Annotated in this window: 37 protein-coding genes; 21 read left to right on the top strand and 16 right to left on the bottom strand. The window is 72.8% G+C overall.

Annotation, left to right across the window (positions count from 1 at the left end; all coding sequences use genetic code 11):
* Nucleotides 1-60: 60 nt before the first annotated feature.
* Together AVW11_RS24885 and AVW11_RS24880 are read right to left on the bottom strand one after the other, a co-directional pair.
* Nucleotides 61-948, bottom strand: coding sequence for a hypothetical protein (locus AVW11_RS24885; RefSeq protein ID WP_076046017.1), 888 nt, complete (start codon nucleotides 946-948; stop codon nucleotides 61-63).
* A gap of 197 nt (nucleotides 949-1,145) precedes the next feature.
* Nucleotides 1,146-1,589 carry an NUDIX hydrolase gene (locus tag AVW11_RS24880; RefSeq protein WP_060179465.1) on the bottom strand — a complete coding sequence of 148 codons (444 nt, stop codon included), beginning with the start codon at nucleotides 1,587-1,589 and terminating at the stop codon, nucleotides 1,146-1,148.
* Between the two features lie 378 nt (nucleotides 1,590-1,967).
* On the opposite strand from AVW11_RS24880, the gene AVW11_RS24875 reads away from it, so the two are divergent.
* The 6 genes from AVW11_RS24875 (at nucleotide 1,968) to AVW11_RS24850 (ending at nucleotide 9,382) form a co-directional block, all read left to right on the top strand.
* The gene (locus AVW11_RS24875) at nucleotides 1,968-2,774 is read left to right on the top strand and encodes a L,D-transpeptidase family protein (protein ID WP_076046016.1); all 807 of its coding nucleotides are present in this window, start codon (nucleotides 1,968-1,970) and stop codon (nucleotides 2,772-2,774) included.
* Between the two features lie 227 nt (nucleotides 2,775-3,001).
* Entirely contained in the window at nucleotides 3,002-3,949 is a 948-nt protein-coding gene (locus tag AVW11_RS24870; protein WP_030845011.1) for a TIGR03619 family F420-dependent LLM class oxidoreductase, read from the top strand.
* Between the two features lie 10 nt (nucleotides 3,950-3,959).
* Nucleotides 3,960-4,745, top strand: a complete 786-nt coding sequence (locus AVW11_RS24865; protein ID WP_076046015.1) for an SDR family NAD(P)-dependent oxidoreductase — start codon at nucleotides 3,960-3,962, stop codon at nucleotides 4,743-4,745.
* Nucleotides 4,746-4,853: 108 nt separating this feature from the next.
* The gene (locus AVW11_RS24860; RefSeq protein WP_030845016.1) at nucleotides 4,854-5,975 is read left to right on the top strand and encodes an LLM class flavin-dependent oxidoreductase; all 1,122 of its coding nucleotides are present in this window, start codon (nucleotides 4,854-4,856) and stop codon (nucleotides 5,973-5,975) included.
* A gap of 207 nt (nucleotides 5,976-6,182) precedes the next feature.
* Entirely contained in the window at nucleotides 6,183-7,922 is a 1,740-nt protein-coding gene (locus AVW11_RS24855; protein WP_076046014.1) for an N-acyl-D-amino-acid deacylase family protein, read from the top strand.
* Complete coding sequence (locus tag AVW11_RS24850; protein WP_060179464.1) at nucleotides 7,919-9,382, top strand: aldehyde dehydrogenase family protein; 1,464 nt, start codon at nucleotides 7,919-7,921, stop codon at nucleotides 9,380-9,382. The genes AVW11_RS24855 and AVW11_RS24850 overlap by 4 nt, the downstream gene beginning before the upstream one ends.
* A gap of 54 nt (nucleotides 9,383-9,436) precedes the next feature.
* Here AVW11_RS24850 and AVW11_RS24845 read toward each other — a convergent pair whose 3' ends face one another.
* Nucleotides 9,437-11,302: a hypothetical protein gene (locus AVW11_RS24845; RefSeq protein WP_076046013.1), complete on the bottom strand. Its 1,866-nt coding sequence runs from the start codon at nucleotides 11,300-11,302 to the stop codon at nucleotides 9,437-9,439.
* A 54-nt stretch (nucleotides 11,303-11,356) separates the two neighbouring features.
* The gene (locus AVW11_RS24840) at nucleotides 11,357-12,445 is read right to left on the bottom strand and encodes a DNA alkylation repair protein (protein ID WP_030845025.1); all 1,089 of its coding nucleotides are present in this window, start codon (nucleotides 12,443-12,445) and stop codon (nucleotides 11,357-11,359) included.
* 294 nt (nucleotides 12,446-12,739) lie between these two features.
* On the opposite strand from AVW11_RS24840, the gene AVW11_RS24835 reads away from it, so the two are divergent.
* From AVW11_RS24835 to AVW11_RS24820, 3 genes are all read left to right on the top strand, one after another.
* A complete protein-coding gene (locus AVW11_RS24835) occupies nucleotides 12,740-14,290 on the top strand; it encodes an APC family permease (protein WP_030845026.1) in 1,551 nt (516 codons plus the stop codon).
* Between the two features lie 253 nt (nucleotides 14,291-14,543).
* Nucleotides 14,544-14,837, top strand: coding sequence for a hypothetical protein (locus AVW11_RS36745; protein ID WP_060179461.1), 294 nt, complete (start codon nucleotides 14,544-14,546; stop codon nucleotides 14,835-14,837).
* 55 nt (nucleotides 14,838-14,892) lie between these two features.
* Nucleotides 14,893-15,738 carry a bestrophin-like domain gene (locus tag AVW11_RS24820; RefSeq protein ID WP_076046011.1) on the top strand — a complete coding sequence of 282 codons (846 nt, stop codon included), beginning with the start codon at nucleotides 14,893-14,895 and terminating at the stop codon, nucleotides 15,736-15,738.
* Here AVW11_RS24820 and AVW11_RS24815 read toward each other — a convergent pair.
* Entirely contained in the window at nucleotides 15,702-16,103 is a 402-nt protein-coding gene (locus AVW11_RS24815; protein WP_060179459.1) for a VOC family protein, read from the bottom strand. The two genes, AVW11_RS24820 and AVW11_RS24815, sit on opposite strands and share 37 nt — an antisense overlap.
* A 54-nt stretch (nucleotides 16,104-16,157) precedes the next feature.
* Nucleotides 16,158-16,466, bottom strand: coding sequence for a hypothetical protein (locus AVW11_RS24810; RefSeq protein ID WP_079250771.1), 309 nt, complete (start codon nucleotides 16,464-16,466; stop codon nucleotides 16,158-16,160).
* A gap of 98 nt (nucleotides 16,467-16,564) precedes the next feature.
* Here AVW11_RS24810 and AVW11_RS24805 point away from each other — a divergent pair, with 98 nt between their 5' ends.
* Nucleotides 16,565-17,182 carry a flavodoxin family protein gene (locus AVW11_RS24805; RefSeq protein WP_030845039.1) on the top strand — a complete coding sequence of 206 codons (618 nt, stop codon included), beginning with the start codon at nucleotides 16,565-16,567 and terminating at the stop codon, nucleotides 17,180-17,182.
* Between the two features lie 12 nt (nucleotides 17,183-17,194).
* On the opposite strand, the gene AVW11_RS24800 is transcribed toward AVW11_RS24805, so the two are convergent.
* Together AVW11_RS24800 and AVW11_RS24795 are read right to left on the bottom strand one after the other, a co-directional pair.
* Complete coding sequence (locus AVW11_RS24800; RefSeq protein WP_076046009.1) at nucleotides 17,195-17,443, bottom strand: DUF397 domain-containing protein; 249 nt, start codon at nucleotides 17,441-17,443, stop codon at nucleotides 17,195-17,197.
* Nucleotides 17,440-18,276: a helix-turn-helix domain-containing protein gene (locus AVW11_RS24795; protein WP_076046007.1), complete on the bottom strand. Its 837-nt coding sequence runs from the start codon at nucleotides 18,274-18,276 to the stop codon at nucleotides 17,440-17,442. The genes AVW11_RS24800 and AVW11_RS24795 overlap by 4 nt, the downstream gene beginning before the upstream one ends.
* A 129-nt stretch (nucleotides 18,277-18,405) precedes the next feature.
* On the opposite strand from AVW11_RS24795, the gene AVW11_RS24790 reads away from it, so the two are divergent.
* Both AVW11_RS24790 and AVW11_RS38600 read left to right on the top strand, forming a co-directional pair.
* Nucleotides 18,406-18,885 carry an ATP-binding protein gene (locus AVW11_RS24790; RefSeq protein WP_076046005.1) on the top strand — a complete coding sequence of 160 codons (480 nt, stop codon included), beginning with the start codon at nucleotides 18,406-18,408 and terminating at the stop codon, nucleotides 18,883-18,885.
* 200 nt (nucleotides 18,886-19,085) lie between these two features.
* The gene (locus AVW11_RS38600; protein WP_143568894.1) at nucleotides 19,086-22,874 is read left to right on the top strand and encodes a hypothetical protein; all 3,789 of its coding nucleotides are present in this window, start codon (nucleotides 19,086-19,088) and stop codon (nucleotides 22,872-22,874) included.
* A gap of 89 nt (nucleotides 22,875-22,963) precedes the next feature.
* Here AVW11_RS38600 and AVW11_RS24780 read toward each other — a convergent pair whose 3' ends face one another.
* Nucleotides 22,964-23,824: a TIGR03619 family F420-dependent LLM class oxidoreductase gene (locus AVW11_RS24780; protein ID WP_060179453.1), complete on the bottom strand. Its 861-nt coding sequence runs from the start codon at nucleotides 23,822-23,824 to the stop codon at nucleotides 22,964-22,966.
* Between the two features lie 99 nt (nucleotides 23,825-23,923).
* Nucleotides 23,924-25,045 (bottom strand): ADP-ribosylglycohydrolase family protein, encoded by a 1,122-nt coding sequence (locus AVW11_RS24775; RefSeq protein WP_076046020.1) that lies wholly within the window; start codon nucleotides 25,043-25,045, stop codon nucleotides 23,924-23,926.
* A gap of 816 nt (nucleotides 25,046-25,861) precedes the next feature.
* Between AVW11_RS24775 and AVW11_RS24770 the strand changes: the two genes are divergently transcribed.
* Nucleotides 25,862-26,911: a tyrosine-protein phosphatase gene (locus AVW11_RS24770; protein WP_076046001.1), complete on the top strand. Its 1,050-nt coding sequence runs from the start codon at nucleotides 25,862-25,864 to the stop codon at nucleotides 26,909-26,911.
* A gap of 56 nt (nucleotides 26,912-26,967) precedes the next feature.
* Here AVW11_RS24770 and AVW11_RS24765 read toward each other — a convergent pair whose 3' ends face one another.
* Entirely contained in the window at nucleotides 26,968-29,556 is a 2,589-nt protein-coding gene (locus AVW11_RS24765) for a bifunctional FO biosynthesis protein CofGH (RefSeq protein WP_076045999.1), read from the bottom strand.
* Nucleotides 29,557-29,596: 40 nt separating this feature from the next.
* Complete coding sequence (locus AVW11_RS24760; RefSeq protein WP_076045997.1) at nucleotides 29,597-30,379, bottom strand: SDR family oxidoreductase; 783 nt, start codon at nucleotides 30,377-30,379, stop codon at nucleotides 29,597-29,599.
* Between the two features lie 288 nt (nucleotides 30,380-30,667).
* Between AVW11_RS24760 and AVW11_RS24755 the strand changes: the two genes are divergently transcribed.
* The 4 genes from AVW11_RS24755 to AVW11_RS24740 all read left to right on the top strand — a co-directional run bounded on the left by AVW11_RS24755 (nucleotide 30,668) and on the right by AVW11_RS24740 (nucleotide 35,104).
* Nucleotides 30,668-31,993: a diacylglycerol/lipid kinase family protein gene (locus tag AVW11_RS24755; protein WP_076046019.1), complete on the top strand. Its 1,326-nt coding sequence runs from the start codon at nucleotides 30,668-30,670 to the stop codon at nucleotides 31,991-31,993.
* 143 nt (nucleotides 31,994-32,136) lie between these two features.
* Nucleotides 32,137-32,382, top strand: coding sequence for an amphi-Trp domain-containing protein (locus AVW11_RS24750; RefSeq protein ID WP_078094457.1), 246 nt, complete (start codon nucleotides 32,137-32,139; stop codon nucleotides 32,380-32,382).
* A gap of 623 nt (nucleotides 32,383-33,005) precedes the next feature.
* Nucleotides 33,006-33,515, top strand: coding sequence for a hypothetical protein (locus AVW11_RS24745; protein WP_060179502.1), 510 nt, complete (start codon nucleotides 33,006-33,008; stop codon nucleotides 33,513-33,515).
* Between the two features lie 719 nt (nucleotides 33,516-34,234).
* The gene (locus AVW11_RS24740) at nucleotides 34,235-35,104 is read left to right on the top strand and encodes a hypothetical protein (protein WP_076045995.1); all 870 of its coding nucleotides are present in this window, start codon (nucleotides 34,235-34,237) and stop codon (nucleotides 35,102-35,104) included.
* A 94-nt stretch (nucleotides 35,105-35,198) separates the two neighbouring features.
* On the opposite strand, the gene AVW11_RS24735 is transcribed toward AVW11_RS24740, so the two are convergent.
* The 3 genes from AVW11_RS24735 to AVW11_RS24725 form a co-directional block, all read right to left on the bottom strand.
* Nucleotides 35,199-35,408 (bottom strand): DUF397 domain-containing protein, encoded by a 210-nt coding sequence (locus AVW11_RS24735; RefSeq protein ID WP_030845059.1) that lies wholly within the window; start codon nucleotides 35,406-35,408, stop codon nucleotides 35,199-35,201.
* 200 nt (nucleotides 35,409-35,608) lie between these two features.
* Entirely contained in the window at nucleotides 35,609-36,493 is an 885-nt protein-coding gene (locus AVW11_RS24730; RefSeq protein ID WP_076045993.1) for a helix-turn-helix domain-containing protein, read from the bottom strand.
* A 281-nt stretch (nucleotides 36,494-36,774) separates the two neighbouring features.
* The gene (locus AVW11_RS24725) at nucleotides 36,775-37,509 is read right to left on the bottom strand and encodes a GOLPH3/VPS74 family protein (RefSeq protein ID WP_030845063.1); all 735 of its coding nucleotides are present in this window, start codon (nucleotides 37,507-37,509) and stop codon (nucleotides 36,775-36,777) included.
* Between the two features lie 185 nt (nucleotides 37,510-37,694).
* On the opposite strand from AVW11_RS24725, the gene AVW11_RS38590 reads away from it, so the two are divergent.
* From AVW11_RS38590 to AVW11_RS24705, 4 genes are all read left to right on the top strand, one after another.
* Nucleotides 37,695-40,133: a D-alanyl-D-alanine carboxypeptidase family protein gene (locus tag AVW11_RS38590; RefSeq protein WP_076045991.1), complete on the top strand. Its 2,439-nt coding sequence runs from the start codon at nucleotides 37,695-37,697 to the stop codon at nucleotides 40,131-40,133.
* Between the two features lie 241 nt (nucleotides 40,134-40,374).
* On the top strand, nucleotides 40,375-42,264 hold the full coding sequence (locus AVW11_RS24715) for an MFS transporter (protein WP_420856397.1): 1,890 nt from the start codon (nucleotides 40,375-40,377) through the stop codon (nucleotides 42,262-42,264).
* Nucleotides 42,265-42,358: 94 nt separating this feature from the next.
* Nucleotides 42,359-42,562: a hypothetical protein gene (locus AVW11_RS24710; protein ID WP_225884808.1), complete on the top strand. Its 204-nt coding sequence runs from the start codon at nucleotides 42,359-42,361 to the stop codon at nucleotides 42,560-42,562.
* Between the two features lie 174 nt (nucleotides 42,563-42,736).
* Complete coding sequence (locus tag AVW11_RS24705; protein ID WP_076046018.1) at nucleotides 42,737-44,065, top strand: sensor histidine kinase; 1,329 nt, start codon at nucleotides 42,737-42,739, stop codon at nucleotides 44,063-44,065.
* On the opposite strand, the gene AVW11_RS24700 is transcribed toward AVW11_RS24705, so the two are convergent.
* Nucleotides 43,968-44,819 carry a nitroreductase/quinone reductase family protein gene (locus tag AVW11_RS24700; RefSeq protein ID WP_076045989.1) on the bottom strand — a complete coding sequence of 284 codons (852 nt, stop codon included), beginning with the start codon at nucleotides 44,817-44,819 and terminating at the stop codon, nucleotides 43,968-43,970. The two genes, AVW11_RS24705 and AVW11_RS24700, sit on opposite strands and share 98 nt — an antisense overlap.
* Nucleotides 44,820-45,073 lie beyond the last annotated feature (254 nt).

Raw genomic sequence — 45,073 nt, 5'->3', positions numbered from 1 at the left:
AAACGGCCGGTGCCCGGCAGCGAACTGCGCTGCCGGGCACCGGCCGTGCTCGGTCTGCGGTCAGTAGCAGGTGACGTACAGGTCCACGCCGTGCGGCGTGTCGTTGCCGGTCGCCTGGACCTGCCAGCCGTCGCGGGCGCCGCTCTCCGCAGCGGTCAGGGGCCTGCTGGTCACCAGTGTGTCGTCGTACCCGGTGACAGCCGCTCCGCCGCCGACGACCTTCTTGCCGGTGGCACACTGCAAGATGCCGCCGGCGACGTCATCGGAGGTCGTGTGGGTGTAGCGGGTTGTCGTCAGGCCGGCGATGGGGTCGGCGCAGATCGCGTAGCCGTCGACCCGCAACTGCTCCGCATGGACGTCGTAGCCGGAGACGACCCACTGGTTGGGATGGGCGCTCCCGGCCGGGCCGGGGTGCGACTGGTTCAGGTTCCGAGTCCCGCCGTAGACCGTTCCGCCGCCGAGAACAACCTTGCCGGTGGGGCAGGTGGTGACGAGCGGGGCGTTGCGGTCGATGGTGAAGTGGTACTGCTCGGCCACTTCGTAACCGGCGGGGGCGTAGATGCACACCGCGTGGACCGTCACGGTCAGCGGCTTCGGCCCGCTGCGGGCCGCCGCAGTCCAGCCGTACGCCCCCTGGGTGTTCTGGGCGGGCATGCTCTCGACGAGGGCCACCATGTCCGAGTACAGCGGCTGGCCGACCGTCGCAAAGGCGCCACCGGAGATGGGGACCTGCCCCGGGGGGCAGCTGACTGTCACCGCCTGGTCGTCGCCCACCGAGGCGGTCTTCTTCACCATCTCCATGCCGAGGAAGGGACCCGACGCCGGCGGTGTACCGTCCGTCACCATCACCGCGTGCGAGGCAGGGGCACCGGTGACCACCCCCGCCAGCGTGCCGGTCACGACCGCCATCGCCGTGACGGCCGACCTCAGCCTGTTCAAGATGCGCACGGAACGTCCTTCACGTGTACACAAAATACATGACGGAGAGTGATTGTTCCGTGGCGCACTGTGCTCGGCCGACCGTTCAAGGCAGCCCGGTGAGAGTGCATCTGGACGGCTTGTCATTGCAGTTGGACCGCTGGGCGGGCCGGGGCGCCGGCCCGCCCCCGGGAGGAGTCAGGCCGGGGTAACGGCCTGCCGGGGGGTCAGGCCAGCAGGCCCAGGTGGACCGGTTCGGGCGGGGTGTTCGTGAGGAGGTCCGACAGGCGGGGCGGCCAGACAGGTTCGCCCAGGGTGGCCAGGTGCTGCGCGGAGAGCCACTGCCAGTGGATGCCGGGCTCCTCCAGGACCGGTTCCCGGTGCGGGCCCCTGGTGACGTAGATGTGCTCGTGCTGGCGCACCGGTATGCCCTGGTGGGTGAAGTCGTGCTCCCAGGTGCACAGCAGGCGCTCCGGCTCCAGATCGGTCCACCCGGTCTCCTCGCGCAGCTCGCGCCGCACGCAGTCCTCGGGGCTCTCGCCGGGGTCGATGCCGCCGCCGGGCGGCAGCCAGTGGATGCCCACCTCCACGTTGTCCTCACGGAAGAGGAACACCGACCCGGTGGGGGACAGGATGACAACGCGTGCCGCGTGACGTGGAGTTCGCCTCATCGAGTCAGGGTACGTCGGTGATCGGCTTCGGGGGGCGGCCCCGCTCCCCGTGTGCCCCCGGAGCCGATCGCTCCGCCGGCGACAGGTGACAGGCGACAGGCGACCGGCGGCAGGCGGACAGGCGCGCACCGCCGTACAGAGGCCGGCCGGCGTGCCGGCCACCGGGGGGTGTCGGCGAAGCAGCCGCCCACCGTCCGCACGGGGGCCATTCGGGGCGTGTCGCCCGCGTGGGCGCACGACGCGGAGCCGAGGGCCGGCGCCGCTCCCGGACCGGAGGGCGGTCGGTCTGACGGTCCGTGTGCGCTTCCCGGTGTCCGGCGTGGCGCGCACAACGCGGACAAACCAGGTCTGAAGGTGCGCTGATGTACGGTCGGGTGGATGAGCAAGCACGCCCGAGCACGCTCCCGCCCCGCCCGCACGAACCGCCGTGCGGCCCGCCGCGCCGCCCTGGCCGCCACCGTCGGCCTGGTGGCCTTCACCGCCGGGTGGGTGTACGTCGCCCAGGACCCGGACCAGGCCGCGGGCGTGGCGCAGGCCCGTACGGACTCCCGCCCGCAGCCCGTGGACCGGGTGGCGCGCGACACCCTGCGCTCGCCCATGCAGGGCCTGACCGGGATCAGCGAGCAGACCCGGGCGAGGATCCCGGCCGAGTCCCGCCAGCTGATCCTGGTCACCGGCAGGGCGGTGGACTCCTCGGAGTCCACGGCCACCCTGTACACCCGCCCCGAGGCCGGGGCCGACTGGGTCAAGGTCGAGAGCTGGCCGGCGCGCAACGGGGCCAGGGGCTGGTCCGTGCAGCGCACGTACGGCGACCTGACGTCGCCCCAGGGCGTCTTCGCGCTCACCGACGCGGGCGGCCTGCTCTCCCCGCCGCCGGGCACGCGGCTCCCGTACGACGAGGACCGGGGCTTCGTGGCCACCGGACGCGGGGTGAACGGGGAGTCCCTGGTGGGTTCCTTCGACTATGTCGTCGCCATCGACTTCAACCGCCGCCCGGGCCACTCCCCGCTGGACCCGGTCAAGCCGGACGGCGAGGACAAGGGCGGCAACATCTGGCTGCACGTGGACCACGACGGCCCCTCCCAGGGCTGCGTCGGCATCCCGAAGGAGGCCATGCGCAAGGTCCTGGAGACCTTGGACCCGGCGGCGAAGCCGGTCATCGTGATGGGGCCGGAAGGCTTCTGACGCGGGCCCCGCCCGGTCCCCGAGATCAAGGACCCCCGCGGTTCGCGGGTGCGGGTACGCACCCGTACCCGTACCCGTACCCGCAAGGCGGGAGGCCTTGCGGGCCGGACTCCGTGGTGCCGGGTCCCGCGGGATCGTCTCTCCCTCTTGTCTGACGGACCATCAGGTATCACGATGGCCCGGCACCGATATGACGAATCGGCAGACGAAGGCGAGGCGGGCCCGCCATGGCGCGCGTGTTTGCGGAAGGTCGGCTGGTCTACGGGATGCAGCTCCCGGTCCAGTCGCAGAGCACCATCTACGCCGAACCCTGGGAGGCGTCGGCCGGAGCCGCCGATCTCGCCGAGATCGCGCGGGCCGCCGACCGGTCCGGCTTCGCATACCTGGCCACCTGCGACCACGTGGCGATCCCCCGGCGGCTCGCGGGAGCCATGAGCACCGTCTGGTACGACCCGGTGGCCACCTTGTCCTTCCTCGCGGGGGTCACCGAGCACGTGCGCCTGCTGAGCCACGTGGCGATCCTCGGCCTGCGCCACCCGCTGATCAGCGCCAAGCAGTACGCCACCCTCGACCACCTCTGCGGCGGCCGGCTGATCCTCGGCGTCGGCGCCGGCCACGTCCAGGAGGAGTTCGAGGTCCTCGGCGTGGACTTCGCGCGCCGCGGCGCCGTCCTCGACGAGACCCTGGACGCGCTGCGGGCGGCGCTGGGGCCCGAGGAGTACCCGGAGTTCGAGGGCGCGCGGTTCTCCTTCAAGGACCTCGGGCAGCTGCCCCGGCCCGCCCAGGAGCGGATCCCCGTCTGGGTGGGCGGCTCCTCGCCCGCGGCCGTCCGCCGGGCCGCCGTCCGCGGGGACGGCTGGCTCCCGCAGGGCGACCCGCGCGAGAAGCTCCCGGCGCAGATCGCCCGTATCGCGCAGCTGCGCGCCGAGGCCGGCGTCACCGGAGCCTTCGAGGTCGGCGCGATCACCGAGGCGCTGTACGTCGGCGAGCCCGGCTGGGACACCGGCCGGCGCACCCTCACCGGCAAGGCGGAGGCGCTCGCCGAGTCGCTGCGCGAGTACGGGGCGCTCGGCGTGGACCAGATCCAGGTCCGCTTCCGCAGCCGCGACCGCGCCGAACTCGTCGACCAGATCACCGCCTTCGGGGCCGAGGTCGCCCCGCACCTCAACGACTAGGAGCACGGGCATGGGCAAGCTGGACGGGCGCGTCGTCGTCATCACCGGTGCGGCGCGCGGCCAGGGCGAGCAGGAGGCGCGGCTCTTCGCCGCCGAGGGGGCCAAGGTGCTCCTCGGGGACGTGCTGGACGAGCAGGGCGCGGCGGTGGCCAAGGAGATCGGCGAGGACCGGGCCCGGTACGTGCGGATGGACGTGAGCCGCGAGGAGGACTGGGCGGCCGCGGTCGCCGCCGCGAAGGAGGCCTTCGGGCGGATCGACGGCCTGGTCAACAACGCCGGCATCCTGCGCTTCAACGAGCTGGCCGCGACCCCGCTGGAGGAGTTCCGGCAGGTGGTCGAGGTCAACCAGGTGGGCGCCTTCCTCGGGATCAAGGCGGTGGCGCCCGAGATCGAGGAGGCCGGCGGCGGCACCATCGTCAACACCTCCTCCTACACGGGCCTGACGGGCATGGCGTACGTCGGTGCCTACGCCGCGACCAAGGCGGCCATCCTGGGGCTGACCCGGGTGGCCGCGCTGGAGCTGGCGGCCAAGGGGATCCGGGTCAACGCGATGTGCCCCGGCGCGGTGGACACCCCGATGGCCAACCCCGGCCTGCTGGACCCGGCGAACATGACCGACGAGGCCCGTGACGCCATGGCGGAGCTCTACCGGCGGGTGGTCCCCATGGGCCGGGTGGGCCGGCCGGAGGAGATCGCCAGGCTGGCGCTCTTCCTGACCGGCGAGGACTCCTCGTACATCACCGGGCAGCCCTTCGTCATCGACGGCGGCTGGATGGCGGGCGTCAGCATCCTGTAGCCGCCGAGAGCTGATGGAGCGTCAGGTATTGACGCTCCGGGCCCCGCGGTGGAACAGTCGGGACATCGAATCTGACGCAACGTCAGAAAACAGAGGACGGTGAACCCCTTGGAATTCGGGCTCTTCGTGCAGGGATACGTGCCTGAGGCGCGGTCCGAGGTCGACCCCGAGGCAGAGCACAAGGCGCTGGTCGAGGAGACCGAGTACGTCATCCAGGCCGACAAGTCCGGCTTCAAGTACGCCTGGGCCTCCGAGCACCACTTCCTGGAGGAGTACTCGCACCTGTCGGCGAACGAGGTGTTCCTCGGCTACCTCGCGCACGCCACCGAACGCATCCACCTCGGCTCCGGCATCTTCAACCCGCTCGCCCCGGTGAACCACCCGGTCAAGGTGGCCGAGAAGGTCACGATGCTCGACCACCTCTCCAAGGGCCGCTTCGAGTTCGGCACCGGCCGCGGCGCGGGCAGCCACGAGATCCTCGGCTTCCTGCCCGGCATCGAGGACATGAACGCCACCAAGGAGATATGGGAGGAGACCATCGCGGAATTCCCCAAGATGTTCCTCCAGGAGGAGTACGAGGGGTTCCAGGGCAAGCACTGGTCGCTGCCGCCGCGGAAGGTCTTCCCCAAGCCGTACGGCAAGGCCCACCCGGCCATGTGGTACGCCGCCGGGTCGCCCTCCTCCTACGCGATGGCGGCCAGGAAGGGCCTCGGCGTGCTGGGCTTCAGCGTGCAGAAGGTCTCCGACATGGAGTGGGTCCTCGACCAGTACAAGACGGCCATCAGGGAGGCGAAGGCCATCGGCGCCTTCGTCAACGACAACGTGATGGTCACCTCCACCGCGATCTGCGCCGAGACCCACGACAAGGCGGTCGAGATCGCCGTCAACGCCCGCATGAACCGCTTCCAGTCGCTGGTCTTCCGCTACCACGACACCTTCCCGCGGCCCGAGGCGATCCCGCAGTGGCCCGAGACCCTCCCGGAGTACAACGCGGAGATCATCGAGCTGCTGATCGCCGAGGAACTCCTCATCTGCGGCGACCCCTCGGAGGTCCGGGCCCAGTGCAAGCGCTGGGAGCAGGCGGGCGCGGACCAGCTCTCCTTCGGCCTGCCGACCGGCGTCGGCTACGAGGACACGATGACCACGATCAAGCTGATCGGCGAGCACGTGATCCCGCACATCGACACGGACCCGGTCCACCGCACGACGCGCTTCCGGCAGTCGGCCTGACCCCTGCCGGACGCACCAGCGGGGACGGCGTCTTCCCGGACCGCCGTCCCGCACCGGCCCCGGCCGGAGGCCGTGCCGAGGCCGCGGCCGCCCGGCGGCCTCCGGCCGGGGCATGCGGGGGCTCCGCCCCCGCCCCCGCACCCCGCGGGGCCCGGGGCGGAGCCCCGGCGCACGGCGCGCAACGCGAACACCGGCAGAAGGGACGTCATGCTCGACCACCTGATCAAGGGCGCGACCGTCGTGGACGGCACCGGCGCCCCCGCCCGCGTCGCGGACCTCGGCATACGCGACGGCCGCATCGCCGTCATCGCCGCACCCGGCACCGTCACCGAAGAGGCCCGCACCAGCGAGGACGCCACCGGCCTCGTCCTCACCCCCGGCTTCGTCGACCCGCACACGCACTACGACGCCCAGCTCTTCTGGGACCCGTACGCCACACCCTCCATGAACCACGGCGTCACCACCGTCGCCGGCGGCAACTGCGGCTTCACCCTGGCCCCGCTCAACCCGGCCCGCCCCGAGGACGCCGACTACACCCGCCGCATGATGAGCAAGGTCGAGGGCATGGCCCTCAAGGCCCTGGAGGAGGGCGTCGACTGGACCTGGTCCACCTTCGGCGAATACCTCGACGCACTGGAGGGCCGGATCGCCGTCAACGCCGGCTTCATGGTCGGGCACTGCGCCCTGCGCCGCCACGTCATGGGCGAGGACGCCGTCGGCGGACAACCCACCCCCGAGCAGATGCAGCAGATGCTCGACCTCCTCCACGACGCCATGGACGCCGGCGCCTGGGGCCTGTCCACCACCCAGTCCTCCACCCACTCCGACGGCGCGGGCGCCCCCGTCGCCTCCCGGCACGCCGGGCCCGCCGAACTCCTCGCGCTCTCGCGCGCCGTCGCCGAACACGAGGGCACCCAGCTCGAAGCGATCGTCGCCGGCTGCCTCGACCAGTTCTCCGACGAGGAGATCGACCTCTTCGTCGACATGAGCGCCGCCGCCGGAAGGCCCCTGAACTGGAACGTCCTCACCATCGACGCCGCTGTCCCCGAACGGGTGCCGCGCCAGTTGATCCCCAGCGAACGCGCCCGCAAGGCCGGCGGCCGTATCGTCGCGCTCACGATGCCGATCCTGACCCCCATGAACATGTCGCTCGGCACCTTCTGCGCGCTGAACCTCATCCCCGGCTGGGGCGAGGTCCTCGGCCTGCCCGTCCCCGAGCGGATCGCCGAACTCCGCGACCCTCGCGTACGCGCCGAGATGCTGCGCCGCGCCGACAGCAAGGAGGCCGGCGTCTTCCGCCGCCTCGCCGACTTCGGCCGCTACGTCATCGGCGACACCTACAGCAAGGAGAACGAGGGCCTCTCCGGGCGGGTCGTGGGCGACATCGCGGCCGAACGCGGCCAGGACCCCTTCCAGTGCCTGGTGGAGATATGCGCCAACGACGACCTGCGCACCGTGCTCTGGCCGATGCCCACCGACAACGACCCGGCGAGCTGGGCGCTGCGCGCCGAGACCTGGCAGCACGAGGACGTCATGCTCGGCGGCTCCGACGCCGGCGCCCACCTGGACCGCATGTGCGGCGCCCCGTACACGACCCGCTTCCTCGGCGACTGCCTGCGCGGCCGCAAGCTGGTGCCGCTGGAGCAGGCCGTACGGATGCTCACGGACGACCCGGCCCGGCTGTTCGGGCTGCGCGAGCGCGGCCGCCTCGCCGAGGGCTACCACGCCGACCTGGTCCTCTTCGACCCCGAACGCATCGAGGCGGGCCCGGCCACCCTCGTCCACGACCTGCCCGGCGACAGCCCCCGCCTGGACGCGCGTGCCATCGGCATCGTCTCGGTGCGCGTCAACGGCGTGGAGACCATCCGCGACGACGAGGTGACCGGGGCCGTCCCCGGCATCGTGCTCAGGTCGGGCCGCGACACGAGGACGGTGAGCACCCGTTGAACGCACAGCCCCTCTACATCGGCGGCGAGTGGGTGGAGCCGGCCGGCGGCCACTACGACGTGGTCAACCCGGCCGACGAGTCGGTGGTCGGGCTCGCCCCCGAGGCCTCGCGCGCACAGGTCGCGGACGCGGCCCGCGCCGCGGCCGAGGCCTTCGAGACCTGGTCGCGCACGACGCCGCAGGCCCGGGCGGAGATCCTCGACCGGGCCGCGGACATCATGCAGCGTGAGTTCGAGCCGTGGACGGCGCTCGCCCGGGCGGAGACCGGCGCCCCGGCCGGCATCGCCCGCGGCATGCAGGTCGGCGTCGGCGTGGCCCGCTTCCGCAGGTACGCCAAGGGCGCCCTGGAACCCGTCGAGAAGGGGCTGCCGCCCCAGGTCACGGAAGCCGGCCCGATGGGGAGGGCGGGCATCCTGGGCGCGCTGGAGGTCCGCCAGCCCGTCGGCGTGGTCACCTGCATCACCTCCTACAACAACCCGTGGGCCAACCCGGCCGGCAAGGTGGCCCCCGCCCTCGCCATGGGCAACACGGTCGTCGTCAAACCGGCCCCGCAGGACCCGCTGTCCGTCTTCAAGATGGCGCAGGCGCTGCACGAGGCCGGGGTCCCGGCGGGCGTCGTCAACGTCGTCGGCGGACAGTCGGTGGAGGTCGGCGAGGCCGCCGTGGACTCCCCGTACGTGGACATGGTGTCCTTCACCGGATCCACCGGTGTCGGACAGCGCATCGCGGAGGTCTGCGGCCGCACGATGAAGCGGCAGCTGATGGAACTCGGCGGCAAGGGCGCGGCCGTCGTCATGGACGACGCCGACCTGGACGCCGCGGTGATGGGCATCGGCACCACCTTCTCCTTCTACTCCGGCCAGATCTGCACCGCCCCGACCCGCGTGATCGTCCACCGGTCGGTGTACGGGCAGCTGGTCGAGAAGCTCACCGGCTACCTGGCCTTCATGAAGGTCGGCGACCCGGCGGCGGCCGGGACGGTCGTCGGCCCGGTCATCTCGGCGGCGCACCGCGACCGCGTGGAGTCCTACATCGAGCTCGGGAAGAAGGAGGGCGCCCGGATCGCCTACGGCGGCGAGCGTCCCGTGGTCGGCGACGGGCGCGGCTTCTACGTCGCCCCGACCCTGCTCGTGGACTGCACCACCGACATGCGGGTGGTCCGCGAGGAGATCTTCGGCCCGGTCGTCGTGGTGGTCCCTTTCGACGGCGACGAGGACGAAGCGGTCCGGCTGGCCAACGACAGCGACTTCGGCCTGCTGAGCTACGTGTGGTCCGGGGACTCGGCGCGCGCCTTCCGCATGGCGCGCAGGCTGCGCGCGGGCGGGGTCGGCGTGAACACCGTCGGCCGCAACATGGAGGCCCCGTTCGGCGGCTTCAAACGCAGCGGGGTCGGCCGCGACGTCGGCTCGTACGCCCTGCACGCCTACAGCGAGATCCAGTCGATCGTCTGGACGACGTAGCCCGCGCGGCGGATCCGGCCGGGGGCGGGCCCCGCAAGGGGCCCGCCCGCGCCGCTACGCCTCTTCCTCCCCGGGCCAGGGGAAGCCGAGGGCCTCGGCGTCCTCCCGCCGGGCATGGCGCAGGTCCGCGAGGAAGCGGGGATCGCCGGCCGCGAGCCGCCGGATCGCCGAGTCCGCCTGCGCCTGCGGCGGGGAGCCGTCGTCCGGGACGAGCCACTCGAAGGAGAGCCGGGGTCCGTCCGGGACCTGCGTCCCGGAACCGAGGCCGGGTCCGTGGCGGAACGAGACCACGACCGTTCCGGGATCGTCCCAGGCGGGGTGCGCGCTGACGTCGCCGCAGTCCCATGCGGCCAGTACCTCGGGCCTGTCCCGCAGCCCCTGGGCGATGAGCAGGGCGGTGGTGTGGGCCTGCCACTCCCACTCCCGGTCCTGTGCGGCCCGGCTGATCTCGGCGTCGTACGCGACGGCGTCGAACCGCAAGGCACCGGGCTGCGGCCCCTGCACGCCCTGCCAGCCGTCCCAGACCACATGGTGTCCCTCCCGGCGGATGGTGACGTGGAGCGCGCCGCAGCACCCCTCGCCGCAGTGCGGCCAGGCCAGTTTCACCTCGCGGGGCTCCGCACCCGCCCGCAACAGGCCTCGGTCGAGGAGGGCCCGGGGGTGCTCGCCCACGCCGATGGGGAACAGTGACGCCACCAGAGGCAGGCCGTCGGCCAGGATGCGCGTCTCCACCAGGCCGCGGACGGCCGGGTCGGTCACGACGACCTCCAGGCGGAACGGGTCCGGCCCGCCGCGGCGGGCGAACGGCCGCCGCCCGGTGCGGCGGATCCAGCGGGCCCGGAGCACGTCGCCGACCTCGCCGCCCCCGCCCTCCGCAGCCCGGGCGGCCACGGCCGCCCAGGCGGGGCGGTCCAGCAGCCCGCCCAGGGCGTCGAGCAGTTCCTCGCGGCGGCCCGGCGGCCAGTCGAGGACCGCCCCGGCACCGCAGTACAGGTCGACGGCGAGGGACACCAGCGTGGCGTGGGCGTCCAGGTCCGGTACGAGCCGGTGCGCCCCGGCGACCACCGCCTCGTACAGGGGCATCGGACGTGAGTAGTCGGGGAACCGCGGTCCGTGGACGAAGGTGTCGGCCATCGTGGCGAGCAGGCGTGCGGCAAGCCCGACCAGCGCCGTGTCCTGCGGGTACGTGCGCAGCAGGCCGTCGAGCCGGACGACTTCGGCGAGCCGGGCGACGGGTACGGGCCACGGTGCGGGCGGCGGGTCCGCCGCCGCTCCCGAGCGGGGGAGCAGCAGGTCCCGTACGGCTGCGGAGTCCTCGCGGGTCACCGCGTCGATCAGCTGCCGGACGCGCGGTTCGTCGCTGCGGCGGGTCAGCCACACCAGGGCGGCCGCGTGGCGGTCGATCCGGTCGAGGGCCTCGACCGCCGGATCGGCGAAGTCCTCGAGCATCCCGAGCGTCCGCAGGAGGGGGACGTCCTCGGCCTCGCCGAGCCGGATCAGCAGGCCCATCCCGGCGTGGACCGCCGCCGGGTGGGTGCCCGTGCGGGCAAGGCGGCGGGCCAGGCACCGGGCGGTGCCGGTGACCGGGTCGTCCGGCGCGAGGCGGCGGCCGATCCAGTAGGTGATGCGGTGGACGGTGGCGGGCTCGATGGGCAGCGCGGCCAGTCGCAGGTGTGCGGTTTCCGCGGCCCGGCCGGTGTCCGGGTCGGCCAGCAGCGGGGCGAGGACTTCACCGACCGCCGCTTCGGCGGGACCCCATTCGAGCTCGTCGTCCTCGTCGATCTCGGGGAACTCCCCGGGGAGGGGGAAGCCGCGGGAGGGGATCCTGCCGTCCGGCTCGATGCCGTGGCGGAAGAGGGCGTAGTCGTACAGGGAGGTCGTCCGGGAGGTGAGCGCCGGGCGCTCTGCGCGGGCGCTCACCGGGCGGGGTGGGACTCGATTCCGTGGGTCATGTTCCGGAGCATGCCGTAGTGATCATCCGGCGTCCAGTGAGAATGCGGCCTCGCCGCGCACGCGGCCGTTGACCTGGAGCTGCACCAGGTGCTCGCCGGAGTGGTAGCGGCGGGTGGTGATCGGCTTGAAGGAGTGCCGCCTGGTGCCGGCCAGGGTCTCGCCGGGCGCCAGCGGGCGGGTGACGAGCTTGAACACCTTCGGGGTGCGGGTGCCGTTGGCCTTGGTGTGGTGCACGACGTAGTCGATCACCAGCTCGGCCGGGAGCTCCCCGGTGTTGGTGACCGCGTAGTCGAAGACGAGGTACTCCCCGACGGCGACGCGCGGCGTCGTCACGACCGGCCCGCGCACGCTGACCGGCGCGTCCGGCGCGTGCCCGAGGAGGGTCAGCGCCTCGGGCCGGCCGGCCTTGACCAGGGTGCGCAGTCCGTGCCGGACGACGCGGTCGGTGGTGCCGTCCGGCTCGGCCAGCCAGCGGGCCGCCGTCTCGACGGCGAGGGCGGGGTGGTCGCGGCAGATGTCGTTGAGGTGGTTGGAGACGGACCGGCGGACGTACTCGGAAGGGTCGCGGTGGAGGGCGTCCAGTACGGGCAGCGCCGGGCGGGGGTCGGCGACGAACGCGGGCAGCTGCGGGGCCCACGGCAGCCGGGGCCGGGTGCCCTCGCTGGCGAGGCGCCGTACGTGCGGGTCCGGGTCGTCGGTCCACTTCCGTACGACGGCCAGGGCGCGGTCGGGGTCGGCGCGCAGGAAGGGGCGTACCGCGGATTCGGCGGTCAGCCGGGGGGTGAGGTCGCGCAGGAGCTCCAGTGCGGGCTCGAAGACCTCCAGCCCGCGGACGGCGACGGCCTCGTTCACGGGGAAGGTCATCCATCCCGCGAAGGCGGGCTCCGCGAGGGCCGTGCGCACGACGGCCTCGAAGCCGGGCCAGTCCTCGGGGAGGTCGGCGAGGACGGCGTCGCGGATCGCGGCGACCCGGCCGCTGTACGACAGCCCGTCGAGGGCGGCGGCGCGGGCGGTCAGGGCGGGCGCGGACCGGCGCCCGCCGGCCTGGGCCAGCAGGCCGGCGAGGGTGGTGACGGTGTCCGCGCTGAGGAGCTCATCGGCGGTGGGCATGGGGACAGTGTCGCGGATCGCCCGGCAGGCCGGGTGTCCTTTATCCGGTTACCAGTGGTCACCGCAAAGTCACGACGGAAACTTTGAAAAGGTGCAAATCGGACATGCCTGCGGTTTCCGCATCCCGAAAGCCTCCAGGCTCGGCCTGCTGAATCGCGGCTGGATGGCTAAGTGAACCTTGTATTAAGTGCTCGTGAACTGTCTCGGCCTCAAGATTCCAAGGAGCCGTGGGCCCTTCCCTTCCGGACTTCGATCGTCCGGATGTGGAAAACGCACCCTCTAACGTCCTGACCCATGACTCAGCTGGATGTTCGGCCTCAGGCCGGAGACACGGTAAGCGGCGTCGCCGGGGGCGTACGCGGCAAGGGGCTCGGCGGCAATTCCGTCGGGCTCGTGGGCAACGCCGTCATCGGCGTATCGACGGTCGCCCCCGTCTACTGCCTGACGGCCACACTCGGTCCCACGGTCAGCGAGGTCGGCGTCCAGATGCCGGCCATCTTTCTGGCCGGATTCATCCCCATGCTGCTGGTGGCCTTCGCCTACCGCGCCCTGAACAAGGCGATCCCCGACTGCGGCACCTCCTTCACCTGGTCGGTCAAGGCCTTCGGCCCCCGCGTCGGCTGGATGTGCGGCTGGGGCCTGCTGGTCGCCACGGTCGTCGTGCTCTCCAACCTCGCCGGCGTGGCCACCAACTTCTTCTATCTCCTCGTGGGCGAACTGAGCGGCAGCGCCGACCTCGCCGCGCTGGACGACAACAAGTTCGTCCACATCCTCACCACCCTGGTCTTCATCGCGATCGCCACCGCGATCAGCTACCGCGGCATCACCGCCACCAAGTGGGTCCAGTACGTCCTGGTCGGCCTTCAGCTCACGGTGCTGGCGATGTTCGCCTACATGGCCATCACCAAGTCCGACGAGGTCGCGGGCTCACTCGCCTTCTCGTGGTCCTGGATGAACCCCTTCGCCGTCGAGTCGCTCGCCGCCTTCACGGCCGGCCTCTCCCTCTCGATCTTCATCTACTGGGGCTGGGACGCCTGTCTGTCCGTCAACGAGGAGAGCGTCGGCAGCGCCAAGACGCCCGGCCGCGCCGCGATGCTCGCCATGGTCGTCATCGTCGCCTCGTACCTGGTCGTCGCCATCGCCGCCCAGATGTACGCCGGTGTCGGCACCGAGGGCAACGGCCTCGGCAACGAGCAGACCGCGGACAACGTCTTCGCCTCCCTCGCCGAGCCGATCATGGGCTCCGGTCTCGGGGTGCTGCTCTTCGTCGCGGTCCTGGCCTCCGCCGCCGCGAGCCTGCAGACCACCTTCATCCCGGTGGCCCGCACGGTCCTGTCGATGAGCACCTACGAAGCCCTGCCGACCTCCTTCGCCAAGGTCCACCCCCGCTTCAAGACCCCGGGCCGCGCCACCGTCATGGCGGGCATCGCCACCGGCCTCTTCTACGCGGTGATGACGCTGGTCAGCGAGAACGTCCTGATCGACACGATCTACGCCCTCGGCCTCATGATCTGCTTCTACTACTCGATCACGGCCTTCGCCTGCGTCTGGTTCTTCCGCGCGGACCTGCGCTCCTCGGCCCGCGACCTCCTCGTCAAGGGCATCCTGCCGGGCGTCGGCGGCCTCATGCTCGCCGCGGTCTTCTTCCAGACGATGTACGACATGTGGGACCCGGCCTACGGCTCCGGCTCCTCGCTCTTCGGCGTGGGCAGCGTCTTCGTCATCGGAGTGGGCCTGCTCCTCCTGGGCGCGGTCATCATGCTGATCACCCAGCGCCGCAGCCCGGCCTTCTTCCGCGGCGAGGTCCTGACGAAGTCCACCCCGGCCCTGGTGGTCGAGGACTGACCCCTGCCCCGAACACACCCGCCGAGTCATCCCCGCGGCCCCGGATCGATTCCCCCGATCCGGGGCCGCCGGCGTTCCCGGCGGCCGTACTTCCTACCCGAGGACGTACTGCTCGTCCCCGAACTCGGCCACGATCTTGAGCTTGCCGCCGAGAGCGCGGACATAGGCGGCGAGGGCCCCGGTCGATGACCGGAGTCACTCCTAAGGGGTGGGCCGGCGGTGACCTCGGCCGCGGGAGGTCGTTGGGCCGGGCATGACTGCCATCAAGCGCACCCTTGCCGCCCTGGTCCTGTCCGGCGGTGCCGCCCTCGCACTCGTTCCCGCCGCCGCGCACGCCGCCGACGAGCCGGCGGCCGGGGCGGCGCCGCTCGTCGGCCGTGTCGTCGACATCGCCGACCACCCCGCCCAGACCGTCCAGGACGCGAAGACGGCGGTCGCGGTGACCCAGGGCGCGGTCGGCTCCGCCACGAAGGCGACCGACAGCTCACTCGGAGGCGCCGGCTCGGCCCTGGACGCCGGACTGCCGAAGACCCCGAAGGTCGGCTGACCCCGGCCGTCTACCGGCCGCGGTACGGCGGCCGGAGGCGTTCGTTGAGCAGCGCATGATCCTCTGGCTGCTCAACCACGTCAGCATCTTCTTCATCGCCGTCCTGCTCGTGGGCGGCCTCACCGGCCTCGCCGCGGCCGGGAGCGTGGCCGCCCGCCGCCGCTTCCCCCACCTCGCCCAGGGCGAGCACAACGAGATGGTCGGGGTCGCGCTCGGCATGTTCGGCGCGATCTACGGCATCATCCTCGCCTTCGTCGTCGTCACCCTGTGGACGCAGCGGGAGAACACCCAGAACATCGTCGCCGCCGAGGCCGGCGACCTGGCCGCAGTCGTGCGCAGCGCCGACGCCTTCCCCGCGGCCGACCGCGCCCGCGTGCACGCGGCCGTCGGCGCCTACTCCCACGCCGTCGTCGAGGTGCAGTGGCCCCTGATGCGCGAGGGGCGGCCGAGCTACGAGGCGACCGGCGCGCAGACGCACGGCCTGTACCGGGCCCTCCTGGCCTACGAGCCGCAGGGCCCGCGCGCCGAGACCTTCTACGCGGAAGCCGTCACCCGCCTGAACGACCTCAACTCGCAGCGCCGCGCCCGGATCACGATGGCCGAGACCTCCCTGCCGGTCCTGCTCCAGGTGCTGGTGTACGGCGGGGCCTTCGTGATCGTCCCGCTCACCTTCTGCTTCGGGCTGCGCAGCCTGAAGATGCAGCTGCTCTTCGTGTCGGCGGTGGCCGGACTGATCGGCTTCAGCCTGCTGCTGGTGGTGGCCCTGGACCGGCCCTTCGCCGGGGACCTGAGCGTGAGCCCGAGGCCGTACAAGGAGGCGGTCCTGGCGCGGTTCTGGGCGCCCGACGGCGACGCCCCGGCGGTTCAGCCCCAGGTGCGCGAGCAGAGCACCAGCCGGTAGCCGTCGGGGTCGGCGACGGTCACCCCCCACTGGTCCCAGTACGGGTTGTGGGCGGCGACCCGCGTCCCGCCGTGCTCGACCAGCCGCCGCACGAGGGCCTCGTCCGGCTCCTCGCCGAGGTACAGCACGAACAGGTCGTCCACGGTCGGCGCGGGCAGGATCGGACGGGCGGGGTCCCGGGTGAGCTCGAAGTGCCAGCCGCCCCCGGCCGGTCCGACCATCAGCAGGTCGTGCTCACCGGGCACGCTCTCGACGCTCCGCCACTGCACTTCCAGGCCGAGCCCGTCGACGTAGAAGCGCTCGGCTGCCGCCAGGTCCAGCGACGGGCGGGCGACGCGGACATGCGTACGCGGATCGATCACGATCGCCAGCGTACGGAATCCCGCCCGGCGGGGACACAGGTGACCCGCGACCGGCGTCTACCTCCCCAACGACGCGTCGGGGACGTAGACGCTGACCCGGTAGGCCGTCGGGTGGGTGAGGCGGCCGCAGAAGGTGTCGATCCGGATGTGCGCCGGGTCGGTGACCCTGCCCTCGTCCCGGAGGCGGCGCAGGAACTCCCTCAGCTCCGCCTGCTCCTGCGTCTCGTAGAAGCGGCTCCCAGCGGCCGGGGACGGCTTCCGGCCGGTGCCGCTCCTCGTGCCGCTGCCGCCTCTGCCTGCGTCTGCGTTGCCCGGGCACGTGGACCGGCCTCCTCTTTCCGCGTACTGAGTCTGCGCGCCGGCCATGCCGATCCGTTCCCCTCGATGTGTCCGGCTGTGGTGGTCATGGGCCCGCCCCTGCTTGCGGACGGAATGGGTCCGGGGGCCGGGGAGTTGCACGCCGCATGACGACCGACAGAATTGACGACACCGACCGTTCGTTCCTCTTCGTCCTCGGCAGCTCCCGGCCGGAGGGCAACACCGAGATCCTCGCCCGGGCAGCCGCCGAACAGCTTCCCGCAGGCATCCCGCAGCGCTGGGTCGACCTGGCGAAGCACCCGCTGCCCGACTTCCAGGACGGCCGGCACGAGGACGGGACCTGGCCGGTGAGCGAGCAGGAGGAGGAGCTGCGCCGGCTCACGCTGGAGGCCACCGACATCGTCATCGCCTCGCCCCTCTACTGGTATGCCGTCTCCGCCAACACCAAGCGCTACCTCGACTACTGGTCCGGCTGGCTGGGCGTGCCCGCCCTCGACTTCAAGAAGCGGATGTCCGGCCGCACCCTGTGGGGCGTCACGGTCATGGCCGAGGAGGAAGAGGACACCGCCGACGGCATGATCGCCAGCCTGAACAACACCGCCGCCTACCTGCGGATGCGCTTCGGCGGGGTCCTGCTCGGCAACGGCTCCCGACCCGGCCAGGTACGGGGCGACGAGCGTGCGCTGACCCGCGCCAAGACCTTCTTCGAGCGCGAGGCCCCGCTCGCCCGGTTCCCCTCCGAGGAGGAGACCGGGGAGCGGTAGCCGCGCCGCCGCTCAGCGGGTGGCGGTGACGCCGCCCAGGAACGCGGTCCAGACGCCAGGGGTGACGGCCAGCTCGGGGCCGGCCGTCACCTTGGAGTCCCGGACGTGCACGGCGCCGGGGCAGGCGGCGACCTCGACGCAGTCGTCGCCCTGGCTGCCGCTGTACGTGGACTTGTGCCAGGAGAGGGCGACCTCGACGCAGCTGTCGCCCTCGCTTCCGCTGTAGCTGCTCTTGAACCACCGCAAGTCGGAGCTGTTCACAGGGAACCTCGCATTCGCATCAACAGGCCCGTGCTGTCCGCCGGATTGAGGGCCTGGATGCGAAGTTTGGCATACCGCTGGTGGAGCACGCTGATGGCTTTCGGGTCGGTGATGACCTGGCCTGTCTTCTGCCCCTCGCTGTAGCCCAGCCACTCGTGTTCATCGGTTTCCAGGAGTTGGAAGGGGCCGTCGGTGCCCGCGTGCACCGGTTGGACCAGCGGCATGATCTGGACGTCGACGTTGGGCAGGTCCCCGCACTCCAGGAGCCGGTCGATCAGCTCCCGGGTGACCTGCGGCCCGCCCGTCCGCCGCTCGATCAGCGCCTGCTCGATGACGAAGCTGAAGAGGGCGTAGGGGGTGCGGTGGAGCAGCTTCTGCCGTTCCAGACGGACCGCGACTCGGGCCTCCGCCTCCTCAGGGGTGGCCAGGGGCGGGACGTTGTCGATCAGGGCGCGGGCATAGGACTCCGGCTGGAGGAGCCCCGGTACGGACCGGCACTCGTACGTGTTGAGGGTGACGGCCACCTCCTCCAGCTCCGCCCACCGCCGGAACCACGTCGCCAGGCCGCGCCGCCGGGTCAGCTGCCGCGCCGCGATGTCGATGACGCCGAAGGTGTCCAGGACCGCTTCCGTCTTGTGCACGAACTTCTGCGACGGGTGGCGGCGGCCCTGCTCGACCGAGCCGACGTACTGCACCGAGTACCCGATCAGCGGGGCCAGCTGCTCCTGGGGCAGGCCGGCGCGCTTGCGGGAGGCCTTGACCGTCTCGCCGAAACTGCGCAGGTTGTCGTCCGGCTCGACCCCTCCGTCACCGCTGTCCTCGGCACTCACCATGGCGGCCACCTCCCCGACAGGCAGCCTCACGCACCGTGACCACGCCTGTCCAGGGAGTGGACTCGTACAGTTGGTTTGTACGAGTCCGGGTGGTGTTGAACGGGCCTGGTCGGGCGGGATGTTGGCGTCATGACCGCACCCTCCGGCCGCGCCCGGACCCTCGTACGCGTGTTCACTCAGCGTTTCACCAGCACCCGCCGCGGGGCCCGGCTCGCCCGACAGCTGGCCCTTGTCGAGCTCGACGCGTGGGGCTTCCCCGAATCCACCGTGCTGTCCGCCGACGCCGGGCTCCTCGTGGCCGAGCTCGCGGCCAACGCCGTCCGGCACGGACGTGTCCCGGGGCGGGACTTCGAGCTGAAGCTGACGCTCCTGGAAGAGCTCCTGCGTATCGAGGTCTCCGACGCCCGCCGCGACCGCCGCCCGGCCGTCCAGCCGCACGCCTACCAGGCGGAGTCCGGCTACGGCCTGCGCATCGTGGACGCCGTCGCCGCCGACTGGGGCGTCACGGAGCGCATCGTCGGCAAGACGGTCTGGGCCGAGCTGACCCGTCGAGCATGCCCCCTGCGGGGCTCATGTAGTGGGCATATAAGCTCCGCCTGCCCGTCGTGACAGTCACCGGACGGGAACATGCTGAGCTGGGGGCTCCCTTGAGATTGCTGCCGTCGGGCAGAAGAAGACGCGAGAGACCGGGGAGGGGCAGGGCCGCGGTCGCGGCCGGGGCCCTGCTGCTCGGCCTCCTGGGGTCGTTCTCCGGTCAGGCCGGAGCCGCTGCCGCAGCGACGCCGCCGCCCGCTGTCGCTGCCGCTCCCGTGTCGGGGCCCGAGGCCACAGCGCCGAAGAGCGATCCGGCGGGCGACCGCGAGGCCGTTGTCCGTTCGCTCCAGCAGAGCGCTCAGGCCGGTGGCGGCTGCCCGGCGGCCTTGCAGCCGAGCGTGATCGTCAACTGCGCGGTGGAGCCGAACACGACGGCGTCCTTCTCCCTCACACTGCCCGCGCCGGACGTGGTCGTCCTGCAGGTCGTCACGTCGCCCGGGATCATCCGGCCCAAGCTGGTGTCGCCCACGGGCGCCACCGTCACATGCGAGCACGTGCTGGGTTCGGGTGACTACGCGTTCGGGGCGGTCCGCTGCCCCGCCGCCCAGGCGGGCACCTACACGATGAAGGTCGAGAACGGCACCGGCTCGCAGACCCAGGTCTGGACCTCGTACCTGCCGCTGGCCTCCTCCACCACCTGCAAGACGGTCGCTCCTGCGGACCGCACCCTCGGCGCCCCCAAGGTGTTCCAGGGCTCCCTGCCGGCCGGCTCGGCCGGTGACTGCTACACGCTGGACCTCGTCGCGAACGACGTGCTGCGCAGCTACTCGTCCTCCAAGGACATCCACCACATCGTGCACGACGCGACCGGGAAGCAGATCTGCGCCGACGCGTACGACTGGCAGAACACGGGGAGCGTCGCCCTCGACTGCAAGCTCACCGGAACCGCGCCGTTCCGCATGACGGCGCTCAGCGCCCTCGGAGCGGGCCAGGCGGCCTACGACGTCACCCTGGCGCGGCTGTCGAAGCCGGAGGGCTGCGCGGTGGTGGAGCCGCAGGCGTTCGGGGTCTCCCCGGACCTGAGCTCCACGGTGCGCTGCCGCACCCTGCGGGTCGCCCAGCCCGCCTGGCACTCCTTCGGCCCGGTCGCGTCCGGCCCCGCCCCCGTCGGCACGCTGTTCAACGCGGCCGGCGCCGCGATGCCCGGCCCCTGCCAGTACGGCGGCTGCGATCTGCCCGTCGGCGACCACACGTGGGCGGTCGCTCCGAAGCCGGAGGCGCCCGCCGCGTTCGGCATGGCCTTCCACTCCGCCAAGGAGACCCGGGGCTGCACCGCCACCCACGACAACGGGCTCGTCGCCGGGCCGGCGACCGGCACCTTCGGCGGACCCGGGCAGCGGCTGTGCCTGACCCTGCCGACGGCCTCCGGGAAGGGCGTGTACCTGCTCGACCGGACGCCCGACGGCGGGCAGGCCGTAAGCGCCGTGGTGTACGACGCCTCGGGCCTCAAGCAGTGCGAGTACTCCGGCTACCACCCGGTCTGCAAGCTGACCGGTACCGCGCCCTTCCGGGCCGTGCTGACCGGCACGCCGGCGAAGGCGTACGCGCTGGCGGTCCACCGGACCGGCGAGGCCGCGGGATGCGCGGCCTGGCCGCAGACCGGCTTCGACGCAACGGTGGGCGCACAGGCGTCGCTGACCTCGGGCGGACTGCAGACCTGCCTGAGCCTGCCGGCCGACCGGCACGCGGCCGCCGAGGTGCTGGCCTACTCCGCCCCCTACAACCGGGCGTCGGCGACCTTCTACGCAGCCGACCCCGCGGGCAACGTCGCCTGCATCGGCGGCTCCGTCCTGACGTGCCCCCTCACGACCGGCACCCCGTACACCGTGATGCTGGTCGGACAGACCGCGGACACCTACAAGCTGGCCCGGCGTGACATCTCGGCCACCGCGAAATGCACCGCCCCGGGGTCGACGAAGGTCGGCGGCCAGGCCGCGTCCTTCGACCTGACCTCGGCGCTCGACGCGCGCTGCGTGCGGGTGAGCGGTGCGGCCGCGGACAAGTTCTGGCTGGGCGCCCGCACCGCCGGCGGCAAGGACGCCCCCTCGGCGACGCTGCAGGTGGTCGACGCCGGTGGCACCTTCAGGTGCCAGCAGTACACCGCGGCCTGCCGGGTCGCCGGATCCACGTCGTACGTCGCGATCGTCCACACCACGGGCTACGCGGGCAAGCCGATCCACGCCGACGTGGACACCTGGAAGGTCGCCACGTCCACGGGGTGGGTGCCGGAGTGCACCGCGAACCGGATCTCGGCGGCGGGCTTCCCGTACCGCAGCGGGGTGCTGACGCAGGCCTCCACCGCCTACTGCGCGGTCCTGGACATGAAGCCCTCGCAGAGCTTCGGCGTCGGCGGGCAGTTCACATCCAACGACCTGGCCGTCGCGGCCACTCCCGAACGGAGTCTGCTGGGCCCCGGCGTATGGGAGGGCACCGGCACCACGTCCAAGTACGGGTGCGACGGGTACGGCCTGTGCTCCACCGAGAGCGATGCGCAGGCCGGCCAGGCCGTCCTGATGCTGAGCGCCGGCAGGGCCGCCCCGCCGGTGGAGTTCACCATGAACGGCTCCTGTGTCACGGGATGCACGGGACAGCAGCCGAGCCTGTGGGTGTCCGGGATCAGCCCGGCGGCCGGGCCCGCCGGGACGTGGAACCAGGCGGTCGTCCACGGGCAGAACCTCACCCTCGGCACGGAGCTGATGCTCATGCCCACCGGTACGCAGTACGAACAGGGCCCCTACCTGAAGCCGCTGTCGGTGAGCCCCGACGGGACCTCGATGAAGGTGCTGGTCGACACGACCGGCCTCCAGCCGGGCCTGTACGACGTCGGGCCCTACATCGGGCACCGGATCACCAAGGCGTACACGGTGACGGCGCCGACGACGGCCGCCAAGAGCCGATTCGTGCCGCACGGCCCCTCGCGGTTCCTCGACACCCGTGACGGTACGGGTGCGGCGAGGCAGCGGGTCGGACCGGGCGGGGTGGTCACCCTTCAGGTGGCCGGTGTGAAGGGCATCCCGGCGAACGGGGTGACGGCCGTGGTGATGAACGTGACCGCGGTCCAGCCGACCGAGGCCGGGCACGTGATGGTCTACCCGAACGGGCAGCCCAGACCCTCGGTGTCGAACCTCAACTTCGCACCCGGGCAGATCGTCCCCAACCTGGTGACGGTGCCGGTGGTGAACGGGAAGGTCGACCTGCGCAACAACGCCGGGTCGGTGGACCTGATCGCCGACGTGACGGGCTACTACACCGACCAGGCCGGCGCGGGCTCCGCACTGAACCCGATCGCGCCGTCGCGGTTCCTGGACACCCGTGACGGTACGGGTGCGGCGAGGCAGCGGGTCGGACCGGGCGGGGTGGTCACCCTTCAGGTGGCCGGTGTGAAGGGCGTCCCGGCGAACGGGGTGACGGCCGTGGTGATGAACGTGACCGCGGTCCAGCCGACCGAGGCGGGCCATGTGACGGTCTACCCCAACGGGCAGGCGGCGCCGGGCGTGTCGAACCTCAACTTCACTCCCGGACAGATCGTCCCCAACCTGGTGACGGTGCCGGTGGTGAACGGCAAGGTGGACCTGCGCAACAACTCCGGGTCGGTGGACCTGATCGCCGATGTCACCGGCTACTACGCGGCCGAGGGGTCGGCGTTCTCGGCCGGCGCGCCGGTCAGGCTGCTCGACACCCGCGACGGCACCGGCGCCCGCGCCGGAGCCGTCAGCGGGGGCAGCATCGTCAGCCTGCAGGTGGCCGGGGTCGAGGGCGTGCCGCTGACGGGAGTGACCGCGGTGGTCCTGAACGTCACCGTCACCGGTCCGACCGACGCGGGCCACCTGATCGTCCACCCGCACGGCACCGGACGACCGGGCGTGTCGAACCTCAACTACACGGCCGGGCAGACCGTCTCCAACCTGGTCGTCGTCCCCGTCGTGGACGGCCGGGTGACGTTCTTCAACAACTCCGGCTCCGTCCACGTGATCGCCGACCTGAACGGCTACTTCACGTCCTGAGGATCCGCTGCCGAAGTGAGCACCGGGGCCCGTCCGATCGCACGATCGGGCGGGCCCCGCCGCTGTACGGAACCGGGGGAGCGGACAGGTCAGAGGTACTGGGCGAAACCGTCCAGGGCGCGCAGGATCTCCGGCTCGGGGGCCGAGGGGAGCTGGAGGACGACCTCCTCGATGCCGAGGTCGGCGTAGTGGGCCAGCTTGCCCGGGCTGGGGTGCACGGCGTACGGGACCACCTGGAGGGACTTCGGGTCGCGGCCGGCGGTCTCCCAGACCTGGCGCAGCACCGGAAGTGACTCGGTCAGGCCGCCGCCGCCGATCGGGAGCCAGCCGTCGGCGTGGTCGGCGATCGCGGCGAACAGCTTGGGGCCGGCCGCGCCGCCGATCAGGGTGCGGGGGCCGTGCAGGGCGGAGCCGGGCCCGAGTTCGCGCGCAGCCTGGGCCGGCTTCGGGTGGGCGCTGCTGGCCCGGACGGAGCAGTACTGGCCGACGTACGCCGTCGGTTCGGGCGCCCACAGGGCGCGCATCAGGGCCATCCGGTCGCGGACCAGGTCCCGGCGGGTGCGCCAGTCGACGCCGTGGTCGGCGGCCTCCTCGACGTTCCAGCCGTAGCCGATGCCCAGGGTGAAACGGCCGCCGGAGAGGTGGTCGAGGGTCGCGGCCTGCTTCGCGAGGCCGATCGGGTCGTGCTGGGCGACCAGGGTGATGCCGGTGCCCAGGTGCAGCCGCTCGGTGACGGCGGCGGCCTGGCCGAGGGCGACGAAGGGGTCCAGGGTGCGCCCGTACATCTCGGGGAGTTCGCCGCCCATGGGGGCGGGGGTCTCACGGGAGACGGGGATGTGGGTGTGCTCGGGGAGGTAGAGGCCCGAGAAGCCGCGTTCCTCCAGGCTGCGGGCGAGACGGACGGGGGAGACGGTGCGGTCGGTGAGGAAGACGGTCGTGGCGATCCGCATATGTGCTGGCACCTCCGGCAGCCGGGACGTGGGAACGCCGCCACGGTACGGGCTGCGGACACCGATGTTGAGGGGGCGTCAGGTCGCGGGCCGCTCGCGTCAGCCGCGGGGATAGCGCGCCAGCCAGCCGGGGGAGGAGGCGGACGGGCTGTGCAGGGCCGGGCCCTGCGTCATCTCCAGGGCGAAGTCGTCGCACAGCTCCAGGAGCGTGGCGCGGCCTTCGAGTTCCGCGAGCCATGCGGGGGGCAGGGCCGTCTCGCCGTGCAGCGCGCCGAGCAGTGCCCCGCACAGGGCTCCGCAGGCGGCGGAGTCGCCGCCGTGGTTGACGGCGAGGCGCAGGCCGTGGGCGACGTCCTCGGCGACCAGGGCGCAGTAGACGGCCACGGCGAGGGCGTCCGAGGCGTCGGGCTCGGCATGGCCGGGGGAGAGGGCCTCGACGGTGTCGGGACCGGGCGCCCCCCGGGTGACCGCCGACAGGGCACGCTGGAGGGCGTCGGTGACGGGCTGGTGGCCGGGCCGGGCGCCCAGCAGACCCAGGGTGCGCTGGACGGCGGCGTCGAGGGAGTCGCCGCGGGTCAGGCCGTGGACGATGACGGCGAGGGCCCCCGCCGAGAGGTGGGCGGTGGGATGGCCGTGGCTCTGGGCGGCGCACTCGACGGTCAGCTGGAGGACGAGGGCGGGCTCCCAGCCGACCAGCAGGCCGAAGGGGGCCGAGCGGGCGGCGGCGGCCGCGCCGCGGGCGGCCGGGTTCTTGGGCCGGTCGAGGGTGGCGAGGACGTCGTCGCCGAAGCCGGTCAGGCAGGCGCGGTCGGGGTCGCGGCGGGCGTAGAGCCACTCCTCCTGCGCGAGCCAGCCGTTGTCCTTGCGGCGCTCGTCGGGGCCCCAGTCGTGCTGGGTCGCGGCCCAGCGGCGGTACGCGCGGTGGACGTCGGACGGCGGGTGCCAGGCGCCGGTGTCCCGGCGTACGTGGGCCCGTATCAGCCCGTCCACGGTGAAGAGCATGAGCTGGGTGGCCGCGGTGACCCGGCCGCGGCGGCCGTCGGCGACGGCCGGCGCCGGGGCGGTCAGGCCGTCGGGGCCGTGGGCGGTGCGGAGGGCGTCGAGGGACAGGCCGGTGAGCGGCGCGCCGAGGGCGTCGCCGAGGGCGGCGCCGAGAAGGGTGCCGCGGATCCGGCTGCGGAAGTCCTGCTGCTCGACCCGCCCCCAGAGCCCGGTGACGATCCCCCGCCCGAGCGTCCTGCCTCCGGCGGGGCGGGCGGGCTGGGGTGCTGCGGACCCGCCCGCCTGCGCTTGGCCTCCGGCCGGGTTGGTGGTGCCGTGCCCTTGGCCTCCGGCCGGGTTGGCGGGGTGGGGTGCTGCGGGCCCGCCCGCGTGCGTCTGGCCTCCGGCCGGGGTGGCGGTGCTGTGCCCTTGGCCTCCGGCCGGGGTGGTGGGCTGGGGTGCTGCGGGCCCGCCTGCGTGCGTTTGGCCTTCGGCCGGGGTGGTGGTGCTGTGCGGGGCTGACGCGCCGATACCGCCTGCCGGCGTGGCCGGGGTTACGGCCTGCCGTTGGGCTCCGGTCGGGACTTGGCCCCGGGCCGGGTCGGTGGCGTCGACGGCTGCCGCCCCGGCGTCCTGGCCGGCGGTGGGGATCGGGCCGGCTGCCGGGGTGGCGGATCCGTGCGGGACCGCTGCGCCGGGGGCTGCCTCCGGGGCTGGGGCGGGAAGGGTCGTACCGCCCGGCGGAGTGGCGGGGGTGAATCCCGGGGGGAGGTGCACCGGGCTCGTGCGGGCGCCGCCGGTCATGCCCTTGTCGTCGTCCGTACCGATCACGTCGTCCACCCCCGGCACCGCGCCCCCCGCTGACCTGTAACCGCCGCGCATGCGAAATCCGCACTGTAGTGGACACGTTCGATCGAAACCGGAAGCGGTCCGCCAAGTGAACAGTTCCGGCCGCAGCCTGGCCGGTGGCACGTTTTGCCACTTGCCTTCGCCGGGGCCGGTTTCGGCCACACCGCGTTCATCCGGCGTTCTCCCCGCCCGCCGAGCCTCGACCACATGAAGAAGGCCCTCCTCGCCGCGACCGTCGTCGCCACCGCGCTCACCGCCGCCCTGGTCACGGCTCCCGCCGCCCACGCCGGCGACCGCTCCGCCATCCCCTTCACCGAGGCCACCGTCACCGCCGGAGCCGACGGCTCCTACACCCTGGAATGGCAGGCCCCGCGCGCCGAGCGGGTCGAGATCAGGGCGAACGGCAAGGTCGTCGCCAAGGGCGGCGCCCAGGGCCGGGCCGTGGTCACGGGCCTGCCCGCCACCGACCGCCAGTGGTTCGACTTCACGCCGCGGCACGGCCGGGGCCTGCGCCTCGCCGACCGCCTGGTCACGCTCGACGGGACCGTCAACTTCCGCGACGCCGGCGGCTACCGCACCGGCACCGGCCAGTGGGTGAAGATGGGCGAGGTCTACCGCTCCGACGCCCTCGACAAGCTCACCGCGAACGACCTCGCCAAGCTCCAGCGCCTGCGCGTCAGGACCGTCTTCGACCTGCGCACGGAGGACGAGCGCACCAAGGACGCCGACAAGGTCCCCGCAGGCGCCGCGTACGTCGTCGCCGACGTCTTCGCGGGCTCCGGCTCCTTCCAGACCCTGCCCCGCACCCCCGACGAGGCCGTCAAGGCCATGGTCGACGCCGAGAGGGCGATGGTCTCCGGCGGCGGCGGCAGGAAGGCGTACACGCAGGTCCTCGAAGGCGTCGGGGACGACCGCGCCCGCTCCGTCCTCTTCCACTGCACCGCCGGCAAGGACCGCACCGGATGGGCGGGCGCCGCCCTGCTGACCGCCCTCGGCGTACCCCGCCAGACCGTCGAGGCCGACTACCTGGCCAGCAACGACTACCGCAGGGCCGCCAACGACGCGATCCTCTCGCACCTGCCCGCCCAGCAGGCCGCCGTCTACAAGCCGCTGCTCGACGTACGCCCCGAGTACCTGAACGCCGGCTACGACGAGGTCGAGGCCACGTACGGCTCCTTCGACCGCTACCTCCGGGACGGGCTCGGCATCGACGCCCGCGAGCTGAAGCAGCTCAAGAAGGACCTGCTCGTCGGCTGACCGGCGCGGTGGCCGAGGGGGCCCGGGCCCAGGGCCTCGGACCCCCTCCGCCGCGCTCAGTCCAGCACGGGCAGCAGCTCCGGCAGGTGCCCGTCCGAGGCGAGGGCCGCCCGCTGCCGCTCCTGCGGCACCTCCCCGTACAGCGTCGTACGGGGCTTCGCGGGCCGTCCCGCCGCCTCGGCGACCGCCACCAGGTCCCGGACCGACTTGTACGAGCCGTAACCCGACCCGGCCATCCGGGAGATGGTCTCTTCCATCAACGTCCCGCCCAGGTCGTTCGCCCCGGAGCGGAGCATCTCGGCCGCGCCCTCGCTGCCCAGCTTCACCCAGCTCGTCTGGATGTTGGGGATGTGCGGGTGCAGCAGGATCCGGGCCATCGCCGTCACCGCACGGTTGTCGCGCACCGTCGGGCCGGGCCGGGAGATGCCCGCCAGGTACACGGGAGCGTTGGTGTGGATGAACGGGAGCGTCACGAACTCCGTGAAGCCGCCCGTCTCCTGCTGGATCCGGGCCAGCGTGCGGAAGTGGCCGAGCCAGTGCCGGGGCTGGTCCACGTGCCCGTACATCATCGTGGACGAGGAGCGGATCCCCAGCTCGTGCGCGGTGGTGACGACGTCGATCCAGTCCGCCGCCGGCAGCTTGCCCTTGGTCAGGACCCAGCGCACCTCGTCGTCCAGGATCTCCGCCGCCGTCCCCGGGATCGAGTCCAGGCCGGCTTCCTTGGCCGCCGTCAGCCAGTCCCGTACGGACATGCCCGTGCGGGTCGCGCCGTTGACGACCTCCATCGGCGAGAAGGCGTGCACGTGCATCCCCGGCACCCGCTGCTTTACCGCCCGCGCGATGTCGAAGTACGCCGTCCCCGGCAGGTCCGGGTGGATGCCGCCCTGCATGCACACCTCGACCGCGCCGACGTCCCAGGCCTGGGCGGCCCGGTCGGCGACCTGGTCGAGGGAGAGGGTGTAGGCGTCGGCGTCGGTGCGGCGCTGCGCGAAGGCGCAGAAACGGCAGCCGGTGTAGCAGACGTTGGTGAAGTTGATGTTCCGCGTGACGATGTAGGTGACGTCGTCGCCCACCACCGACCGGCGCAGGTCGTCGGCGATCCGGCACAGGGCGTCGAGGGCCGGCCCGTCCGCGTGCAGCAGCGCGAGCGCCTGCGCGTCGGTCAGCTTCTCCGGGTCGTCGGCGGCCTGCGCGAGGGCGGCGCGTACGTCGGTGTCGATGCGCTCGGCCACCATGCCGGGGGCCGCGGCCTCGCGCAGCGCGTCCCAGTCGCCGTAGACGTGGTCGAAGTCCTCGCGCCGGTCGGCGGTGCGGCCCTCGGTGTCGATGGTGGCGTGCAGGTCCGTACGCCCGGTGCCGGCGCCGTACGCGGCGAAGCCCTCGTCGGGCTCCTGCCACGGGCGGCCCTCGACGACGGCCCCCTCGTCGGCCAGGCCGGTCTCCGCATCGGCCAGCGCCCGTACGTGCGGCAGCAGCCGCGGGTCCAGCCAGGGCTCGCCGCGCCGGAGGAACTCCGGGTAGATCGTGAGGCGTTCGCGCAGCTGGAAGCCGGCGGCCGCGGTCCGCGCGGCCAGCTCCTCGATGTGCGGCCAGGGGCGTTCGGGGTTGACGTGGTCGGGGGTCAGCGGCGACACGCCGCCCCAGTCGTCGATGCCCGCGCCGATGAGCAGGGCGTACTCGGAGTCCACCAGGTTCGGCGGGGCCTGGATGCGGGCGCTCGGGCCCAGGATGTGGCGGGCGACGGCGATCGCGGCGGCCAGCTCCTCCAGCTCCGCGTCCGGCATGCCGCGCATGGCGGTGTCCGGCTTGGCGCGGAAGTTCTGGACGATGACCTCCTGGATGCCGTGGTAGCTGCGCTGGATGCGGCGCAGCTCGAAGAAGGCCTCGGCGCGCTCCTCGTAGGACTCGCCGATGCCGATCAGGACGCCGGTGGTGAAGGGGACGTTGGAGCGCCCCGCGTCCTCCAGGACGCGCAGCCGCAGGGCCGGTTCCTTGTCGGGGGAGCCGTGGTGGGGTCCGCCGGGCTCGGACCACAGGCGGGTGGCGGTGGTCTCCAGCATCATGCCCATGGACGGGGCGACGGGCTTGAGGCGTTGCAGCTCCGACCACGACATGACGCCGGGGTTGAGGTGCGGCAGCAGCCCCGTCTCCTCCAGGACCCGGATCGCCATGGCGCGGACGTAGGCCAGGGTGTCGTCGTAGCCGTGCGCGTCGAGCCACTCGCGGGCCTCGGGCCAGCGGTCCTCGGGGCGGTCGCCGAGGGTGAAGAGGGCCTCCTTGCAGCCCATCGCCGCACCCCGGCGGGCGATGTCGAGGACCTCGTCGGGGGAGAGGTACATCCCGTGCCCGCTCCTGCGGAGCTTGCCGGGGACGGTGACGAAGGTGCAGTAGTGGCACTTGTCGCGGCACAGGCGGGTGAGGGGGATGAAGACCTTGCGCGAGTACGTGATGACGCCGGGCCGCCCGGCGGCGGCGAGCCCGGAGTCCCTGACACGGGCGGCGGACGCGGCGAGGTCCCGGAGGGCCTCGCCGCGCGCCTGGAGGAGCACGGCCGCCTCGGCCGCGTCGAGCGCGACACCGTCTCGGGCCCGTCGCAGCGCGCGGCGCATCGCGTTTTCGGTCGGAGCCTCACTCGGAGTGGTCATGGGGCGAGCATACGATCCGACGTCCCGGCGCAGGAGTGGGTCATCTCATGAACTCACCGGCGTTGACCAGCAGTGATTGGCCGGTAATCGCCCGGGCGCGGTCGGAGGCGAGGAAGACGGCGGCGTCGGCGACGTCCCCGTCGGTGGCGAGGTCGGGGAGCGCCATGCGCCGGGTGAGGCGGGCGTGGACCTCGGCCTCGGGGACGTTCTCGGTGTGGGCGGTGAAGGTGACGAAGGCCTGAACGGGCGGGCCCCACATCCAGCCGGGCAGCACGGTGTTGACGCGGATCCGGTGCGGGCCGAGCTCGCGGGCCATGGAGTACATGGCGGAGGTCAGCGCCCCCTTGGAGGCGGCGTACGCGGCCTGCTGCACCTCGTTGGGCGCGGCGACGGCGGACTGCGTCCCGATGATGACCACTGACCCGCCCCGCTCCTTGAGGGCGGGCAGGCAGGCACGGGTCATGCGCAGGGTGCCCAGCAGGTTGACGTCGATGATCTGCTGCCAGGTGCCGAAGTCGGCGTCCTCCAGGCCGCCGAAGTACGAGTCCCAGGCGGCGACGTGCACGACGGCGTCGACGCCCCCGAACCGCTCCACGGCCAGGGCGGCGAGGGCCTCGCACTGCGCCTCGTCGGTGATGTCGGTCGGGCGGTGCGCGGTGTGGGCGCCGTCGGGGTCGATCTCGGCGGCGGATTTGGCGAGATGGGCCTCGGTCCGCGCCCCGAGCACGGCGTTCCCGCCGTCGCGGACGACGGCGGCGGCCACCTGATGCCCGAGCCCGGCCCCGACACCGGAGACGATGACGGTCTTCCCTCGCAACAGCACGGCGTACCTCCAGGCGGATGCGGCCACATCTGACGACCCGTCAGGCTAGGGCGCGCCCGCCCCCATGGGAAGGGGCGCGCACCGCCGGCGGGCCGGGCCCGTGCCCGGAGGCCGGGGATCCGCCCGAGCACCCGGCCCGCTACGGCCCGGACGGGCGCGCGCGTGTCCGGGCCGTCGACCGGCTCGTCCGCGTCGACGGTCGGAGGTGTTCGGGGGATGATCGGATGGGAAACGCATCCGGCGGGGACGATCCACCGCGCCGGGACCTGGTCGGAGGACGTGAGGACCATGTCGCTCTCGCACCCTGCCGGCGCGCCCCCGCGCGCCCGGCTGCTCGCCCTGCTGGCGCTGGTGTGCGCGCTCGCGGCGGTGGTGGTGCTGGTCGCGGCCGGCGAGGGCGGCGGGCTGATCGTCATCGCGGTCGGGGTGGCCGGCGCGGCGCTCACCGCCGTGGGCACCTGGTGGGTGGTCGCCCACCGCGGGCCGGTCCGGCTGGCCGGGACCGTGCTGGCCGTGGCCGCGCCGGTCGCCATCCTCGTCATCTACGCCCGGGCCGACCTGTGGCCCACGGCGCTGGCCGCCATCGTGCTGTGGGCGGTCGCCGTGGGGTGCGCGCGGACGGCGCTGCGCGCGGCCCGGCCACCCGCCGGCATGCGGCCGGTCGCCGCCGACCGCCCCCGGCACCCCGTGCTGATCATGAACCCGAAGTCCGGCGGCGGGAAGGTCGGCCGCTTCGGCCTCGTCGAGAAGGCCGAGGCGCTCGGCGCCCGCGTGGTGCTGCTCGACACCGAGGTCGTCACGGACGTCGCCGCCATCGCCCGCCGGGCGGTCGCCGAGGGGGCGGACCTGCTCGGGGTGGCCGGCGGCGACGGCACCCAGGCCCGGGTGGCCGAGGTGGCGGCCGAGCACGGCCTGCCGTTCCTGGTGATCTCCGCCGGCACCAGGAACCACTTCGCCATGGACCTCGGCCTGGACCGCGAGGACCCGGCCCGGTGCCTGGACGCGCTCGCGGACGGGGAGGAACTCAGGATCGACCTGGGCTTCGTGGGCGGCCGCGCCTTCGTGAACACGGCCTCGTTCGGCGTCTACGCGGAGGTCGTGCAGCGCCCCGAGTACCGGGACGCCAAGGCGGACTCGGCGCTGAACGCACTGCCCGACCTGCTGCTCGGCTACGCCGGCCACCCCCTCGACGCGACGGCCGACGGGACGCGCCTGGAGGGCCAGCAGGCACTGCTGGTCAGCAACAACCCCTACTCGTCCCCCGAGCCGATGGCCGTGGGCGCACGCCGGGCCCGCCTCGACCTCGGCGTACTGGGCGTCGTCGGCATCCGGGTGAACAACGCGGCCCAGGCGGCGGACGTCGCTCTGCGGGGCGCGCGGGCGGCGGGCCTGCACGTCCTGACCTCCCGGCAGGTCGTCATCGGCTCGCAGGCCGAGAGCATCCCGGTCGCCGTGGACGGGGAGGCCCTGACCCTGCCGACACCCGTCACCTGCTCCATCCGCCCGGGCGCCCTGCGCGTACGGGTGCCCGCAGGCCGGCCCGGCGCCCCGGTGGGCGGCCCGCCCATGGAATGGCGCGACGTCCTCGCGCTGGCCCTCGACCGGCTGCGGTGACGGCGAGGCGGGACGGCCCCGGGATGCCCGGCCTCCGCTGCGGCGCCACAATGAGCCTTACCCGGTACATACCGGTGCGTCCCGTTGGACCCCGGTACACCCCGGTGCGGGTCCCGCTGGTCGTGCGCGGATAGGAGACAGCCGTGAAGGACCTGAAGTTCGAGCAGAAGAGTTCCCTTACGCGCCTCGAGGCCGCCGATCAGCTCGCCGCGCTCGCGGAGGCGCTGCGGCACGGCGGCAACGCCGAACTGGAACTCGGCCCCGGGACGATGAGCCTGCGGGTCCCCGACGAACTCAGGACCGAGATCGAGGTCGAGGTCGGCGACGGCGAGATCGAGATGGAGATCGAGCTCAAGTGGCCCACCACCCGGTCCGGAGCCGCGTCGTAGTGGCCCCGGCCGACAACCAGGAGCCCGGCCAGGAGCCCGGCGCCGGGCCCGGCCGGGGCCAAGCGCCGGAGCCCGTCCGGGGGAGCGGCCCCGGGCCCGGCCAGGAGAGCGTTCCCGGGCCCGTCCGGGACCCCGGCCCCGGGCCCGTCCGAGGCGAAGGTCCGGAGCCCGTCCGGAAACCCGGCCAGAAGCCCGGCCCCGGGCCCGTCCGGGAGCCTGTTCGGGAGAGCGGTCCCGGGCCCGCTCGGGGCCAAGGCCCGGAGCCCGTCCGGGGGAGTGGCCAGGGGCCCGACCGGGAGGGCGGTCTCGGGCCCGTTCGGGGTGAAGGTCCGGAGCCTGGCCAGGAGCCCGTCCGGGAGCCTGGCCAGGAGCCCCTCCGGGAGCCCATCCCGGAGCCCGGCCGGGAGCCCGGCCAGGAGCCCGGCCCCGGGCCCGTCCGGGAGCCCGGCCCCGGGCCCGTCCGGGAGCCCGGTGCCGGGCCCGGCCGGGAGCCTGCCCGGGAGAGCGGTCCCGGATCCGTTCGGGGTCAAGGTCCGGAGCCCATCCGGGAGAGCGGCCAGGGGGTCGGCCCGGAGCGCGGGCCGGCGCGAGGGTCCCGCCCGGAGGCCGCACGGCAGCCCGCCCTGGAGGAGGCTTCGTACGCGGCTCCGGCAGTCGCTTCGGACGAGGTCCGGGGTGACTACACGGGCGCCGTCTACGGCTCGCTGCTCGCCGCCTCCGTCGTCGTCGGCGCCGGGACGCTCGGCTCGTTCCCGAGGCTGCAGCTCATCGCGCTGCTGCTGGGCACCGGCGTCGTCTTCTGGGCCTCGCACGTCTTCGCCCGCCTCTTCGGCGCCCGCATGGTGAGCCGGCTGAGCTGGACTACCGTCCGCCGTACGGCCCGGGAGGAACGCCCGATCATCGAGGCGGCCGTGCCGCCCGCCGCCGCCGCGGCCGTCGCCCCGCTGCTCGGTCTGGGACCGCAAGGCATCGCATGGCTGGCGCTCCTGGTCGCCCTGGCCGGGCAGATCGGCTGGGCGACCCTGGCCGCCCGACGCGCCGGCGCCTCCCGCCGCCTGATGCTGGTCGCCGGAGCCATCAACCTCTTCCTCGGGCTGCTCATCGTGCTGCTCAAGGTCGGGCTCCAGCACTGACATCCCGCGGCGCAGCGCCGCACTCCGCCGTCGTGTGCCCGTGTGCCAAGCCCGCCCTCGGCAGGGCCGTCGCGTCGGGGACCCGCCGGGAGCCGGGCCCACACGAACATCCCGCCCGCCCTCGGGCTCCCGGCGCAGTCCGCCGACAGGATCCGGCTCCGGGCACTGTGCAGGGCGTCGCGCCGCTCGCGGTACGCGATGTGCACGGCGGCCATGTGCGCGTCCAGGTCCACCGTGGAGGTGTGCAGGTCCGCCGCCTGCTGCGCCACCCCGCGGCCCGCAGGAGCGCCGTGGCGCACGCAGTCGGCCCAGGCGCCGCCCCGGCGGGTGGCCGGCGGGCCACGCGACCTCCCGGCCCTCGTACCGCAGGTCCCCGTACGGGTGGCCCTCCACCAGCCACAGGCCGAGCCCGGCCGCGATCTGCGCGACCGCGGCCCGTCGGGCCGCCGGCAGGGTGCGACCCTCTCCTCGCCGCAGGGCATGGGCACCACCCGCGCTCCCGCCGGCCCGAAGCACCGGATGATGAGGGCGAGGGCCCGCTGGGAGCCGGACGGGGCGAGCACGACGGCCGCGCGGAGCTCCGGCGCGCCCTCGGGCACGGGAACTCCTCGGGGAGACGGGTGCGCGTGGATCTGCCGAGGGGTGGACGCCGGCCACCCGGACACCCCGACTCCGCCCGCCCCCTCCCCACCTGACGCTGCATCAGTTAGACCGTTCCCATGACGACAGGAGAGCAGGACCCACGGCAGGACCCACGGCAGGACACCCGCGTCGACGACTACGCCGCGCTGGCGGCGGTCGGCCCCTACGGCGTCCGCCCCGGCCACGCGCTGATCACCATGGTGGAGCCGCACCCGGGCCACGAGTACGCGTACAACCGCTGGTACGAGGACGACCACTACTACGCGGGCGCCATGGCCATGCCGTGGATGTACGCGGGCCGCCGCTGGGTGGCCACCCGTGACCTCCAGGAGCTGCGCTACCCGGAGAAGTCGGCCGTCGCCCAGCCGGTCACCGCCGGCTGCTACCTGTCGACGTACTGGGTCACCGCGGGGCGCTACGACGAGCACATGAAGTGGACCGTCGGCATCAACAAGCGGCTCAACCGCGACGGGCGCGTCTACCAGGACCGGACCCACGTTTTCACGGCCTTCCAGGACCACGCGGCCACGGTCTACCGCGACGGCGCCGCCGGCCCGCGGGACTACCACGCCCTCGACCACCCCTACGCGGGGCTGGTCATGCAGGTGGTCGACGCCGACGGCCCGCACCGGCGGGCCGAGTTGCTGGAGTGGCTGCGCTCGCGCGCCCTGTCGAGGCGGCTGCACGGGTCCCCGGCGGCGATGGTGACCGTCTTCCGGCCGACACCGCTGCCCGGTGACCGGATGACGTACGTCAAGCAGGTGGAGGGGGTCGACACCCGCCTCACGCTGCTGTGGTTCCTGGAGCAGGACCCCCGCACCTGCTGGGACCGCTTCCAGGGGCTGGACGCGGAGGTCGCGGAGGCGGGCCTGGGCCGGGTGGAGCTCGTGGCCCCGTTCATCCCGACGGTGCCGGGGACGGACCGGTACGTCGACCGGTTGCGCTGACGCGGGCATGGCCGAGCCCCCTCGGCCAAGACGGCGGGTCGGTCGAGAGGGCTCAAGGCAATGCCGGCGGGACGCGCGGGACGCGTCGTGATCTTCAGGCGAGGCGTCCCAGCCGGCCTTCGGTGACGTCGGTGACGAAGGAGGTCCACGAGCCGGGCGCGAAGGTGAGGGACGGGCCGTCCTGCACCTTCGAGTCACGCACGGCGATCGCCTCCATGACGGGGGACTTGACCTCGACGCAGGCGCCGTTGGCGGAGTAGGAGGACTTGACCCAGTTGTCGGTGGCGCCCTGGCGAATAGCCATGTTTCTCTCCGGTGAGCGAGTAGTTCCGGTGTCTTGTCGGCCATTTCCGGCTGACCTGATCGACGCTACCCGCAGCTCCTGACGGGTGAAGGAGGCATTCACCCGACCGAGTGGCATATTCCATTCAAGCCTTCTGTGGCCGGGGATCGACGGTGTACGGTGCCCCGTCCCCTCACCCGCCGGTCCCCTGCGCCACAGGACTATTCAACCTTTTCGGCATATTCGTTGATGATCTGCGAGATGAACTCCTGTGTCTTGTCGACCCCCAGAGCCTGGGCGCGCAGGTGCTCGTACATCACGCTGTACTTCTGGACGTCGTTGGCCTTCTCCAGGTACAGGTCGCTGGTGACACCCTCGATGTAGACGACCGTCGAGTCGGACGCGTCCGGGAACTCCAGGATCGCGTACTGGCCGTTCACGCCGGGGTGCGCGCCCAGCTCGAAAGGCATCACCTGCACCGTGACGTGCGGCTGCTCCGACTGCTCTATCAAGTATTCGAGCTGCCGGATCATCAACTGGGCGTCGCCCACGTGCCGGCGCAGCGCCGCCTCGTCGATCACCGCCCACAGCCGCAGCGGACCGAGGTCCGGGTTGTTGTTCTCCGTCTCGGACAGACGTTTCTGCCGGTGCATTCTGACCTGGACCCGTTTGTCCACATCGGCCGGGGCGGTCTCCGGCCACGCGCCCCGTACGAGGGCCTGCGCGTATTCCGTGGTCTGGAGCAGGCCCGGGATCACCAGCGGCTCGTACGTGCGCAGGCTGGCGGCATCGGTCTCCAGCCCGATGTACACGCTGTACGGGATGTCGCCGAAGGCGTGCCACCAGCCCTGCTGGCGGGAGTCCTTCGCCATCTGCATGAGGGAGTCGATGAGCCGGCGGTCCTCGACCTCGTACACGTCGCACAGGTCGCGGACGTCGCGCTGGCTGATGGAACGGCGGCCGTTCTCCAGTCGGCTGATCTTCGACTGGGAGACGAGGAGGCGTTCGGCGACCTGTTCGGCCGTCATGCCCTTGTCCTCGCGGAGCTTGCGCAGCTCCATTCCCAGTCGGCGGCGTCGGACGGTGGGATTGACATTGGACGCCACGTGAACGGCACCTCCGCCTTCTTCTGTCGTGCAGTGTCTCTCTGCGTGTCTGATGTTCAGCAGACTGCCACCGAAGCGGGCGGCGCCGCTGGGGAACGGCAGGGAAAACACGGACGCGCGGGACGGCGGAGCCGGCGNNGCGCCGGGGCCCCCGGACCGGATCCTCGCGGATGCCGGTCCCGGCGGTGGTGTTGCTCTGCGGTGGTGCGGTGGTGCGGCGATGCGGTGGTGGAGCGGTGCAACGGGGACCCGGGAACCGTCCGGGCCTCACCGGGGGTGGATCAGTGCGCGGGCACGCGTGCCATCGCTCCTGTGCGGCGCGGCTGCAACGGGACGCCGCCCGCCGCGGGCCGGGCCTGCGGTGCCGGCGCGCGGTCCCGGCGTGGCTGAGCGGCCACACCGTTCTGGACGTCCATCACGGCGTGCGCCACGAGTCCGCCCATCGGGTCGTGCCTGATCAGGTCCCGCAGCCGGGACCTGGACGAGCGACCCTCGTTGCCCGGGTACAGGTGCTTGCCGAGTCCGACCGCGTGGGCCAGCGCAGCGAGCGCCGCGGTCCGCGGGTCCGGCGGTACGCCGGTGCGGATCGCACTGTCGAGCCGGGCTCGGATCTCCCGGCTGATCTCCGTGTCCGTCGCCTGGTAGCGAGTCGTCGGCAACACTCCGCACATCTGTCCCGCGACGGCGTGGACCATGCCGCAGCGCTCGAGGTGCGCGAGGTAAATCTGACGAAGCCCCAGCCGGGGTCCGCCGATCCAGTGGACGGCCCGTACCGGGCTGCCGCGCCTGCGCAGCAGTTCCAGTGCGGAGTCCAGAGTCGGATCTCCTGTCGGCCGTGGCATCACCACGGCGATACGATCCCCATCAGGGGCTATCCGTCCTGCCAGAGCCAGCTCCACTAGCTGTGCCCCGGCCAGGCCGAGGTCGAGCGACTGCGGCTGCGCCGTGGTACCCGTGGCCGGGTCCAAGGCGAGCAGCAGAAGCTCCTCCGGAATTGTTCTGCGGCTCCTGCCCATCCATGCCTCCCCGCGTGGATGAGTGACAGGGTGACGCCTCTCACATTCATCTGTCGAGAGCGCGTGGCCGCTTTGTGGGGGAACCCGCAGCTATGTCGTTCTCGTCTGGCACGGGGGCGATGCTCCCGAGACGGGACACTGTTAGACATTCGGACAGCCGAACGTGGCGGCGATGAGGAGGAGCGGTGGCGGGCGAGTCCCCCGACAAGTCGGTAGATGAAGGAACGCCGGGGGCGGCGGAGTCGTCCGCGGAGCACGACCCGAGGCTCTCGGTGCTCCGGCCGAGGGAATCCGAGGACGGTGCCGTCGCCCGTGCGGGCGACAAGGGTGCCGAGGCCGAGGTCGAGGTCGAGGTCGAGGCTGAGACCGGTGCCGGTGGCGAGGCCGACCGGCAGGATCCGCTGCGCGAGGCCGTGGCGGCCTGGGTCGCCACGACGGCTGAGGAGCCGGAGGCCGCCGAGGCCGCCGACTCGGCGGCCTCGGCGAAGGCCGCTGCTCCTGGTTCCGCTTCCGCTTCGGACTCCGCTTCCGACTCCGACTCCGACTCCGCTTCGGATCCGGCTCCGGCTCCGGCCGGCAAGGCGGAGCCCGAGCCCGATTCGGCGGACAGCGGCCGTACGGCCGAGTTCCGTGGGGCGAAGCCCCGCTCCGCCGACGCGGAGGAGCCGCCGGCGCAGGCTGACGAACGCCCCGCCGCGTCCGGCCCCGCTGCCGCTGCCGCTGCCGCTGCGTCGAAGCCGTCGGCTGCCGCCGGTGAGCCGGTGGACAGTGAGCGTACGGCTGTGTTCCGTGCCGTGAGGCCGGGTTCGGAGGGCGCTGGGAAGTCCTCGGAGGGGCGGTCGGCTGCGTCTCGTGAGGCGGGTTCCGGTTCCGGTGCCGCGGCCGCTGCGTCGAAGCCGTCGGCTGCGGCCGGTGAGCCGGCCGACAGTGAGCGCACGGCCGTGTTCCGGGTGCCGAAGGTGGACGCGCTGAAGCCCGACGGCGGGCAGAAGTCGAAGCCCGCCGCCGTGAAGCCGGGCTCCGCTTCCCCTTCCGCTTCGGGCCAGGCCCCGGCGTCGGCCCCGGCCCCGGCCGAGGACAGCGAGCGCACCGCCGTCTTCCGCGCCCCGAAGCCGGCGGCGGCGCCGCGCCCCGACGCCCCCAAGGCCAGCACCTTCGTGCCGCTGCGCACCGACGGTGACGTTGCGACGGAGGTCAAGCCGAAGCCCCCGGTCCGCCCGACCCCGCCGACCCCGCCGGCCCCGTCGAGGCCGTCGGCCCCGGCGTCCGCCTCGACCGCCACCGAGCGCCTGGACCACAGCGACCGCAGCGAGCGGACCACCCAGCAGCCGCTGCCGCCCAAGCCGCCGCTCGACATGCTGGCGGACCTCACGAACAACCCGCCCCCGCCGCCGAGCCCCCTGCGCACCGCCGTCCGCCGGTTCAAGATCTACGCGCCGCTGGTCGTGCTCCTGGGGATCATCCTGGCCATCGTGCAGCTGGTACGCCCGCTGCCCCAGCCGAAGCTCGTGATGACCGCGAAGTCCTCGTACACCTTCGAGGGCGCGATGCCGCAGCTGCCCTGGCCCAGCGAGGGGCAGGCGTACATGGCGGCCGCCGGCCTCGGCACGCTCGGCCAGTCCGGCGAGCAGAAGCCGGTGCCGATCGCGAGCGTCACCAAGTCGATGACGGCCTACATCATCCTGCGCGACCACCCCATAAAGAAGGGTGAGCAGGGCGCGATGATCGACGTCGACAAGACGGCCGAGACCGAGGGCAAGAAGAACGACTCCGTCAACAACGAGTCCACCCTCGACACGGTGAAGGAGGGCGACAAGATCTCCGAATACGACGCGATCGCCGCCCTCATGATCCCGTCGGCCAACAACATCGCGCGGCTCCTCGCGCGCTGGGACTCCGGTTCCCAGGAGGCGTTCGTCAAGAAGATGAACGACACCGCCAAGGAACTCGGCATGACCAACACCACGTACACGGACCCCTCGGGTCTGGACGCGACCACGGTCAGCACCGCCGAGGACCAGGTCAAGCTGGGCCTGAAGCTGGTCGAGATCGAGACGCTGCTCGACATCACCAAGAAGCCGAACTGGGTCGACCCCTCCGGCAAGAGCTGGCGCAACTGGAACGGCCTGACCGGACCCAGCGGCGCGCTCGGCATCAAGACCGGTACGACGACGAAGGCGGGCGGAAACCTCCTCTTCGCCGCGCAGAAGAAGATCGGCAACACCAACCAGCTGATCGTGGGTGCCGTCCTCGGCCAGCACAAGCCGTCGATCATCGACACCGTGCTCGCCGCGAGCAAGCAGCTGATGGTCGGCACGCAGAAGGCCCTCGAAGGTGCCACCGTGGTGAAGAAGGGCGACGTCGTGGGCTACGTCGACGACGGGCTCGGCGGCCGGACGCCGGTGGTCGCCACCGCCGACGTGCAGGCCATCGGGTGGGCCTCGCTGACCGTGACCGTGAAGCTCGCGGACGGCGGTGGCGCGATGCCGCAGACCGCGAGGGCCGGCACCGAGGTCGGCGTGCTGACCGTCGGCGAGGGTGCCAGCCAGGTCAAGGTGCCGGTGGCACTGAAGAGCGACCTGGCCTCACCGGGCATCGGCAGCAAGCTGACGCGCATCGGCTGACCGCCGTCCGCGGCGTCCGCAGACGTCCGCAGTTGTACGCGCCCGTCCGGGCCCGTCCGCGCCCGCCGCGGACGGCGCGGCCACGAGCGCTGATCCGGCGCCCCGGGCAACCCCGGGGCGCCGGGGCGCGTCTAGCGAGTGTCCGCTCGGTCCCGCCGACCGGACGAGATCCGCAAGAGACGGCCGAGGGACCCGGGACGCCAGACGCGTGCCGGAGGGGATCCATGTTGGGAGTGCGGCAGTGACCACCGCTGAGCAGCAGGGCCGGCCCAGGGCAGCCATCCCGTCGCGGGACGGCGGCGGCCCCGGCCGTGGCGCCGTGCCGCCGCAGCAGTGGCCGCACGGGCAGCCCCGGCGGCGCACGCGCGCCCTCGATCCGCTGCGCCGGCACCCGGTGCTCGTCGCCACCCTGCTCGCCGCCGTCCTGCACGTCGTCTGGTTCTTCGCCTTCGCCAACAGCGGCGGCGACCTCGCCGCGCAGGACGCCTGGGCCGAGTTCGTGGGCCGGCATCCGGACTCGGCCTACAACCTCGCCTGGTACGGCGGCATGCACCCCGTCTCGTACAGCGTGGTCTCGCCGTACCTCATGCACATGCTCGGCGTGCGCACCACGATGATGATCGCGGGCACGGTCTCGGCCGGGCTGCTCGCCCTGATCCTGACCCGCTGCCGGGGAGCCGTACGCGAGCCGGTGTGGCCCGCCCTGGCCGGGGCGTACGGACTGTTCTGCAACGCGCTCTCCGGCCGGGTCACCTTCGGGCTGGGCGCGATGTTCGCCCTCGGCGCGGTCGCGGCGGTCTTCTGCTGGCCCCGCAAGTGGGCGCGGCGGCGCTGGGCCAAGGCCGCGGTGGCGGCCCCGCTGGCAGGGATCGCGACCGCCGCCAGTCCCGTCGCGGGCCTCTTCCTTGGGGTGATCGCGGCCGCGCTGTTCCTGAGCGGGCGGCGCCCGGGTGCGTACGCGCTCGGGCTGGCCCCGGTGGCCGTGGTCGGGCTGTCGGCCTGGCTCTTCCCGTTCTCGGGGACGCAGCCCATGAAGATCGGTTCGGCCGGGCTGCCGTTCCTGTTCGGGCTGCTGATCTTCCTCCTCGTGCCGCGGCGCTGGAAGACGGTCCGGATCGCCTCCGCGGTCTACGCCCTCGGGGTGTTCCTGACCTGGGTCGTCGACTCCCAGGTCGGATCGAACGTCACCAGGATGGTGATGCTGTTCGGCGGCGCCGTGCTGCTGGCGGCCCTCCCGTACGAGGTCCCGCGCTCGCGGCGCTGGTACGGGGTGCTGCTCGCGTTCGTCGGTCTGAACGCCTGGATCACCACCAACAGCATCACGGACATCGTCCGCACCACCCCGGTCGCCGCCTGGAACCGGGAGCTCGCCCCGCTCGTGGACCAGCTGCAGAAGGCGGGCGCCGACCGCGGCCGGGTCGAGGTCGTCCCCGTGAGCAGCCACCGGGAGTCCTCCGCGTTCCCGTCGTACGTGAACCTCGCGCGCGGCTGGAACCGGCAGGCCGACCTGGAGCGCAACCCGCTCTTCTACGACGACACCCTCACCGCCGACAGCTACCGGGCCTGGCTGGAGCGCTGGGCCGTGCACTATGTGGTGCTGCCCGCCGACAAACCCGACTCGGGTGGCGAGGACGAGGCGAAGCTGGTGCGTGCCGGGCTGCCGTACCTCCAGCAGGTGTGGGGCGACGCGAACTGGCGGCTCTTCAAGGTCGACACGCCGACGAATCTGGTGACGGGACCGGCCAGCGTGGTGCGGGCGGGCGCCGACCAGCTGGTCATCGACGCGAAGCAGGCCGGCCGGGTGCGGGTGCGGATCCCGCACTCGCCGTGGCTGGGGCTGGTGGACGGGGCGGGCAAGCCGGTTCCGCCGCCCCAGGAGACCGCCGGGTCCAAGGCCCGCGGGGCCGTGCCGAAGGAGTTCGCGAACACCGCGGGGTGCCTGTTCAAGGCGCTCCCGGACAGCGAGGGTGACGTGTGGACGGAGCTGCTGGTCCCGGCGCCGGGGGAGTACCGGGTGGCGGCGAAGTACCAGCTGCCGCGGGGCACGCCCTGCCCGGAGGAGATCGTCCAGGCGGCGCTGGGGACTCCGCAGCGTCCGGCCTCTTCACCGGCGTCCGGCTCGACTCCTTGATTTCTTTACGCTCCGGTCCGGGTGCGTTGCTCCGTATATATGCATACGATCCCAGTAGTCCGATTGGGTGCTTCCTGAGGGAGTTGACGACGGGATGAACAAAGAGCAGAAGCGGGACGTCCGGGCGGCCATCGCCAAGGCGCAGGAGGCTTCGCAGCCGCCGCGCCACCCGGGTCACGGCTTCGACGGTCCTGTACGGAGCAAGGTCAAGGGCGGACTGCACACCAAGGCCGCTCTCAAGCGGGCCGGCACTCCGCAGGGCGACCGCATCGGCGAACGCACCAGCGGCCTGAGCTGACCTCCAGGGGGTCACATCCGTGGTGGCGCAGCCCTTCCGGCTCCGGTCGGGAGGGCTTCGAGCATCCCACGGCGTAGGGCAGGGCATGATATGGCCGGATCTGGCGGGATCCGGCCGGATCCCGCCGCTCGCCCGCCCGGGCGGGCGCATTACCGTGACCTGACCATGAACGAGATGCAGCGCAGAGCGCGGCTGCGGCCGCGCCTGCGGCTGCCCGCCTGGACCTCGACCCTGACCTGGAAGGCCACGGTCTTCATCACCCTGATGTGCTGCGGGCTCGCCGCGCTGCTCGGCTGCCTGGTGCACGGCGCCATGACCCGCCAGACCGTGGGCACGGCGCGCGAGAAGGCCCTCACCAAGCTGGAGCGGACCGTCCAGGCGTACGAGACCGGTGCGCGCCTGCCCCGGGGGGAGGGCATCGACCCCGCGGGCCTGCCGCCCGGGCTGCACGCGCTGGCGCTCGACGGGAAGCGCGGCACGGCGGTCGGCAGCTACCGCGGCCGCCCGGTGATGTGGGCGGCCGCGCCCGCCGAGGACGGCACCGCGCTCGCCGTGTCCGTGGACTTCCGCGGCGCCGAGCGGACCATCGCCAACCTCGACCGGGCCATCCTCGGCTCCTCGGGCCTGGCCATCGCCGTCACCCTCCTCATCGGCGCGGTCGGCGTCACGCGGATCACCCGGCGCCTGCACGTGACCGCACAGGTGGCCCGCCGGATCAGCGCCGGCGACCTCGACGCCCGCGTCGGCGACAAGGCCCGCACCAAGGACGAGGTGGCGGCGGTCTCCCGGGCCCTGGACACCATGGCCTCGACGCTCCAGCGCAAGCTGGAGGCGGAGCAGCGCTTCACGGCGGACGTCGCCCACGAGCTCCGCACCCCGCTGACCGGCCTGAACGCGGCCGCCGAGCTCCTTCCGCCGGGCCGCCCGGCCGAGCTCGTACGGGACCGGGTGCAGGCGATGCGCTCGCTGACCGAGGACCTGCTGGAGATCTCCCGCCTGGACACGCGCAGCGAACGCGTGGAGCTGGACTCGCACGACCTCGCCGACCTGGCGGCCCGCACGATCCGCGCGTCCGGCACCGACACGGCCCTGACGGTGCTCGCCTCCCCGAGGGTGGAGACGGACCGGCGGCGCCTGGAGCGGATCCTGGGCAACCTCGTGGCCAATGCGCACAGCCACGGCGCCGCCCCGGTCACGGTCACGGTGGACGGCCCGACCGTGACGGTGACCGACGCGGGGCCGGGCTATCCGGAGTACCTGATCGAGGCCGGCCCGCAGCGGTTCCGTACGGAGGGCACGGGCAAGGGCCACGGGCTGGGCCTGACCATCGCCGTCGGCCAGGCCCGCGTCCTCGGCGCCACCCTCGCCTTCCGCAACCGGACCGAGGGCGGCGCCGAGGCCCGCGTCACCCTTCCAGAGCCCGCAGCACCGGCAGCAACTGCTCCTCCTCCCGATCGAGATGGGACTCCAACTCCCGGCTCATACGCTCGACGCGGCCGTTGAAGCCGTCGCCGGAGCCGTCGCCGGGCGGGTCCAGGGCGCGTACCAGCTCCTCCTGGAGCCGCGCGATGACGGCGTGCTCCGCGCCGACGCGGCGGAAGAACTCCCGCATGTGCGGATGCTGTTGCTCCAGGTACGGGAACAGCCCCGCGTCCTCGCTGCGGTGGTGGAACTCCAGCGTGTGGCAGAACGCCAGGCAGTGCTGGCGCAGTTGCAGCCCGAGCGAGGCCGCCCCGCCCTCCCGCGGACCCTCGCCCGCGAGCTCCCGTACGTGCGCCAGCTGCGCCCGCAGCCAGCCGTGCACGGCGAGCAGCTTGCCGGCGATCCCGCCCTCCTCCTCGGGGACCTCGTGCGTGCGCTGGAGGGCCACGACGGGTATCACCCGCGCGGTGCGCCCCTGGTACTCCCCGTAGCCGGGCTCCGCGCGGACGACCTGCGCGAACAGCTCGTCGCGCCGCGCGCCCGCGGCGGGCACGGCGACGGCCTCGTACTCCTCGGTCCCGGTCTCGACCTGCACGAGGGGGCGGGCGAGGAGGTTGTGGTACCAGGCGGGGTGCCGGTCGGCCCCGGCGGCGGACGCGACCACGAGCGGCGTGCCGCCGTCGTCGCGCAGGAACCCGAGGGGGACGGTGTGCGGCTTGCCGGACCTGGCGCCGGTGGTGGTGAGAAGGAGCAGCTCGGCCCCTTCGAAGGGCCCGCCGACCTTGCCGGCGTTGGCCCTGAACTCTGCGATGACGCTCTCGTTGAAAGATGACACGGGGTGTGGATGTCCTCACGTTGTGTGTGCGTGCGACGGCAGCGTTACAACCGAGGGAGATCACCCGTAGCCGGTGGCGTATGTGCCCATGGCCAGGTCCTTCACAAGCAGGTGCCTGCCCAACCACCGCCCGGCCCACATCTCAGTAGGCGGCGTCACGCGACACGGGCGCCATACAACCACAACGCGAAGAGGACCCCCAGCCGTTTTACGGCGGGAGGGCCTCGACTGTGCCCTCGGCAGGATTCGAACCT

It is taken from the genome of Streptomyces amritsarensis, from assembly GCF_001953875.1.
Taxonomy (GTDB): Bacteria; Actinomycetota; Actinomycetes; order Streptomycetales; family Streptomycetaceae; genus Streptomyces; species Streptomyces amritsarensis.
The sequence above is the reverse complement of the archived record's forward strand: the minus strand, read 5'-3'. Positions and strand labels throughout refer to the sequence as shown.

Coding starts and splice junctions, on each gene's coding strand:
- AVW11_RS24780 (WP_060179453.1), bottom strand. CDS start 23,824: ATGCGGATCGCCACGACCGTCTTCCTCACCGACCGCACCGTCTCCCCC.
- AVW11_RS24710 (WP_225884808.1), top strand. CDS start 42,359: ATGAACAAAGAGCAGAAGCGGGACGTCCGGGCGGCCATCGCCAAGGCG.
- AVW11_RS24835 (WP_030845026.1), top strand. CDS start 12,740: ATGACTCAGCTGGATGTTCGGCCTCAGGCCGGAGACACGGTAAGCGGC.
- AVW11_RS24865 (WP_076046015.1), top strand. CDS start 3,960: ATGGGCAAGCTGGACGGGCGCGTCGTCGTCATCACCGGTGCGGCGCGC.
- AVW11_RS24875 (WP_076046016.1), top strand. CDS start 1,968: ATGAGCAAGCACGCCCGAGCACGCTCCCGCCCCGCCCGCACGAACCGC.
- AVW11_RS24855 (WP_076046014.1), top strand. CDS start 6,183: ATGCTCGACCACCTGATCAAGGGCGCGACCGTCGTGGACGGCACCGGC.
- AVW11_RS24740 (WP_076045995.1), top strand. CDS start 34,235: ATGACGACAGGAGAGCAGGACCCACGGCAGGACCCACGGCAGGACACC.
- AVW11_RS24880 (WP_060179465.1), bottom strand. CDS start 1,589: ATGAGGCGAACTCCACGTCACGCGGCACGCGTTGTCATCCTGTCCCCC.
- AVW11_RS24820 (WP_076046011.1), top strand. CDS start 14,893: ATGATCCTCTGGCTGCTCAACCACGTCAGCATCTTCTTCATCGCCGTC.
- AVW11_RS24805 (WP_030845039.1), top strand. CDS start 16,565: ATGACGACCGACAGAATTGACGACACCGACCGTTCGTTCCTCTTCGTC.
- AVW11_RS24795 (WP_076046007.1), bottom strand. CDS start 18,276: ATGGTGAGTGCCGAGGACAGCGGTGACGGAGGGGTCGAGCCGGACGAC.
- AVW11_RS24870 (WP_030845011.1), top strand. CDS start 3,002: ATGGCGCGCGTGTTTGCGGAAGGTCGGCTGGTCTACGGGATGCAGCTC.
- AVW11_RS24755 (WP_076046019.1), top strand. CDS start 30,668: ATGTCGCTCTCGCACCCTGCCGGCGCGCCCCCGCGCGCCCGGCTGCTC.
- AVW11_RS24705 (WP_076046018.1), top strand. CDS start 42,737: ATGCAGCGCAGAGCGCGGCTGCGGCCGCGCCTGCGGCTGCCCGCCTGG.
- AVW11_RS24725 (WP_030845063.1), bottom strand. CDS start 37,509: ATGGGCAGGAGCCGCAGAACAATTCCGGAGGAGCTTCTGCTGCTCGCC.
- AVW11_RS24770 (WP_076046001.1), top strand. CDS start 25,862: ATGAAGAAGGCCCTCCTCGCCGCGACCGTCGTCGCCACCGCGCTCACC.
- AVW11_RS24765 (WP_076045999.1), bottom strand. CDS start 29,556: ATGACCACTCCGAGTGAGGCTCCGACCGAAAACGCGATGCGCCGCGCG.
- AVW11_RS36745 (WP_060179461.1), top strand. CDS start 14,544: ATGACTGCCATCAAGCGCACCCTTGCCGCCCTGGTCCTGTCCGGCGGT.
- AVW11_RS24810 (WP_079250771.1), bottom strand. CDS start 16,466: ATGGCCGGCGCGCAGACTCAGTACGCGGAAAGAGGAGGCCGGTCCACG.
- AVW11_RS24790 (WP_076046005.1), top strand. CDS start 18,406: ATGACCGCACCCTCCGGCCGCGCCCGGACCCTCGTACGCGTGTTCACT.
- AVW11_RS24840 (WP_030845025.1), bottom strand. CDS start 12,445: ATGCCCACCGCCGATGAGCTCCTCAGCGCGGACACCGTCACCACCCTC.
- AVW11_RS24735 (WP_030845059.1), bottom strand. CDS start 35,408: ATGGCTATTCGCCAGGGCGCCACCGACAACTGGGTCAAGTCCTCCTAC.